This window comes from Pseudomonas sp. NFACC43 (assembly GCF_900119645.1).
GTDB lineage: Bacteria > Pseudomonadota > Gammaproteobacteria > Pseudomonadales > Pseudomonadaceae > Aquipseudomonas.
This window is the reverse complement of sequence record NZ_FPKK01000019.1, coordinates 1-57,671: the sequence shown is the minus strand read 5'-3', so window position 1 is coordinate 57,671 and position 57,671 is coordinate 1. Positions and strand designations below refer to the sequence as shown.

Below are 57,671 nucleotides of genomic sequence, written 5' to 3'. Positions count from 1 at the left end.
TTCGAGAAGGTCGGCCTGGCCGAATTCAGTCGCAAGCCAATCGGTACCGGGCCGTATAAAGCCGTATCGGTGGTGGCTGGCGAAGGCGTGACCATGGAGATCAACAAGGACTACTTTCCGGACAGCCCACAAGGCAAACCGCATATCGGCCACCTCAAGTTCCGGGTGATCCCGGATGCCGAAACCCGCCTGGCCGAGTTGATGACCGACGGTGTCGACTGGACCTGGCGCGTGACCCCGGATCAGGCGGTCGACCTCAAGGGCATGCAGAACCTGACCGTGACCAGCGGCGAAACCATGCGCATCGGTTTCCTGATTCTCGATGCCCGGGGCACCTCCACCGAAAACTCCCCCATGAAGAACCTCAAGGTGCGCCAGGCCATCAACCATGCGATCAACCGCAGTGCGCTGGCCACGCAATTGGTGGGGGGCGAAGCCAAGCCCTTGCAGGTGGCCTGTTACCCAGGCCAGTTCGGTTGCGATACCTCCGCGGCCACGGTCTACGACTACGACCCGGCCAAGGCCAGGGCGCTGCTTGCCGAAGCCGGTTATCCCAATGGCTTCGAGACCGAAATCTTCGCCTATCGCGACCGTGATTACGTCGAAGCCATCATCGGCAACCTGCGCGCCGTGGGTATCAACGCCAAGCTGCGCTTCTTGAAGTACGCCGCCCTGCGCGATCAGCAACGTGGCGGCAAGGTGCCCATGTCGTTTCAGGCCTGGGGCTCGTTCTCGATCCTCGACACCTCGGCGTCGGCCGGCACCTGGTTCAAGGGCAATCCGGACGACAACATCAAGGATCCACAAGTCCAGGGCTGGCTGCAGACCGCCGACAACGCCCTCGACCCGCAACTGCGCAAGGACAACTACCGCAAGGCGTTGCAGCGCATCAGCGAACAGGCGTACTGGGCGCCGCTGTTCAACTACTCGATGAACTACGCCTACACCTCCGAACTGGCGTTCACGTCATACCCGGATGAGTTGCCGCGTTTCGTTCAGTCCAGCTGGAAGTAATCCGCAACCGGGCGGATTGATCGAGAGGTGCCGTGGCTGCGACTGACTCGCACCACGGACATCTCCTCACACATGCCATCCATTGGATACGAGGAAACTTGCCATGCTTGGATTCCTTCTGCGTCGGCTGGGCATCGCGATTTGCGTGGCCATTACCGTGTCGGTGATCAGTTTTTCCCTGTTGCACCTGTCCGGCGACCTGGCCACGGCCATTGGTGGACCGGAAGCCACCAGCGAACAGATCGAACAGATCCGCGTGCAATACGGCTTGAACAAACCGCTGCCGACCCAGTACTTCAACTGGCTGGGCGATTTGCTGCGGCTGGACCTCGGCAACTCGTTTTTCTTTCAGGAATCGGTCTACAACCTCGTCGTCAGCCGTTTGCCGATTACCCTCGGGTTGGGTGCCATGGCCCTGGGCATCGCCTTGCTGGTGGCGATTCCACTGGGGGTGCTGGCCGCGGTCAAACGCGACACCTGGATTGACCGACTGGCCTTGAGCATCGCGGTGCTGGGCCAGGCGATGCCCAGTTTCTGGTTTGCGCTGATGCTGATCGTGGTGTTCGCGGTGACGCTCAAGTGGTTGCCGGTATCCGGCAACTCGACCCTGCTGCATTTCGTCATGCCGGCCATTGCCCTGGGCTACTACGCGACGCCGGCCATCATGCGCCTGACCCGCGCCGGCATGCTCGATGTGCTCGGTTCCGATTACATCCGCACCGCCCGCGCCAAGGGCCTGCGCCCTGCCCGCGTGCTGTTCAAGCACGCATTGCGCAACGCCTTGATTCCGGTCGTCGCGCTGGCGGCGGTGGAGTTCGGCTTCATGCTCGGCGGTTCGGTGGTGATCGAAACCGTGTTCTCCCTGCAAGGCATCGGGCAACTCGCCTGGGACGCCATCGCCCGTGACGATTTTCCGGTGGTACAGGCCGTAGTCCTGCTGATTGCGGTGATCTACATCATCCTCACCTTGCTGGCCGATGTGCTCAACGCACTGCTCGACCCGCGCATCCGCGTGCGCTAGGAGGCTTACATGAGCACCCCCACGACCCTCGCGATCAATGACTACCTGCCACCCCCCAGCAGCCTGAGCCGAGTCCTTGGCAAGAGTTTTCGCCATCGTGGTTTCGCCATCGGCGCGGTATTGTTGCTGATCATCTTCGCCGGTGCACTGTTCGCCCCGTGGCTGGCCCCCCACGACCCTTATGCGCAAGACGTGATGCTGCGCATGAAACCGCCGGTATGGATGGCCAACGGCACCTGGGAGTACGTCCTCGGCACCGACAAGCTGGGCCGTGACTACCTGTCGCGATTGCTCTATGGCGCGCGGATTTCGCTGTTCATCGGCATCGCGGCGGCGTTGATTTCCGGCTTTATCGGCACCGTGATGGGGCTGTTGGCCGGTTACTACGGCGGCAAGGTCGATGCGTTCATCAGCTACCTGATCACCACGCGGCTGGCGATGCCGGTGGTGATGGTCGCGCTGGCCTCGGCCTCGCTGATGGGCGGCTCGCTGAAAGTGGTCATCGTACTGCTGGGCTGCCTGTTATGGGATCGCTTCGCGGTGGTGGTCAGGGCTTCGGTGCAACAGATTCGCGATGCTGAATATGTGGCCTCTGCCCAGGCCCTTGGCTGCTCGACCCTGCGCATCCTGGTCAGCGAGATCCTGCCCAATCTGGTCGGTGCGCTGATCGTCGTCGCGACCCTGGAGATGGCCCACGCGATCCTGCTGGAGTCGGCCCTGTCGTTCCTCGGGGTTGGCGTGCAGCCGCCGACGCCGTCCTGGGGCCTGATGATCGCCGAAGGCAAACCCTACATGTTCTTTTCTCCGTGGGTCATCGCCATTCCCGGCGTCGCCCTGATGATTCTGGTGCTGGGCATCAACCTGGTCGGCGACGGCCTGCGCGATCTGATCCTGCCCGACGGCCGCAACTGATTAGAGGAGTCAGGACATGGCACTACTCCATGTTGAAAACCTGCGCGTGGACATCCCCATGGGCAACAGCCCGACACCGGATGACATGCTGCATGCCGTGCGCGGTCTGGATTTCGAAGTCGAGCGCGGTGAAATGCTGTGTATCGTCGGCGAATCCGGCTGCGGTAAATCCCTGACCTCGCTGGCGCTGATGGACCTGCTGCCACGCAAGGCCAGACGCACCGCGTCCCGGCTGACGCTGGACGGCATCGACATGCTGGGCCAGAGCGAGCGGCGCATGTGCGATCTGCGCGGCAATCGTCTGGCGATGATTTTCCAGGAACCGATGACCTCGCTGAACCCGGCCTACAGCATTGGCGATCAGCTCAGCGAAGTACTGACCCAGCATCGCAAGGTGTCACGCAAGGACGCCCTGGCTCGCGCCGCGCAGATGCTGGAGAAAGTCGGTATCAGCAATGCCACCGAACGCTTGCGCCAGTACCCGCATCAACTGTCTGGCGGTTTGCGCCAGCGGGTGATCATCGCCATGGCATTGATGTGCGAGCCGGACCTGATCATCGCCGATGAACCCACCACGGCACTGGACGTGACCATCCAGGCGCAGATCCTGCGCTTGATCCGCGATATCCAGAAGGAGTTCGGCCTGGCGGTGATTTTCATCACCCATGACCTGGGGCTGGTGGCCCGGATCGCCGATCGGGTCGCAGTGATGTATGCCGGGGAAATCGTCGAAACCGCCCCCGCCCGGCAACTGTTCGAAAACCCACAGCATCCGTACACCCGTGGTCTGCTGACCAGTATTCCAATCCCCGGTCGGACCCGACCGGGCGAGGCCCTGGGTTCGATTCCAGGCCTGGTGCCAAGCCTGGTGGGCGAACAGCAAGGGTGCGCGTTCCGCAATCGTTGCGCCCAGGCGATAGCGGCCTGCGCGCAAGACATTCCCGAAGTCGAGCAGGACGGCCACATGGCGCGCTGCCTGTTCGCCGCACCGGCCCCGGCGCCGATTCGCCTTCAAGAGAGGGCTCGGTCATGAAAAAAGACATCGCATTGGAGCTGTGCGACATCCGTCGCGAGTTCCGGATCAACAAGGGCTTGTTCAAACCCGCCGCCACCCTGAAGGCCGTCGATGGCGTTTCCCTGCGGCTGATGCGAGGCGAGACCCTCGGCCTGGTAGGCGAGTCCGGTTGCGGAAAAAGTACCCTGGCCAAGATGCTGCTGGGTCTGTTGCCACCCACCAGCGGCGATGTGCTGGTGGGTGGCAAGCACCTGGCGGCGACGGATCGCAAGGAAATGTCCCGGCACATCCAGCCGATATTCCAGGACCCGTACTCCTCGCTGAACCCTCGCAAGACGCTGCGCGAAATCGTGACCCTGCCGCTGATCGTGCACGACATTGGCAGCCCCGCCGAGCGACGCAAGAAAACCGAAGCGATGCTCGATGTGGTCGGCCTGCCCAAGCGGGTCATCGACGGCTATCCGAGCCAACTGTCCGGCGGCCAACGGCAACGGGTGGCCATTGCCCGGGCATTGATCATGCGCCCTGACGTGTTGATCTGCGACGAACCCACCTCGGCACTGGACGTTTCGGTGCAGGCGCAGATTCTCAACCTGCTGCAAGACCTCAAGCGCGAATTCGGCCTGACCTATCTTTTGATCAGCCATAACCTGGCGGTCATCGAACACCTCGCCGACCGGGTAGCGGTGATGTACCTGGGGCGTATCGTCGAGGAACGCACCCGCGAAGCGTTATTCGCCAAACCCGGCCACCCGTATACCCGCGCCTTGCTGGATTCGGTGCTCACGCCCGATCCGCGCCTGGGCATTCCCGAGATCGGCCTGGGCGGTTCCTTTCCCAATCCGATGTCACCGCCCTCCGGCTGCGCCTTCCATCCGCGCTGTCCGAGCTGCTTCGCCCCCTGCAAGACGGCCTACCCGGCCAATGATCCGATTATCGGCGGCAACGTGCGTTGCCACCTTCACGACAGTCCCGCCCAAACCCTGGAGCTTGTCCACTCATGAGTCGTTCACTGGCCATCAGCAACACCACAGCGCAATTCGATAACGGCGCATTTTTCAGCCTGCTCGAACGCAGCGTCGCCTTGCACACTGAAAGCCAGGCAGCGGACAGCCAACCCGAGTTGTATCGCTATCTCCATGAGTTCATCACCCCGCATGTCGAGGCGATGGGCTTCAGCGTCGCTGTCTATGACAACCCGGTGGCAGGGCGCGGCCCGTTCATGATCGCCACGCGCATCGAGCAGCCGCAACTGCCGACCGTGCTCAGCTACGGCCACGGTGATGTGGTACGCGGCTATGAAGCGCAATGGCGTGAAGGCCTGTCGCCGTGGCAAGTCATTGCCGAAGGCGATCGCTGGTACGGCCGCGGCACGGCGGATAACAAAGGCCAGCACCTGATCAACCTGACCGCGCTGGAGCAAACCCTCAAGGCTCGCGACGGCAAGCTGGGGTTCAACGTCAAGCTGTTGCTGGAAATGGGCGAAGAAGAAGGCTCGCCGGGCTTGAATGCATTCTGTGCCGCGCACAGTGAAGAGCTCGCCGCGGATATTTTCATCGCCTCGGACGGCCCGCGCCTGGCGGCGTCACGACCGACGATTTTTCTCGGCTCACGGGGGGTGTTCAACTTCGAGCTAGTGGTCAATCTGCGCGAAGGCGCTCATCACTCTGGCAACTGGGGCGGGTTGCTGGCCAACCCCGGGATCATCCTGGCCAATGCCATCGCGAGCATGGTGGATGAACACGGCCGGGTGAAAGTGGCGGGCCTGATGCCTGAATCACTGCCCGAGCCGGTTCGTCAGGCACTGGCCGATATTGACGTCGGTGGCGGACCGGGCGATCCGGACATCGACGCCAACTGGGGTAACCCCGAGCTCTCCCTGAGCGAAAAGGTGTTCGGCTGGAACACCCTCGACGTTATCGCCTTCAAGACCGGCAACCCGGACGCCCCCGTACACGCGATCCCCGGCAAGGCCAACGCCCACTGCCACATCCGCTTTGTGGTGGACAGCGACTACACGACCTTCATCCCGGCGGTGCGTGCCCACCTGGATGCCCATGGTTTCAGCAATGTCGAGGTCAAGCAAAGCCACGTCGAGGTGATGCACGCCACTCGGCTGGACCCGCAAAGCCCATGGGTCGATTGGGCGCTGAGCTCCTTGGCCCAGACCACCGGCAAAAAACCCGCGCTGCTGCCCAACCTCGGCGGTTCGCTGCCCAACGATGTGTTCGCCGACGTGCTCGGCCTGCCCACCTTGTGGGTGCCGCATTCGTACCCGGCCTGCTCGCAGCATGCGCCGAACGAGCACTTGCTGGCACCGGTGGTCAAGGAAAGCCTGCAGATCATGGCGGGGTTGTTCTGGGACCTGGGCAACGATGCGGCACGCCTGACCCAGGCGCATCAGTTGCGGGAGCAAATGCAATGAGCGCCACGCCACAACAGGCGCTGGACTGGCTTGCCGACCAGCGCCAAGCCATGGAAACGCTGCTGCAGCGTATCGTCGACACCGACTCCAACAGCTATGACAAGGCGGGGGTCGACGCCGTGGGCGCGCTGCTCGCGGCAGAGCTGGAGGCCGACGGCATCCTGCTCAAGCGCATGCCGGTGGAAGGCTTTGGCGACGTAATGCTCGCCGAAGTGCCAGGCGAACCTGGAAAGCCGGTGTTGCTGCTGGGCCATCGCGACACGGTGTTCCCCAAAGGCACCACCACGGCGCGCGGCTACAGCTGCGATGGCAATCTCGCCTTTGGCCCCGGCGTCGCCGACATGAAAGGCGGCCTGGTGCTCAATTGCTTCGCCCTCAAGGCACTCAAGCGTGCCGGCCCCTTGCCCTATCCGGTGCAGGTCCTGTACACCGGTGACGAAGAAATCGGCTCCGGCAGCGCCAGGCCCCATATCGAACACGCAGCCCGTGCCGCCCGCGCCGTGCTCAATACCGAACCCGGTCGGGCCAGCGGCAACGTGGTCAGCGCACGCAAAGGCGGTGCCACGCTGATCATCGAAGTCAGCGGTCGCGCGGCGCATGCCGGGGTCAACCATGCCGACGGCGCCAGCGCCATCGAGGCCCTGGCACGCAAGATCGTCAAGCTCCATGCCCTGACCGATTACTCGGCGGGCATCACCACGAACGTTGGCTTGATATCCGGGGGAACGTCCAGCAACACCGTTGCTCCGAGCGCCTCGGCGCGGCTGGATGTGCGCTTCATCGAACTCAAGCACTGGGACCGGATCCTTACCGCGATCCTGGCCATCGTCGCCGAAGAAGAACTGATCGGTACCCACGCCATCCTCAAGGAGGCGACAACCTTTCTGCCGATGGAGGCCCGTCACAGCGAACGGCTGTTGCAAATCTACCAACAAAAAGCCCTGGCGCTGGGTTTCAGCGTCGAAGGCGAATTCACCGGCGGTTGCGCCGACTCCGGATTCACCGCCAGCCTGGGCATCCCAACCCTGTGCGGCCTCGGCCCGGTGGGAGGCAAGGTCCACACCGATCGTGAATACCTGGAGCTGGATACGCTGGTACCTCGCGCCCAGGCCTTGGTGGCGACCATCCTGGCTGTTGGCCAGAGCAGTTGAAATAACGGGGCGTCGAGATCAAGGTCCAAAGCAACAAGAGCAGGACACACGTCCAACCTCCATATAGCTGAACCACCGACTTCGCGAGCAACCTCGCTCCCACAAGGGGCAAGCCAGCCTCAAGCGTCCCAAGGGGCCATGGCGTCAACGTCAATGGCGTAGCGCTCAATGGCCTCGGCACAGACGCCGGCCTGCAGCCTCCCCTCTTGCACCAGCGAGGTCAGCGCACTCAGGACGATCTGGTGCCGGTCCACTTCGAAGAACCTGCGCAGTTGGCTGCGGGTATCGCTGCGGCCGAACCCGTCGGTACCGAGCACCGTGTAATAGCCATCGAGATAACTGGCGATCAACTGGGGCAAGGCCCGTACGTAATCGGTACAGGCAATGATGGGCGCCGAGTCGTTAAGGCATTCCTGGACATGACTGCGCCTGGCAGGCTGTCCGGGATGCAATCGATTCCAGCGCTCCACTTCCCGTGCATCACGTGCCAATTCGGTAAAGCTGGTCACGCTCCAGACCTGACTGTCGATCCCCCAATCGCTGGCCAGCAACTCGGCGGCGGCGATCACTTCGCCCAGGATGGCGCCGGACCCCAGCAACTGGACACGTCCACGCGCCCCCTCGACTTCATGTCGGGCAAACCGATACATGCCCTGGATAATGGCCTGTTCGACACCTTCGGGAAGGCTGGGCTGCGGGTAGTTCTCGTTCATCAGGGTAACGTAGTAGAACTCGTCCACCTGGCGCTCCAGCATCTGGCGCATGCCGTGATCCAGGATCACCGCGAACTCGCCGGCGAATGCCGGATCGTAAGCCCGACAATTGGGAACCATCGCCGCCATCAGGTGACTGTTGCCGTCCTGGTGCTGCAGGCCTTCGCCACCCAATGTCGTGCGGCCCGCGGTGGCACCGAGCAGGAACCCGCGGGCCCGTTGATCCGCCGCCGCCCAGATCAGGTCGCCGATGCGCTGGAAGCCGAACATCGAGTAGTAGATGTAGAACGGCAGCATTGGCAGGCCATGCACCGAGTAGCTGGTCGCGGCGGCGACCCAGGAGCTGATGGCGCCAGCCTCGCTGATGCCCTCTTCGAGAATCTGCCCGTCCAGGGCTTCTCGATAACTGAGGATCGAACCGATGTCCTCCGGCTCGTAACGTTGCCCCACGCTGGAGTAGATGCCGATCTGCTTGAATAGGCTGGCCATGCCGAAGGTACGCGCTTCATCCGCCACGATCGGTACGATGCGCGGCCCCAGTTGCTTGTCCCGGAGCAAGCCGCTGAGCATCCGCACGAAGGCCATGGTGGTGGACATTTCCTTGCCCTGGGCGGCGATGGCGAACCCGGCGTAATGCTCTACAGCGGGCACGGCCAATGACTCGCAGGCCGAAGGTCGTGCCGGCATGTAGCCGCCCAACGCCCGGCGACGTGCATGCAGGTAGCGCATTTCCGCGCTGTCGTCGCTCGGTTTGAAGAAGCTCAGGGAGGTGGCCTGCTCATCGGTCAATGGCAGGTTGAAACGGTTGCGGAACGCGATCAACGCCTCACTGTCGAGTTTCTTCTGCTGGTGTACGGTCATCTTGCCCTGTCCGGCGTCGCCCATGCCGAAGCCCTTCTTGGTCTGGGCCAGGATGACCGTCGGTTTCTTGCCCTCGAGCATCGCGCTTTGATACGCGGCAAAGATCTTTACCAGGTCATGACCACCGCGCTTGAGGCGGTCGATCTGCTCGTCGGTCAGGCCTTGGGCCAAGTCCGCCAGGGCTTCGCCCTGACCGAAGAAATGCTCACGGTTGAAGCGCCCATCCTTGGCCGCGAACGTCTGGAACTGGCCATCGACCGTGGCCGACAAGGCCCGGACCAACGCGCCGTCCTTGTCCCGGGCAAACAACCTGTCCCAGTCGGAGCCCCAGACCAGTTTGATCACGTTCCAGCCCGCACCGCCGAACAATGCCTCGAGCTCATCGATGATGCGACCGTTGCCACGCACCGGACCGTCCAACCGCTGCAGGTTGCAATTGACCACCCAGACCAGGTTATCCAGCCCCTCGCGCGCCGCCAGGGTCAACGCCGACATGCTTTCCGGCTCATCCATCTCACCGTCACCAAACACGCCCCAGACGGTTCGCCCCGAGGTCTTCTGCAGGCCGCGGTGCTCCAGGTAACGCATGAAGCGCGCCTGGTAGATCGAGCTGATCGGACCGATCCCCATGGAGCCCGTCGGGAACTGCCAGAAGTCCGGCATCAACCAGGGGTGCGGATAACTCGACAGCCCCCGGGCGCCGTTGGCACGCGCACCGATCTCCTGTCGATAGTGCTGCAGATCCTTTTCTTCCAGGCGTCCCTCGAGGTATGCCCGGGCATAGACGCCTGGCGCCGAGTGCGGTTGGTAGAACACCAGGTCGCCGCCGTCGGTCGGGGTGCGCGCCTTGAAGAAATGGTTGAAGCCCACTTCGAACAGATCCGCCGCACTGGCATAACTGGCGATGTGTCCACCCAATTCGCCATAGGCGTGATTGGCCCGGGCAACCATCGCCAGGGCATTCCAGCGCATGATGGATGCCAGGCGCTCCTCGATCGCCAGATCTCCGGGAAACACCGGTTGCCGCTCGACGCCGATGGTATTGATGTAGGGAGTGCCATGGCTGGGCCGCCAGCCGATGTCCGCAGTGCTTGCCACGGCCAGCAGCATGTCGAGGATCTGTTTGGCCCGGTCCGTGCCGCCGTGGGCGGCGACCGACAGCAAGGCCTCGCGCCACTCGGCCATTTCTTCATCCTCGACAGCCCGGGCCGGCCATTGGGCATGGGGATTGGACAGGTTCATGGGCAACTCCTGCTGATGTCGGGTATCGCTTCGAGGTGGCGCGAATGACTGCCTCGGGCGAGGTTTTTGACTTGCTCTACCGCCGCCATGATGGAGCGCTCGCTCGTCTCGTCTGGGGCGACCGGGTAGAGGCATGGCTGAGCGATGGAAAGGTCGTGCAAGACGTGCTCATCGAGTTCACCGAGCACCACGAAACGGTAGTCACGCTTGGCCACGTGCCCTTCGACGAGCTTGCCAGGCGCGGTGTTCACCGTATCGACATGGATCAGCGCAACATTGTCGAAACAGCTGAACCCCTGATGGATCAAGTCAATGTGATCGCTATCGAGTCCGCTCACGATGACCACGATACGCGTACGACTGGAAGGCTCGCGCATCCATCTCATTGCGTGGATGCGCGCATGGGCGGTTCGGCTCATAAGCGTTGCCTTACTGGTTTGCACAGGCGAATTGACGAGGGCTGGGTTAAATGACGCCGCGCGCCTGCAGCACGCTTTTGGCCAGACGCCGGGTCGCCGATAACACCTCTTCCACCTGTCGATCCATCGCCGCAGTGGATGAAGCGATTGTTCCAAGTTCGACGACGCGCAGCGGATGGCCGCAGACCGATCCCAGCCAGGTCAGGCCTGGCACCGTGCCGACTTCCAGCAGAAAGCTGTCGTGGGGAACGCCGCGCAACAGTTGGCTGGCATAACACGCGTCGCCTCCGGCAGACGGCTGCGCACTGGACCCGACCCGCAACCAGTCGACCCTCAGCGCCTCCGACTGCTGGACGGCCAGGTAGGCCACCTGGTCCCAGTCATCTATCGTCACGTGCAGCTTGTCGATCATGTACTTGGGCAACGCGGCGCTGGTCACGATGACCACTCCGGCATCCGCCGAAGGTTCCTTGATCCAGACTGCGGATTGCGATATCGCATGCATGGCGGTACTCCCGGCGGTTGGGTTGCAGCGGCTCGCTCCGAGCGACGATCCAGCGATGAGGCCGTGACATTCAACATGCATGCCGACTGCCCCACCGCCTCGTGAGCAAGCGCTCGCCTACAGGTCTGGTGTGAATCAGCCGTTGCGGAACAGGAAGCTGTAGGCGTTCAGGGCAGGCGCTCCGCCCAGGTGCGCGTAGAGCACTTTCGAGCCTTCGGGGAACTCGCCACGGCGGACCATTTCAATCATCCCGTGCATGGATTTACCTTCGTACACCGGATCGGTCAGCACACCTTCCAGGCTGCCGCACAGGCGAATGGCTTCCAGCGTGCCGTCGTTGGGCAAGCCGTATTCCGGATAGGCGAACCGAGTGTCGAGCACCACGTCCTCTTCGGTGATTTCGCGGCCCAGCTCCACCAGTTCCGCGGTATGCCGGGCGATACGCAGGATCTGTGCCTTGGTTTTCTCTGGCTTGGCCGAGGCATCGATGCCGATCACTTGCTTCGAACGGCCGTGCGCGGCGAAACCGACCACCATGCCGGCCTGGGTACTGCCGGTCACGGAACAGACCACGATGTAGTCGAACGTGAAGCCCAGCTGTTTTTCCTGCTCTCGCACTTCTTCGGCAAAGCCGACGAACCCGAGGCCGCCATAGGGATGCTCGGAACAACCCGCCGGGATCGGGAACGGCTTGCCGCCGCGCGACACCACGTCGTCCATGGCCTTCTCCCAGCTTGGCCGGATACCGATGTCGAACCCCGCGGCGTCCAGTCGTACCTCCGCCCCCATGATGCGAGACATCTCGATGTTGCCCACCCGGTCATACACGGCATCGGAGTAGTTGACCCAGTTTTCCTGCACCAGCACGCACTTCATGCCCAGGTGCGCGGCCACCGCCGCCACCTGGCGGGTCTGGTTCGACTGGATGCCACCGATGGAGACCAGGGTATCGCAGCCTTGCTCGATCGCTTCGGGAATCAGGTATTCGAGCTTGCGGGTCTTGTTCCCGCCGAAGGCCAGGCCACTGTTGCAATCTTCACGCTTGGCATACAGCTGGACCTTGCCCCCCAGATGTTCACTCAGGCGCTTCAAGGGCGTGATGGGAGATGGACCGAAGGTCAACGGATAACGTTTAAAACGATTCAGGTTCATGACTCTGCTCCTCGATGATTGAATATCCAAGCGCCAGGCCGAGAAGCAAAGGGCTGCATTCCAGGCTCTTTCACGGGGGCTTCGATGAGTTCAATACTAAGAAGAAATCAAAAAATATGTATTGCAAATTATTAGCAATTAAAGAAACATAATTTTTAGATAAAACCATCAAACACACTTTTACTGCGTATAAATCCATATGAGCGCAACAAATACTCGCAAGAAGCCGAGCGAAACAGCGTCAACGCCACAGCCGCTGGATCGAACCGACCGCGCCATTCTCAAGGCCCTGCAGCGAGATGCCTCCATCTCCAACGTGGCGCTGGCCGAGAAGGTCAAACTGAGCGCGCCGGCCTGCCTGCGACGTGTCGAACGGCTCAAGCAGGCCGGCCTGATCAAGCACATCGTCGCACTGCTGGACAATGAAGCGCTGGAGGCGGGGATGGTGGTCTTGATCGGGGTGGTGCTGGATCGCTCCACGCCGGAGTCCTTCGCCGCATTCGAGGCGGCCGCGCAGAAAGTGTCCGGCTGCATGGAATGCCATGTGGTGACGGGAGAGTTCGACTACTTCATGTTGATACGAACCAAGGACAGCAACAGCTTCAACCGGCTCCACGCGGAGCAACTGCTCTACCTGCCCGGAGTTCGCCAGATTCGCTCGTTCATGGGATTGCGCCAGGTCTTGTCGACCACTCACATTCCCCTTTGAGGCTCGTTGGCCCCGATCGCCAGATTGGCCAGATTTCCCTTGGGGGTGGCTTCGCGCATGCCCTGGCTTCATTCCACATTTTCAGGGCATGCCTGGACTATCGCCCAAAAAGTGGCGCAACGTCCTTATGCAATGACAGGGGCAGGATTTCCCCACGTCGTCACGTGGCTAATGCGATGACACATAGACAGACGGCGTGGCAGGCGCGGGTAACGCATAAGTCGCCTTCATCCACTCGATCTCGGCCTGGGGGGTGCGGCCGAAGAAGCGTTTGAACTCGCGGCTGAACTGCGAGGCGCTTTCGTAGCCGACGCTGAATGCCGCGGCAGAGATGTTCATGGTGTTGCGCAGCATCAGCAGGCGAGCCTGGTGCAGGCGCGTCGATTTCACGTATTGCATGGGCGAGGTGTCGGTCACGCTGCGAAAGTGCAGGTGGAAGTTGGGTATGCTCATGCCCGCTTCCTGGGCGAGGGATTCGACGTCCAGTCGCTTTTGGTAACCGCTGTGGATCTTGCGGATCGCACGGGTGATCTGGCCGAAATGTCCCTGGCGGCGCAGGGCGGCGCGCATTGAGCCGCCCTGCTCGCCGGTGAGGATGCGGTAGTAGATTTCGCGCCTCAGGGCAGGGCCGAGTATCTGCGCTTCGCCGGGGTCGCTCATGGCTTGGAGAAAGCGCAGGGTCGAGGCGCGCAGTGAGTCGTCCATGGGCGAGGCGTACATGCCTTTGGGCGGGGCATCGCTGGGGCCGAGGACCTCGTCCACCTGCAGCAGCAACTCGCTGGCCACCTGAAAATCCAGGCGCATGTAGATGGCCAGCATGGGCTCTGTCTCGCTGGCGTCGGTCTCCATGGTGAAAGGCACCGGCACGGACACCACCAGATAATGCTGGGCATCGTAGACATAGACGTCTTCGCCCAGGTAGCCGCGCTTGCGGCCCTGGCACAGGATCACGATGCCGGGGTCGTACAGCACCGGCGTGCGGGTCAGGGGGCGGTTCGAACGCAGGAAGCGGATGTCCTCCAGCGCGCTGAGGTTGTAGCCCTCCACCGGGGCAAGTTGTTCCAGCAACTGCACCATGCATGCGGTGCGGGGGTCGGCCTGAGTCATGGGTGTCCTCTTGCTTGGCGCTCAACCGTCGGTGGAACGGCTCAGTGTTTCCCATTGATCGATCTCGCGGGCGGTGCGGCTCAGTTTTTCGCGTACCAGGCTCAGTGCGTCACTGCCCAGCAGCAGGTGGGCCGGTGGCGTCGCGCTGGCGATCAGCTGCAGCATCGCCTGGGCGGCCTTGCGGGGGTCGCCGAGCTGCTTGCCGCTTTTCTCTTCCCGCGCTTTACGAACCGGGTCGAAGCTGGCGTCGTAGTCGGCAATGCTGCGCGGGGTACGTTGCATGGAGCGACCCGCCCAGTCGGTGCGAAACGAGCCGGGAGCCACCGCCGTGACGAAGATCCCGAACGGCAGCAACTCCTTGCTCAGCGTATCGGAGATCCCTTCCAGCGCAAACTTGCTCGCGCAGTAGTAAGAAATGCCCGGCATGGTGATGGTGCCCCCCATGGAGGTGATATTGAGGATATGACCGGCGCGGCGCTCGCGAAAATACGGCACGAACGCCTTGGTCACCGCCACCGCGCCGAACACATTGACGTCGAACTGGCGGCGCATCTCTTGCAACGGTGACTCTTCGAAGATCCCCTCGTGGCCATAACCGGCATTGTTCACCAGTACGTCCACCGGGCCATGACTGGCTTGTGTGGCGGCGACCACGCTGTCGATCCGGTCGAACTCAGTGACATCCAGGATGACCCCGCGGGCATGATCCGGCGCCAGTGCCTCGAAGGCCTGCAACGCCGCGTCACTGCGCACGGTGCCGATCACCCGGTGGCCCGCCGCAAGTGCCTCCCGCGCCAGGGCATTGCCCAGGCCACTGCTGACGCCGGTGATGAATAGGGTTTTCCTGCTGCTCATGGCGAGCCTCCGATAAGGTGGGGACGAGGCCATGGTATCGATGGGAAACCGCGGCACCTATGCCGGTTTGCCTTGCAGCCTTGCCTATTCCTATCAGGGCCGGACTGGCGTGACGGACGTCAATGCCCGGGCCGTTGACCTGGGCCGCTCGCGCACATTTGCCCTGGCGTGATCTGTCTGAATATAATGCGATTCATTATCAATTATGTCTGTTTCCGGGATGCTGATGCGCAGCAACGACACACTGGGCAATGCCGATCTCGCGCTGCTCTATAGCAGCCACCACTCCTGGTTGCACAGCTGGCTGAGCCGGCGCATCGGTTGCCGCGAAAGCGCTGCGGACCTGGCGCAGGACACCTTCGTACGGCTGCTCAAATCGCGTCAATTGAGTCCTTTGCGCGAACCCCGGGCTTATCTGAGCAGCATCGCACGTGGACTGATGATCGATCGGTATCGCCGTCGCGAACTCGAACGGGCCTACCTCGAAAGCCTTGCGCTGCTCCCTTCCCAGCAAATCCCGTCTGAAGAAGAACGGTTGCTGATTCTCGACAGCCTGGAACGGATAGACCGCCTGCTCGACCTGCTCAAGCCGAGGGTCCGCGAGGCATTCCTGCTGGCCCAGCTCGACGGCCTGACCTGCCAGCAAATAGCTGACAAGTTGTGCGTTTCCCGCTCTACGGTCGAACGCGACCTGGCCAAGGCCCTGCAACACTGCTATCGCTTGCGCTATGCCGAACAGTGAAGCCCGAGTGCCGGATCCGGCCGTGGTCGACCAGGCGATCCACTGGCTGGTGCGCCTGCGCTTCAATCCCGCCGATGAGCAGACCCAGCGCACTTTCGAGCACTGGTTGCAGCGGTGTCCGGAGCATTTGCTCGCGTGGCAGCGTGTGCAAGTCCTGGGCGACGATTTCGCGGGCATTCCCTCCGACCTGGCCCGGCATACCCTCAAGGGCAGCCGCTCGGGCATGCATCGGCGCAAGGCCCTGAGGCTGCTGGGTACCTTGGCCACCGTGGGTGGCGCGGCCTGGCTGGGCCGCGACTACACGCCGCTGCCGGCCATGCTTGCCCAGCAACACAGCAAGACCGGGGAGCGCAAGCGCTTCCAGCTCGATGATGGCAGCCTTGTCCAGCTCAACAGCGACAGCGCGGTCGACAGCTATTTCAACCCACAGCGGCGCCTGCTCGTGCTGCGGCGCGGCGAAATCATCGTGAACACTGGCGCGGACTCAGGCGCGGATTCACCGCGTCCGTTCTGGGTGCAGACACGGGACGGGATGATACGCACCCTGAATGCCCGGTTCCTGACGTACGAGCGTGACGACGGGACGCTCATCGCGGTGCAGAGCGGCACAGTCACCGTGTTTCCCGGGGCCAGCCAACCCGTTGCGGTCAACGACACCGTCCAGGCCGGAAGCCAGCGGCTGTTCACCTCGGATGGCGTTCGTGAGTTCAAGGATGACGGCCTGGATCTATGGAGCTGGAGCGACGGGGTGATCAGCGCACGCAATATGCGCCTCGGTGATTTCATCGGGGCCCTGTCGCGCTATCGCCCCGGCCTGTTGCGCTGCGCCGAAGAGGTCTCGGGCCTGCGCGTTTCCGGGACCTTTCAGCTTGCCGACACCGATCAGGTACTGGCATTGGTGGCGCAGTCACTGCACTTACAAATCGAATATCGAACCCAATACTGGGTGACGTTGAGCGCCGCCAGCTAGGCCCTGTCTGAAAAGACTGAGTGTTTTTTTGTCGCACAAAAATATCAAATAAAAATGAGGTGATTTCTCATTCTCGTTCGGCATGTAAGAAAGGCCGAAATACAGGCCTATCTGCCGATTCCCTTTAACGGAGCGAGTAAATGAGTTCGTCCCCGGTTCCACAGCGTCATCTACTGAATCGTGCCTTACAGGGTGCGGTCCTCGGCGTCATCGTGAGCAGCTACGCGCTACCGTCCATGGCGCAGACTTCGACCGTCGACCAGGCCCAACAGGTTCATCAGTGGAACATCCCGGCCGGCCCGTTGGCACCAGCGCTCGACCGCTTCGCGCGCGAGGCTGGCATCAGCCTTTCCTTCGATGCGTCAAGCGTGGCGAACCGCAATACCCAAGGCGTGAGCGGCACGCTCGATACATCCACGGCCCTATCGTCGTTGTTGCAGGGGAGCGACATCGAGATACAGCAGCAAGGTCCGAACGCCTACTTGCTGACGCCACAAGCCAAGGCGGACGGCGACCTCGAGGCCTTCCGCCTGGCGCCCATCCTCGTCAACGCCAAGGCCAGGGTCGATGGCACCGAAGACGCCAATTCCGTGGTCGCCCAGGAACTCTGGGTTGGCGGCAAGGTGGCCACCAGCATCCTCAACACGCCCGCCTCGGTGTCCGTGGTGACCGACAAGGAAATGAAGCAACGCAGCGTCAGCACCACGGAAGAACTCCTGCAATACACGCCGGGGGTCATTACCGACTATTACGGCACCGACGACCGCAACGATTACTTCCAGATCCGCGGCTTTCAAGCCACGACCTATCGGGATGGCCTGACCCTGGGTTCGATGCGCGGTGTGCGCGAGGAGCCATTCGCCTATGAGCGCGTCGAGGTGATACGCGGGGCCAACTCCACACTGTTCGGCCCGGCCGACCCGGGCGGCTCGGTGAACTTTGTGAGCAAGAAGCCCCGCTTCGACAAGTTCGGCCAGGGCTACGTCACCTACGGTTCTTTCGACCATGTCGAATCCGGCATCGATGTCGGGGACTCGCTGAACGAAGAGCAAACCCTGGCCGGTCGCTTCACGGCAAAGATGCAAGACAGTGACCGCGAGTACGACCATTCGCAGGACGACAACAAGTTCCTGATGGGCGGCCTGACCTGGGCCCCCACGGAGTTCACCTCGGCGTCCGTGATCGTGGACTACCTCAAGACTCAAAGCTCGCCCAACAGCGGCGGTTATCCGCTGGACAAGGAATACGATCGCGACAAGTTCTACGGCGAGCCCAGCTACAACTTCCACGATGTGGAACGCACCAATATCAGCGGCACGTTCAGCCATGATTTCGACAATGGGTTCGTGCTGCGCAGCAACCTGCGCTACAGCGAACTGACCGATGATTTCGGCTATGTGTTCCTCAGCGACTCCCCTACCCGCACCGGCACCACCGTCCCGCGCTATATCTTCGGCACCGACAGCGATGCCGAGCAACTGAACGGCAACCTGATGCTGCAATACGATGCCCGCTTCGAGAATATCGACAGCAGCACGCTGGTGGGTGTGGAGTATGGCGACTCCTCGACCGAGGAACGCTCGGTGTATGCCCCGACAGGATCCATCGACCTGGCCAACCCGGTATTCACCGGCGTGCCAGGCGGTGTGGCGCCCTACAGCAATAACAAGCTCGATACTGAAACCAAGGCCGTGTTCCTGCAGCAGAACCTGTCCTTCTATGAGCGCTTTATCGTCACTGCCGGTGTGCGCAACGACTCGCTGGATCTCTCCAATACCGACATCAACAACGTAAAAGAGTCGGATAACTTCTCGGAAACGTCCTATCGCGGCGCACTGACCTATATCGTCAACGACGAAGTGTCCACCTACGTCAGCATGGTGGAATCGGTCTCGCCGCCCACCGTCGGCGTCGTTCCGAAGACGGGCAGGCAATACGAAGTGGGTGTGAAATATGCGCCCATGGGCATGGACGCGCTGTTCTCGGCGGCCGTTTACGACCTGACCCAGGAAAATGTCAGCATCGCCGTCGTACTGCCCAGCGGTGTGATCGAACAACAGACCGTCGGCGAATCGCGCGTGCGCGGCCTGGACCTGGAAGCCAAGGCCGAGTTGACCTCCAACCTGAGCCTGGTGGGTGGCTATTCCTACATGGAGTCCGAAGTCATTCGCGGGACCTTGTACGACGGAAGTTCGCTCAAAGGGAATGAGTTCGCCACGGCGCCGAAACACTCCGCCTCGCTGTGGACCTACTACAACGTACCCAACACCGATGTCAGCGTCGGCCTGGGTGCACGGTATGTCGGTTCCTACTACTTCGATGCGGCCAACACCGGAACCAGCGATGGCACGACGCTCTTCGATGCGGCCTTCAACTACAACCTCTTTAAAGGCACAGACCTGGCGATCAACGTCAGCAACCTGCTGGATGAGCAACATGTGGTTGGCTCAGGTACCGCGAACTACTACAACCCGGGCCGCGAAATCACCGCAAAGCTGAGCTACAACTGGTAAAAAAACTGGCCGTTCATGAGCGCCCCCGGGCTGTGCAAGCAAGCCTGCTCCACAGCCCGGGGGCGATTTCCATCAGGACGAAACTAGCGCGGCGAGCATCAAATGCCCGGGCCGATGACATGAGCCGGCAGCCTGGCCAGGCGGTCCCATCCACCCGCGCAGATCTGCGAGCCATTGCGCAACGACAACCTCTCCAGTGGCAAGCGCTCCAGCACCGGCACCATGGCTGACGTGAGCCGCGATTCCCCCGGACCCGCTTCGAGCGTCAGGTCCCGCAATGGCAGCCCGGCAAGGTGGGCGACGCCGGCATCGGTCAGCCAGGGGCTTTCATACAAGCCCAGGCGTTGCAGTGGCAAATCACGCAGACACGCCAGATCACCATCGCGCAGGTCCAGGCCGCTGATTTCCAGTTGCTCCAACGGCAGGCCCATTTCGCACAGCTTGCGCAACGTCTTGCCATCAACCCCTTGGCAGAAACTCAGATCCAGCCGCTTCAGCGGCAGACCGGCCAGTTGTTTCAGTTCCTTCCAGGAAACATCGTTCAACGAGAGGTCCAGCGCTTCCAGTTCCAGCCCCTCCAGGTCCCGCAACGTCTGCTTGTCGATACCTTGCACGTCGCTGAGCCCCAACCGCTTCAAGGGGAACGCGTGCAGCACGTCGAGCCGCTCAATGATTTGTCGAGAGGCCTTGAGGTCCAGGTCCGCCAAGGGCATGCCTTCTAGTAGCTCAAGGTCGTCCTCGCACAGATACGAAGACTGCAGCGATAGCCGCTCGATCGGAAGATCCCGAATGGCGTTGAACGTGGCATCGGATGCATGACAATCATCGAGACTCAGAGAACGCAACGCGGTTAAACCCGAGAGCCAGGCAGGATCCTCCAGGATCTTGCTGTTCCAGCCCAGCGACAGCTGTTCGAGGGGATGGCTGCACAGATGCGCCGCCCCACGGGCGGTCAGTTGCCCGACACGCTCCAACGAAAGCGAGCGCAACTGGAGTGGCGAAAGCCCCAGCAGACCGTCGTCGGTCAATTCATCACAACGGTTCAACGACAACGCTTGCAGCCTGCTTTTGCTGCCCAGTTGCCTGAGGAAACGGTCGTCGAAATCTTCGCCGTAAGTTTCCAGTTCCAGTCGGCGCAAGCGCTCAAGGGAAGGGAGACTGGTGAGGTCATCGTCGCGGGAAAAACCGCTGATCTCCAAAGCCTCGAGGGCGACATCCGGCAGACGTCGCCAAAGTGCCTGATCGCAGCTGAACCTCGGGCTGCCAAGCACCAACGAACGCAGCGGCAACCCGGCCAAGGCGTCGAGCCACTGCGGCTCGGCGTTTTCCAGCGCCAGATGATCGACCGGCAACCCGCGAAGCTGCGGCAACAACGGTGCCGACCGATTCCTGTGTACCTTGACGTCCAACTCGGCTACCACGGCCATGGCGGCCGGATCGTACAGGCCAGCGGCGACGCGCACACCGTCCAGCGAAGCCTCGCCGGTGTCGAGCAGGTCGCGGTAAAGCGAAACCCGCGTGGCGATGTCATCCGGTGCGCCAGCGAGTCGAGCCATCAGGGCGTTGCGGTTGGAAGTCGGCACGGTCCAGGAATCCGAAGGTAACATGCGGCGTATGCTGCCGCAAAAAAGGGGTTTGATCGACACCCGTCGATCAAACCCGAACACCTTCGTTTTACCTGGGATCGACCACGTCCAGCGCCCGGTTCGCCAGGAGCTGGCCCAGTTCAATCAATTGTTGCAGGCTCAACGCAAAATGCCGCCGGGAACCGTCCAGCTCGAACGCAGGTCACCGGCCATGACATTGGCGCAGGCCAGGGTTTCGCTGAGGTTGGCCAACAGGCTCTCTGCATCCACGCCTTGGACAATAGTGAACAGTTGGCCTGGGGCAGGTTGCTTGTCGGGCGGATTGGGTTTGGGGTTCAGGTAGGAATCGATAACGCGTTCGGCGTTGGCATCGGCGGCGATGTCCAGGTGCAGCGGTGGGACGGGTGGGTCTGGGATGAGTTTGTCCATGGGTACTCCTAACGTAGGTGGGAGCCGCCACGTTCGCTGCTAAACGAGGGGGTGGCAGCCGCGCGCAGGTTAGCAGACCGGTACGTTAGGAAACCGGCGCACCCGAGGATGCCCTGCGCACAGCCGCCATAAGCATTCAGGCAATAACGATGCCTGCACCATGGGATTGCCATGCGCCTAACGTGACTTCCGAGCCGCTAAACCCGACCACTGAATGGGCAGCGGTGGACAGAGACTAGGCACCGGAAACGGCAGGCGCAAGGGGTTGGGATTTTCTAGGAAATGTCCTGCAAGTCAATGGGAAAGGTCCCGGTACAAAGTGTTTCGTCCTGTGTGCTTCCACCATGTGCGCGGTGTATCGAGGTAGACGAAACCACCTGACGCGACGCCGGCACCACATAAACTATTCTTCACCCCAGCCCCCAGGTTTACGAGGTAAAGTCCCTTCGCTCATTCAAGAAACTAAGGTTTTAGCCCGCTCCCCGCGGGCTTTTTTTTGTCTGAAATTCCATTCCTCGACCGCCTCTGTCGCCACGCCGGGACGAGCGGCGAAATGCCGACGCCAAAAAAATTTTTCAGATCTCGACGCTGCCGCCGATACAGCCCTGTTCACTTTTTTTGCTGGCTTAACAACAACAATCTTCCAGCCAACCGACGATCAAGCAGCACAACGTTCCTGGAGGAATTTGATGAATAGCTGGTTTGGCAACATTAGCGTCAACATGAAACTGGGCCTGGGGTTCGGCCTGGTATTGGTCCTGACCGGTATCCTGGCCTTGACCAGCTGGACCAGCCTGGGCGGGCTCATCCAGCGCAGCAACTGGATGAGCGACATCACCCAGCTCAATGCCGGGCTGACCAAGCTTCGCGTCACACGCCTGCAGTACATGCTGACCAACGGCGACGAGACCGCCGCCCAGAGCGTACAGACTGCCCTCGATGGGTTCCTGGCGCAGCAGAACGCCCTGCTCGCCAGCTTCAAGAGCCCCGAGAACGTCAGGCTGCTCAAGGAGCAGAACGCAACCATCAACGCCTATCAAGGCTCCCTGAACAAGATGCGCAGTGCCTACCGCACCGGTAACACGGCCCGTGAAGTCATGTCGGCCAACGCCGAGACCGCCTACAAACTGATCGAGGCGATCAACACCGACGTCCAGCACATGGCCCTGAGCGACGAGCGCTTCGAGCAGTTCCAGGCCATCACCCAGGCCAAGCAGGCATTCATGCTGGCCCGCTACGAAGTGCGCGGCTATACCGCCAACAGCAACGCCGACACCGAGCAAAAAGCCCTCAACCAACTGGACACGGCCATTGCCGCCCTCAAGCCGCTGAACCTGCATTTCGCCAGCACCCGCCAAGATGAGCTGCGCCAGCTGGAAAGCGCCCTGGCCCAATACCGCGGCGCGGTACAGGCCTTCAAACTGGCCAACGCCGATGTGGTGCAGGCGCGCAAGGAAATGACCGAGCAAGGCGCCACCATCGTCAGCCTGAGCGAGCAGCTGTACCAGATCCAGCTCGACCGCCGCGACGCCGAAAGCGCCCAGGCCCGCACCCTGCAACTGGTCAGCACCCTGCTGGCCTTGCTGGTGGGCATCATCGCCGCCGTGGTCATCACCCGGCAGATCACCCGCCCACTGAGCGAAACCCTGACGGTGGTCGAGCGCATCGCCAACGGCGACCTGTCCCACACCATCGTCGTCACCCGTCGCGATGAGCTGGGCGTGCTGCAACAAGGCATCGCTCGCATGGGCGTGACATTGCGCGACCTGATCAGCGGCATCCGCGATGGCGTGACCCAGATCGCCAGCGCCGCCGAGCAGTTGTCCGCCGTCACCGAGCAGACCAGCGCCGGGGTCAACAACCAGAAGGTGGAGACCGACCAGGTGGCGACCGCCATGCACGAAATGACCGCCACGGTCCAGGAAGTGGCGCGCAACGCCGAGGAAGCTTCCCAGGCCGCCGCTGCCGCCGACGGCGAAGCCCGTGCCGGCGACCAGGTGGTCAACGAAGCCATCGCCCAGATCGAGCGCCTGGCCAGCGAGGTGGTACGTTCCACCGACGCCATGACCATGCTGCAACAGGAAAGCGACAAGATCGGCAGCGTCATGGACGTGATCAAGTCGGTGGCCGAGCAGACCAACCTGCTGGCCCTCAACGCCGCGATCGAAGCCGCACGGGCCGGTGAAGCCGGTCGCGGCTTCGCGGTGGTGGCCGATGAAGTGCGAGGCCTGGCCCAGCGCACGCAGAAATCCACCGAGGAAATCGAAGGCCTGGTGGCCGGCCTGCAGAACGGCACCCAGCAAGTGGCGGCCGTGATGAACAACAGCCGCAGCCTCACCGACAGCAGCGTGGCCCTGACCCGCAAGGCGGGCGCGTCCCTGGAAAACATCACCCGCACGGTGTCAAACATCCAGTCCATGAACCAGCAGATTGCCGCGGCGGCCGAACAGCAAAGTGCCGTGGCCGAGGAAATCAGCCGCAGCATCATCAACGTGCGCGACGTGTCCGAACAGACCGCCGCCGCCAGCGAGGAAACCGCCGCTTCCAGTGTCGAGCTGGCGCGGTTGGGTAATCAGTTGCAGATGATGGTGAGCCACTTCCGGGTCTGATCCCGGCAAGCGCCCGTTTACCCAAGGGAACGGGCGCTTCTCTGAAGGAGTGGTTCAGGCGTTCCAGGGATCGATGACCTCAAGACCTGGGAAATTGAAGTTCCTGGTATGACGAGTGGCTGCGCGCAGGCAACGGCAACTCAACGCCCTCAGCGCACCGAATCCATTACGGATACGGCTGCCCAGCCCACCCGCAGCGCTCACCGGCGCCAGTGCGCCCCAGGATCAAACCGGCCTCTTGCTCCATGGAGCGGCCGTTGTGGGCCGCAGCCAGGCGCAACTGTTCCTTGACCTTGTCATCGAGGTTACGAATCGTGATGCTGGCCATTTCACTTCGGCAATCAATGAAATCATTGATTGCCGGCCAGGCCATCGCCAGCCGACTTGTCCAGACCTCTACACACTGATCCCGTTGGTGAAGACCAGCCGGTTGCCGAACGGATCGACCACCGCCATGTCCTGGGTGCCCCACGGCATGGCCTGGATGTGTGGACGGGCGAAAGGGTATTGCTTGGCCAGCAGTTGTGCCTGGAAGGCTTCCAGTTCGTCGGTCTCGATGCGCAGCGCCGAGCCCGGCGTGCAATCGCCGTGGTGTTCGGACAGATGCAGCACGCATTCGCCGCGCGACACTTGCAGGTACAGCGGGAAGTCATCCCCGAAGCGGTGCTGCCAGTCGACGGTAAAGCCCAGGAAGTCGACATAGAATGCCAACGCCTTGGTTTCATCGAAGATCCGCAGGATCGGGGTGGTTTTACCAAAGCTCATGGGGCGCTCCCTGGCTGAAAAGACCCAGTGTAGATGGGTTGACCCTAGTGCTTCGGCCTCGGCCCCGGCTTCTTTAGTGTCGTAGTGCCATTATTGTGACGCCAATCAAACATTATCGGCCGTCTACACGCCATTCCATGGGCCGAAACCCTGGCGCAGATCGCCCTCGCGCGCCAGGAAGCGCCCCTGGCGACGCCCGTTTGCCTGCCCTTGGCGATAACTCAGGACACCGTTGACCCACACGCCATCGATTCCTTGCGCGGCCCGTTGCGGTTCGTTGAAATCGGCGACGTCACGAACGGTTCTTGGATCGAACAACACCAGGTCCGCCCAATATCCCTCGCCAATGACGCCACGCTCCTTCAGGCCGAAGCGCGCCGCTGAAAGGCCGGTCATCTTGTGCACGGCGGTGTGCAGGGGAAACAGCCCGACGTCGCGGCTGAAATGCCCCAATACCCGTGGGAAAGCGCCCCACAGGCGCGGATGAGGAAACGGGTCCTCGGGTAGCCCGTCGGAGCCGATCATGGACAGCGGATGGGCAAGGATGCGGCGCACATCGTCTTCATCCATGCCGTAGTACACCGCGCCGGCCGGTTGCAGGCGACGGGCCGCCTCCAGCAGCGAAACGCTCCACTCGGCGGCGATGCCCGCCAGGTCGCGCCCGCCCATGTGCGGATAGGGCGTCGACCAGGTGATGGTGATGGGGTGGGCATCGGTCACTTGCTTGAGGTCCAGGGTCGAGGAGCTGGCGGCGTAGGGATAACAGTCACACCCGACCGGATGAGCAGCGGCGGCGTTTTCCAGCGCGGTGAGCACCTGCGCACTACGCCCCCAGTTACCGGCGCCGGCACATTTGAGATGGGAAATGATCACCGGACTCTTCGCATGCCGGCCGATCCGGAAAGCTTCGTCCATGGCTTCGAGCACCGGCTCGAATTCGCTGCGCAAGTGCGTGGTGTAGACCGCACCGAACGCGTTCAGCTCTTCGGCCAGTTGCATGACTTCATCGGTGGAGGCGGCGAACGCGTTGGCGTAGGCCAGGCCGGTGGACAAGCCAAGCGCGCCGGCCTGCAGGCTTTCGCGCAATTGCTGGCGCATGGCGGTGATCTCTTGCGCGCTGGCGGTGCGCAACAGGTCGTCCAGATGGTTGCTGCGCAGTGCCGTGTGCCCCACCAGTGCCGCCACGTTGACCGCTGGCATGGCCGATTCCACCGCTGCGCGGTAATCACCGAAGCTCGGATAGCAAAACGCCGCGGCGGTGCCCAGCAGGTTCATCGGGTCCGGCGGATCGCCGCGCAAGCTGACCGGCGCGGCGCTGATGCCGCAATTGCCGACGATGACCGTGGTCACGCCCTGGCTGAGCTTGGGCAGCATGTGCGGCTGGCGGATGACCACGGTGTCGTCGTGGGTGTGGACATCGATGAACCCCGGCGCCAGCACGCGGCCGGCGGCGTCCAGCTCCTCGATGGCCTGTGCGTCGGACAACGCACCGATGCGTTCGATGCGACCGGCGCGAATCGCCACATCGGCGTGGTAGCCGGGGGTGTCGCTGCCGTCGATGACCAGCGCATCGCGGATGAGTGTGTCGTACAGCATGTCAGTCTCCCAGGGGCAGATCGTCGTCGCCGCCACGGTAATCGTCGAGGGCGAGCTTGACCCGCCGCAAACGCTCTTGATTGTCTTCGGGATGAGCCAGGGCCAACTCGGTGGCAAGCACGTCGATGGCCAGCAGCATGCCGTAGCGTGCGGCCGTGGGTTTGTAGATGAACGAGGTCTCGGCGCTTTGCAGGGGCAGCACCACGTCTGCCAGTTGCGCCAGGGGCGAGTCGGCGCGGGTGATGGCCAGGATCGCGGCACCGTAGCTGCGCGCCAGCTCGACGGCCGCCAGCAATTCCGGGGTGATGCCGGTGAGCGAACAGGCGATGACCAGGTGTTCGTCCCCAAGCGAGGTGGCCGTGATGCGCATCATCACCGGGTCGCGACACGCCGCAATCGGGTAGCCGAACCGCACCAGCCGCACCTGCAGTTCTTCGCTGCACAGTGCCGACCAGCCACCGAGCCCGAACGCATGGACCATCCGCGCCTTGCCCAGCAATCGCACGGCATCGGCAAAGCGCGACTCTTCGAAGGCCGACAGGTGCCGACGCAGGGTCGACTCGATATCGCCGACGATCTGCCCATAGAATGCCGACTGTTCGGGGGCGCCGGCCGGGTCGAGAAACCGGCTGCCGACCCCGCTGGCCTGGGCCAGCTGCAGGCGCAGGTCCCGCAGGTCGCGGCAACCGACAGTGCGGGCGAAGCGCGACAGCGTGGCGCTGCTGACCTCGGCGCGCTGGGCCAGTTCTTCCAGGCTGGCGGACGCGGCGAAGCCTACGTCATCGAGCATCAGACGGGCGATTCTTCCTTCGCCGGCGCTGAAGAAATCCTGCCGGGAGCGGATCTGGTAGAGGATGTCCATGACGACTCCTGTGTAGGCTCTGTACGAAAAGCCCTGATACTCATTCATGCTGCGTTGAAAACGGCCTCGCAATGCGCGGCGATCAGAGCAGGCGCGCAAGACCCAGTGTCAGGCCGAACGCGACCAGGGAGATGAGCGTTTCGAGCACCGTCCAGGTCTTGAAGGTCTGGGTGACGGTCATATTGAAGTATTCCTTGATCAGCCAGAAGCCACCGTCGTTGACGTGGGAAAAGATCACCGACCCGGCCCCGGTGGCCAGCACCAGCAGCTCGGGATGGGGATAACCCAGCCCGATCGCCACGGGTGCGACGATGCCCGAGGCGGTGGTCATCGCCACCGTGGCCGAACCGGTGGCGACGCGCATCAACGCGGCGAACAGCCAGCCCATCACCAGCGGCGACAACTGGAACGCCTGGGCCAGCCCGACAATCTGTTGAGTGACCCCGGCATCCACCAGGATCCGGTTCAAACCGCCACCGGCGCCCACTAGCAAGGTGATGCTGGCGGTCGGTGCCAGGCACTCATTGGTGAACTTCAGGATCGACTCACGGTTGAAGCCCTGGGCCAGGCCGAGTGTCCAGAAACTCAGTACCGTGGCCAGCAACAGGGCGATCACCGAGTTGCCGATGAACTGCAGGAACTGGTTGAAGCCACTGCCAGGTGTGGAGATCAGGTTGGCCCAGCCACCGATCAGCATCAGGATGACCGGCAGCAGGATGGTTCCCAGGGTGATGCCGAACCCCGGCAGGTTGGCGCGCGGCTCACGTTCGAGAAACTGCCGTTCCAGCGGGTTGTCGGCGGGCAACGAAATGCGTGGCACGATAAAGCGGGCATAGACCGGCCCGGCGATGATGGCCGTGGGAATGCCGATCAGGATCGCATACAGCAACGTCTGCCCTACCGAAGCCTGGAACGCCTGCACCGCCAGCATCGCCGCCGGATGGGGCGGGACCAGGGCATGCACCACCGAGAGCCCGGCCACCATCGGCAGGCCCACCATCAGGATCGACACGCCGGCACGACGGGCCACGGTGAAGGCAATGGGCACCAGCAACACGAACCCCACTTCGAAAAACAGCGGCAATCCCACCAGGAAGGCGATGCAGACCATCGCCCAGTGGGCGTTGCGCTCTCCGAACCGCTCGATCAGCGTCTGCGCCATACGCTCCGCGCCACCGGACTCGGCCATCATCTTGCCGAGCATGGTGCCCAGGGCCACCACCAGCGCGATATGTCCCAGTGTCTTGCCGACACCCGCCTCGTAGGCCCCCACTACCGCTGTCGGCGGCATGCCGGCCAATAGCGCCAGGCCGATGGACACCAGGGTAATCACGATGAACGGGTTCAGACGATAACGGGCGATCAGAACGATCAATGCAATGATGGCGATGGCGGCGTAGACCAACAGCCAATAACCGAAAGCAGGTGCCATGCGCTACTCCTCGAATGGGGTCACGTCGATGTGTTGTGAAACTCATAAATCATTTCAACGAGGAGTTTTCAAACTCACTGAAAGTAATTTTCGTGCACAGACAAGAAACGTCGCTGACGGACATCGCAACGCAGTCCTCATGAAAATCCCGCGCCGGACTTTCATGCAGAACCAGCCGTGTGTGGCAAGGGGATTCATCCCCTTGCCACACACGGCTGGCCGCCCCGCCCTCAATTCCGTACCATCCGCATCGGTCGATCGCTCCCACGCTCGCGCGTGGGATGCCGCCAGGGACGCTGCGCGTTCCGCTTCTACTGTTTTGCATCACGCCCGGTAGCCGAAGCTCGACCGGCGCCCACTCAGGTAATCCATGAAACCAGCACGTCTTCGCGCCGACATCCTCGCCGGCCTCACCACTTCTTTCGCTCTGCTTCCCGAATGCATCGCCTTCGCCCTGGTGGCTCATCTCAACCCGCTGATGGGGCTGTATGGCGCGTTCATTCTCTGCACGCTGACCGCGCTGTTCGGGGGGCGGCCGGGCATGGTGTCGGGGGCGGCGGGGTCGATGGCGGTGGTGATCGTCGCACTGGTGGTCCAGCACGGCGTTCAGTACCTGCTGGCCACGGTGCTGCTGGGCGGCTTGATCATGATGGCGTTCGGGCTGTTGCGGCTGGGCAAGCTGGTGCGCATGGTGCCGCATCCGGTGATGCTCGGTTTCGTCAACGGCCTGGCAATCGTCATCGCCCTGGCCCAGTTGGAGCATTTCAAGCGCGGCGAAACCTGGCTCAGCGGCGCCCCGCTGTACTGGATGATCGGCCTGGTGACGCTGACCATGGCGATCGTCTACCTGCTGCCACGCCTGATCCGCAGCGTGCCGCCGGCCCTGGTGGCGATCCTGGGTGTGGGGCTGGCGGTCTACCTGCTGGGCCTGCCCACCCGAACGCTGGGTGACATGGCGCACATCGCCGGCGGGCTGCCGGTCCTTGCGTGGCCGGACATTGCCTGGAACCTGGAAACCCTGCAGATCGTGCTGCCCTATGCGGTGATCATGGCGATGGTCGGCCTGCTGGAAACCCTGCTGACCCTGAACCTGACCGATGAAATCACCGAAAGCCGCGGTTATCCGGACCGCGAATGCGTGGCGCTGGGCGCGGCGAATATCGCGTCCGGCCTGTTTGGCGGCATGGGCGGTTGCGCCATGATCGGCCAGACGGTGATCAACCTCAGCTCTGGCGGTCGCGGCCGCTTGTCCGGGGTGGTGGCCGGGGTGATGGTGCTGCTGTTCGTGTTGTTCCTGTCGCCGTTGATCGAGCGCATTCCCCTGGCCGCACTGGTGGGGGTGATGTTCGTGGTGGCGCAACAGACCTTCGCCTGGGCCTCGCTGCGGGTGATCAACAAGGTGCCGAAGAACGATGTGCTGGTGATCGTCGCGGTGACGGTCATTACGGTCTTCACCGACCTGGCCGTCGCGGTGTTGTGCGGCATCATCATCGCGGCGCTCAATTTCGCCTGGCAACAGGCCCGCGAGCTGTACGCCGACACGTATCTGGAGGCGGACGGCAGCAAGCTCTATCGCCTGCATGGCACGTTGTTCTTCGCTTCGACGACACCGTTCCTCAATCAGTTCGACCCGGCCAACGATCCGGCCCAGGTGACGCTGGACTGCCGCCACTTGAGCTTCGTCGACTACTCGGCCATCGCCGCGCTGAAAACCCTGCGCGAGCGCTACGCCAAGGCCGGCAAGCATTTGCGGGTGTTCCATTTGTCCGAGCGTTGCAAACAGATGCTCAAGCGCGCGGGCGTGCACCACGACTGAGGCGCTGGCAAACCCGCCAAGGGCGCGACCCTTGCATTCAACGCCGTGTGGACTGATACGCCGCGATCACGGGCAGCAACGGTGCCAGGCTAAGGCCGCGAGGCGTAGTCGGCGAGCTTGCCCTGGATGAAATCCAGGAAACACTGGATCCGCAGCGCCAGCTGGGAGTTGCGGTAGTACACCGCGTTGATGGGCTGGCGGTATCCGCTGTTGGCCTGCGCCAACAGGACTTTCAATCGACCGGCCTGGATATCTTCCCGGGTCATGAAGTCTGACAGGCACGCGATGCCCTGCCCTTGCAGCGCCAGGTGGCGCACCGTCTCGCCGCTGGAGGCGCTGATGCTCGCCTGGATCGGCCAGCGATCACCATGGAGATGGCGCAGGGGCCATTGATTGAGGCCATCGTTCTGGGCGAAGCCCAACAGCGCGTGTTCCGCCAGTTCGGCAACGCTGGCCGGCGTGCCATGCCGCTCCAGATAACCAGGACTGGCGAGAATGTGCAGCGGGCTGCAACCCAGGGGCCGGGCATGCAGGGTCGAATCGGTGAGGGTGCCGATGCGGATGGCGATGTCCGTGCTCTGCTCCAGCAGATCGATGATCAGGTCGTTGCTGTTGAGCTCCAGCTGGATGTCCGGGTAGAGGCCGCGAAACTCCTCGATGTGCGGGACGATGGCGTGGAGCATGAACGGTGAAGCGGCGTTGATGCGCAGCCGTCCGGCCGGTTTTTTCTGGCGGGACGACAATCGCTCCTCCAGCGCCTCCATCTGGTCGAGGATGCCCTTGGCCTGCTCGAAGAAATACTTGCCCTCCTCCGTCAGGTCCATGCGGCGCGTGGTGCGGTTGATCAGGGTGGTGTCGAGCTTGGCCTCCAGGCGCGACAAGGTGCGGCTGACCGCCGAGGGCGTCTGCCCGACCTGCTCGGCGGCGGCGGAAATCGACCCGCATTCGATCACGCAGATGAACACCTGCAACTCATCGGATCTGGCTTTCACTTAGGCCCCTGTCGGCTGGTCGGTTCATGGCGAGGACATCGATCCCTCGCCACAGGATAGCAACGGGACACCGGACCAGGGCAAGGTCAGGCCTTCAGGCCGAACACTTCGCTCAGGTGCTGCTCATAACGCGCCATATCGGCTTCGATGTTCGGGCGTTTCATCACGTCCACGCACAGGAAGGTCGGCAGGCCGGTCATGCCCAGGAACTGGTTGGCCTTGTGGAAAGGGAAGTACACCGCGTCCACACCCTTGGCTTCGAAGAAGTCGGTCGGGTCGTCGAAGGCCTGCTGCGGCGCGTTCCAGGTCAGCGACAACATGTACTGCTTGCCGTGCAGCAGGCCACCGCTGCCGTATTTCTGGGAAGCATCGGAGCGAGTACGGCCGTCATTGGCGTAGAGGCTGCCATGGCCTTGGGTGAAGACTTCGTCGACGTACTTCTTGACGGTCCACGGTGCCCCCATCCACCAGCCCGGCATCTGGTAGATGATCACGTCGGCCCAGAGGAATTTGGCAACTTCCTCCTTGATGTCGTAGCCGCCATCGATGAACGTGGTCTTTACATCCAGGCCGCCACGGTCCAGCACGCTGAGCGCTGTCTCGTGGAGCGTCGCGTTGTAGCGACCGTCGGAATGCGCGAACTGTTTACCGCCATTGAGCAGCAGAACTTTTTTCATGGAGTCACCTCATCGGGTTCCACGGCGTACTGATTGGAAGTCGCCGGATGGAGAGTTGAAAAACGATGGCGGCAGAGTACCGATGAGCCTCGCGCGGAATAAGCACCGCAGCGGCAAAACTCATTTGACTTACAAGCACGAATCCGCGAGCGATTGTTGCCTTAAAATCCTGGGCACTGACCCTCCAGGAGCCTTCCATGAGCCAATTGCACGGTTTCATTCTTCACGCCAAGACTCGCCCGGAAAAAGCCGAAGCCTTCGAAGCGCTGTTCCGGGCCTATGTCGAACCAAGCCGCGCCGAGCCCGGCTGCATCGAATACCACATGCTGCGGGATCGGGAAGATCCGACGCTGTTTATCTTCTATGAGATCTGGGAATCCCAGGCCCACCTCGACGTGCACTCGAACCTGCCGCACATGAAGGCGTTTTTCGAGCACCGTATGGATTACCTTGAGCGCGACTTCGAGATCCGCCGGGTCGACATGCTCAGCCCGTCCTCGGCTAGCCGCTGACCAGCAAGTGGACGCCCAGCGCGCCCAGGCCGACGAAAAACACCCGCCGGAACAGCACGGCGCTGATCCGCCGACGCAAGGCCTGGCCCAGCCACATGCCCAACAGCGCCGGGGCCAGCGCCAGCACCGAAGCGCTCAACTCACCGCCGCCCAGGGCGCCGCGCCATAGCAGGCCGGCGGCCAGTGCGAGCGTCGAAACGGTAAAGGACAGCCCCAGCGCCTGCACCAGCTCATCCTTGCTCAAGCCCAGGGCTTGCAGGTAAGGCACCGCCGGAATCACGAACACACCGGTGGCGCAGGTGATGACACCGGTCAGCAATCCACAGAGCGGGCCAAGCCACGGCTCGATCCGCGGCGCCACCCGCAGTGTCGGCAGCATCAGCCCGCTCAATGCATACAGCAGCAACGCCCCGCCCAAGGCCCGGACCACCCAGGGCCCGCCCGACATTCCGATCCATAAGGACCCGAGGCCGGTGCCGAGAGAAATCGCTAGCAGAAGCGGCCATAAACGCCCGATCAAGGCGAGCAGATGGCCGCCGGACGCCAGTTGCCAGATATTGGTCAGCGTGGCCGGAATGATCAGCAACGTCGCAGCCTGCACCGGTGCCATAGCCAACCCGAGCAGGCCCATTGAAAGGGTCGGCAGGCCGAGGCCGATCACGCCCTTGACGGTGCCGGCCAGCAGGAAGGTGGCGATGACCAGCAACGACAGCGCCAGGCCCAGGTTCTGATAGAAAACGATGAGAGTGTCCATGGCGCTATCCTGGCCTGCGCACGCCGATTTGGAAATCTGCCATATACTGAGGCAGCCTCTTGCAGGACAAGAGGCAGAGAAGTTCACGCATCTGGCATTTTCGCGAGCAGGCTCGCTTCCACAGAGAAAAAGTGGATGCCCCTCACATGAGGCGCGCGCATCCTGCCCGCGAAGGTGTCCCATCGGCCACCGCCGAACCCGGCAGAGAATCAACGCCCATGCATTTCGACTTCACCGACCTGCGCCTCTACCTCAACATTCTCGACACCGGCAACATCACCGCCGGTGCCAGCCGCAGCCATCTGTCCCTGGCGGCGGCCAGTGCCCGGGTCCGCGCCCTGGAGGCCTCCCTGGGGATCGCCCTGTTCGAACGCGGGCGGCGGGGCGTCACACCGACCCCGGCAGGCAAGGCCTTGGCGCAACATGCCAGGGTGTTGTTGCAGCATGCGGAGCACTTGCAGCAAGACCTGGCTGAATACGCCAAGGGGGTCAAAGGCCGCGTGCGGCTGTTGTGCAACACCAGCGCCATGAGCGAATACCTGCCCGAATTGCTGGCGACGTTCCTCAAGGGCCACCCCAATCTGGACATCGACCTGCAGGAACTGCCCAGTACGCGGATCACCCACGCGTTGCGCCAGGGCGCGGCGGACCTGGGCATCGTCTCCGACGCAGTCGACACCGATGGCTTGCAGACCCGTCCCTTTCGACACGATCCACTGACCTTGATCCTGCCTTCCGGGCATCCCTTGGCGGACGGTCGCGTGGTGAGTTTCAGCGAGACCCTGGCCCATGATTACGTCGGCCTGAACGCTTCCAGCGCCCTGGCGGTTTACCTCGAGGAACAGGCCTTGCACAGCGGGCTGCGCATGCAGATCCGTATCCGTGCCGACAGCTTCGACGGGGTGATTCGCATGGTGGCCCACGGCGCAGGCATTGCCATCGTGCCGAGGGCCGCCATCGAGCGCCGCACGCCCGCGCCCTCTTACCGATGCCTGCCACTGCAGGAAGCCTGGGCGCAACGGGCCTTGCTGCTGGCCGCGCGCGACTTCCAGGCATTGCCGGCCTACGCCAGGGCGCTGGCCCTGCACCTGGCCGGCGATTGATTGCGTTTCTGGGTAGCCGGATGTCGAGTACAGACAACTGACCCCACGCCCGGGCCTATAGGGTGCTCTTGAGCTTACCGTCCACTGCCCGGAGTCCCTATGACCGCACCTATCACTGTCCTGCGCGATACCCACCCGCTGCCCGTCCTCGACGCTTGCAAGTGGGAAAAGCTCGAAGGCGACCCGCACACCGTCAACCTCAACGCCTACACCAGCGAAGACGGCAGCAAGATCATGGGGACCTGGATCTGCACGCCGGGCAAATGGCGTGTGGACTATGTGAAGTGGGAATACTGCCACTTCCAGGAAGGCTACTGCATCATCACCCCGGACGGACACGCCCCCATCCATTTGAAGGCCGGCGATATCTTCGTGGTGGAGCCGGGCATGAAAGGCACCTGGGAAGTGGTCGAAACGGTGCGCAAGTACTTCGTCTTCGCCTGATACCGCTCCGACAGATCCGCGCGTTGCGCTGTCCTCGCCCCTGAGCACAGCGCAACAGGACGCCCCCTATCCCGTGACCTGGATGGTCGCGATCTTCCCGCTGCGATAGGCCTCGAGTATCTGATGGATACTGGACCGGGCCTCCCCCCTGGCCGTAAAAATGCCACCACAGCCGCGATTGGCTGCAGCGTAGCTTTCGTCTTCCATCAATATCCGATGCGCGTGCGGCAGGTTCCAGAAAGGAACGCCGGCAAACAGATGATGGGTCAGGTGATAGTTGTCGCCATGCATGCCGATGAACAACCGCTCGATCCACGTGGGGAAACGATTGCGCGTCAGCTGCACCTCATCCTTGTACACGCCGAACATGCCGAAGTGCTCGGAAATCTCTGAGAACCAGCCGATGACCTGGAACACCGTGAAGTACGGAACCAGCCAGAACAGGACATAGCCCCACGGGCCGATGAAATGGCTGAACAGCAGCAGGATGGCGCCATGAACCACCAGCAGCTTCACGCCCTGCCACGGGCTCGCCAGGATGTCCCCGGCGCGATTCTTCACCAGGTAGAGGAAATACTTGTAGGTGTTGACCAGCGTTACGCTCCTGAACAGGTGACGGGACAGGAAGTCCAGGCGATCCCGAGCCTCGTACAAGCCGGATTCGATATAGAACCGGTGATCGGGATCCTTGTCCTGGTCACCCAGGTGATGATGGTGCATCTGCACATGGGAGCGACGGTACGCTTCGTAGTTCTGGAAGATCGGATAAGCCAGCAGGTACTCGCCGACCCACTTGTTGATCACTTTGTTCCGGGCCATGGTCATGTGCGCCGCCTCGTGCAGAAGCGAAGCCAGGGCCCGCTGCCGCGAGCCGATGAACAGCAGCGCCAGGGGATACAGGACATTGTAGCGATGGCCCAGCAATACAGCCGAAACAATGACCATGAGGTCCGCACCCAGGGCAACCAGCCAGTGCCAGTTGTCTTTCCTGTACAGCGGACGCAAGCGCTGCCTCAGTTCAGCAGCAGGATTGAACCTGTTTACCTCGTTCATCGGAATTCCCTTTCGTACTCAACGTGATCAATACAGGCGACGCCCGCCTGCACGGCCCTCAATCATTCTTCCAAACAATCAGTGCGGTACTTACCAGGCAGTCCACTGCCATGGTTTCTTGCGTTTCATGCCCTCCGGTCATTCAAAGTTGCGACAGTAATGCGATGACTTCATCGATATCCCGGACGCTGTTACTGGCGTTGACGGACAAGCGTACGAAACGCTCATGCCCCTGCTTCAACATGAAGTACGGCGTATGCGACGCATACCCAGGCCAGCCGTTGACGCCGCGCGAGCGCAGGTAGGCGACCAGCTCCGTGGCCGGGCAGCGGGCATGGGTGAACGCGATGATGCCCTGGTGCTGCGTGCCTGGGGCAATCAGGTTGATGCCGGGCATCGTCGCCAGCCGCTCGAACAGGTTGCGATAGCGTTCGGATTCCGTGCCGTAGGCCTTCGACAGACGCTCCTTGATCGCTTGGTTCAGCCCCACCACGGCGGCATTGTTGCGTTCGGCGTATTCAAAGCCGCGCGCATCCTCGAGCGTCCGATGGACCGTGCCATGCACATCCACGCTGGCCCGTCCCAGATCGGTGAAACGAGGCCGCGCGGTGGCCAGGAAACGCTCGGAAAGAAAGGCAAAGCCCGTGCCCCGTGGTCCGCAGAGGAATTTCCGGCCAGCGGCGGTCAGCACGTCACAACCGATGGCCTGCACATCCAGCGCCAGCATTCCCGCCGACTGGCAGGCGTCGACGAAGTACAGGCAAGGAAAATCCCGCAGCAGGTTTCCCACCGCCGCGATGTCGTTCACGATGCCGCAGCAGGAAGGCACATGGACCACCGAGACCAGCTTGACCTGCGCACTCATGTGCCGGGCCAGCCAGTGCAGGTCCAGGTTGCCATCGGACAGCAACGGCATCACGTCGACCACCACGCCATGCAGGCGCTGCAGCGTAGACAGTGCGATCAGGTTGCCCGCGTATTCATAGGGCGTGACCAGAACGCGATCGCCTTCGGACCAGGTCAGCGCCTCCAGCGCGGTCACCCAGGCCTTCGTCGCGCCGTCGAACAGCGCGATGTTGCGTGCAGAAGCCCCCAGCAGGCGGGCGATGTTTTCGTAGACCTCGACGTCCAGGACAGGCGAATGATTCAGCTCGGTCTCATAGGCGCCCGCCTCGACTTCCTCCTGCAAGTAGGCCTGCATCAGACTCAATGTCTCTGGGGACATGATGCCCGACCCCGCAGTGTTGAAATGGATCATCCATTACCCCTTTCGCCTTGAACCCAGGAAATAGAAAACACTGGCCGCGACCACGCACAGCGACAACACATGGAACATCGCCTGGGGCGCATACAGCGACAGCACGAATCCGCACAGCACAGGCCCCAGGGCCGCGCCCAGGTTGGAGAGGTTCTGCGCGCCGTAGTAAACGCCTCGCATGTCCTCCGGCGCGATGTAATCGATGAACAGGTACTCGGCCGGGATGATGATGATTTCACCCACGGTGAAAACGATCATCGCGACCACCCAGGCCATCCAGGCCTGTGCATGAGCGAACCCCATGAGCCCCGCGATGAAGAACGCCATGCCCAGCATCAGCATGCGGAACAGGTTCTTCTGGTGGATCCTGGAGCCGATCAGGTATTGCAAGCCAATCACCACGCAAGCGTTGGTGGTCACCAGGTAATTGATGATCCGGTAGGTGTTCTCGGGGGTGCTGGTGACGATCAGGTATTGCGACAGATAAGCCGTGAACTGTCCGAACACGATGGCACTGAGGACACCTCCGATGGTGAAGCAGACCAGCCGGTAATTGCGCACCAGATGGACCAGCACGCGGGCGAACGGCTGGTTCGTGCGCTCCGTCTGCCCTGCCCGAGGCAGCCGCGCACCCAGGCTGCTGTAGAACGCCACGAACCCCGCGCCGATGATCGCCGAGACCGCGAAGGGCATGCCGGGACTGATCTTGGCGAACAGCACGCCCAGGAACGGACCGATGGCGTAGCCGACGTTGGTCAGGGTGTATTTCATGGAAAACACGCCGCCGCGCTTGTCCGGCGTCACCAGGAAACCAATCCCCGATTTCACCGCGATATCCACCACCGCATAGGACAGGTTCACCACCACAATGGCAATGATGAACGGCACCAGGCTGCCGACCTGGAATGCCACGGCAAAGGCCAGGGCAAACAGGCTCGCGGCGGCCAGCAGGATCCGGTCGTTGGAAAACCTGTCCACCAGGAAGCCGCCATACACTCCCAGAACGGAACTGACGATCAACGCGCCGCCCACCACCAGGCCGATGTCGGTCACGCCCAGGCCGAACGCCTGGGAGAAATAGACCACCAGGTACGGCAAGGCCATGGCCCGGGCAATGGTCAGGACAAATGTTGCCGACAGCAACAACACCACCGGCCTGGTGTAGACCCTGGCTTCCCCCGACACGGTCAGCTCTCCCGAAAGGTCCTTCATGCCAGCATGTCCCTGTACACGCCGGGCTCGTCTTCGCGCAGCAGTTCGATGCTGTGCTGAATGGCGGCGCGATCCTTGCCGAGAATGAAGACATGGCCAGGGCAGTTTTCCAGGGAGACGGTTTCCTTGAGCTCACCTTCGTCCTGGATCTTGATGCTGTGCACCCCGGCAATCGCCTTCCACCGCGCCAGCTCCGGCGCCCGCTTGATGAGCCCGGACTGTCGGGCGATCAGGAACACGCAACTGGAGTGGAAATAGAGCCTTTTGCGCGGCCGCTGACGGTAATCGAAGAAGGCCTCGGGATTGACCAGCGAATCGATCCACAGGCTCAACTGGTTATGCCCCAGCGCCCGGGTGTAGGCCGACAGGTCGATACCGCCCGGCATGCGTGCGGCCGTTTCCAGCAACACCGGTTCGTCGTCGACGATCATCAGCTCGCTGTGACCGACGCCCTGGCGGATGCCCAGCGCATCGAGCACGGAAAAGATGTACCGCGACAGCCGACTGTAGACATCGGCGTTGTCCACCGGACACATCAGCTGGTTGTAGTCATGCACCGGCGAGTCGCCGATCCGGGTGCGAAAGACGCGGATGATTTCGCTGACATAGTGCTGGCCGTCGACGCTCACGGTATTGACGCAATACTCGATATCCACATCGCTGGACTTGCTCGCCGACAGCTCGGACTTGAAGTCGCAATTGTCCAGGTATTGCTGGACCAGGATTTCATCGTTGTCTTCGAGAAAGAGGTTGCGGCTCGACTTGATGATCTCGAACGCTCGCTCGACTTCGCTTTCCCGCGTGCAGATATGGATGTTGTCCGAGCCGGCGCTCTTGATCGGCTTCAAGACCACGGGCAGGATTTTCTGCTCCTTGATCCAGTCCTGGATCGCCGCCAGCGACCCCGATTTGAAATGCTTGATCGAACGCACCCCGGCCCGTTGCAGGGCCTCATGCATTTCGAACTTGTCGCGCCAGCGAATGGCATGGCTCGGGTCGTTCCGACGCTCGACTTCGAACAGCGCAGCCAGGTGAGCGGCCAGTTCGACACCGAACTCACAACCGGCCAGCACGAACTGCACCGAATATCCGGACAGGGCCTGGCGCAGCTCGGCATCCGAGCGGTAGAGAATGTCCTTGATGAAATCGGCGGGACGGAACCAGGGCTTGTAGAACTCGTTGACGTTGGCGGTGGAACGCAGGTGTACGCACTCCAGCCCCCGGGAAATGAAAGCAGGCGCGATCAGGCTGCCGATCGAATAAGCATCGACGATCAGCACGACATTCTTCTTGTAGATCACTTGACCGTCTCCCGGGCCTGGCTCAGGGCTCGCACGGCATCCTTGATAATGCCGGCCGCCTTGTGGATATCGTCACGGGTGATGTTGATATGCGGCATGAAGCGCATCTCCCTGGCGTTGTAGGGCAGCCCGCCAACGCCCTGCTGGCGCAGATAGCCGGCGAACTGCACCGGGGCGATCCCCAGGGCGGAAATGTCCAGGGTCACCATGTTGGTGCCCTTGTAGCGGGCCGGCGCTTGATCGATGTCGTCGAGCAGTCGATACAGCAATGCCGCGTGCTCGTGGTCTTCGGCCAGGCGTTCGACGTGGTTGTGCATCGCGTAGAGTCCGGCGGCGGCCATCATGCCGGCCTGGTGCAGGTCGCCTCCGAACCATTTGCGGTACTTCTTGGCCCGCTGTATCAGTTCCAGCGAGCCCACCATGATCGAACCAATCGGCGCTCCCAGGCCCTTGGACAGGCACATGGACAGGAGGTCGGCGTTGTCGGTATAGGACGTCACGTCGATGCCGGAGGCGATGGAGGCATGGAGAATCCGCGCTCCATCGAGGTAACGATAGGCCCCGATGCCCTGGGCGTAGGCGAAGACGTCGTTCATCTGTTGCAGGGGAAAGATCGCGCCGCCTTTGCACCCCAGCGTGTTCTCGATGACCACCACCCGGGGCAAGGCATAGTTCTGGCTCCAGCGGCATTTGGAGGCGTAGAGCCTTTCCAGGTCGCTGACATCGAACAGCCCGCTGTCGTGGGTCGATAGCGAGAAGTTGACCCCGGAAAAAGCCGATGTCGAGGCAGATTCATAGAAATTGATGTGGTAGGACGCATCCAGGAAGATCTCATCGCCCGGATTCGTCATGGCCTTGACCGCCAACTGGTTGCTCAACGTACCGCCAGAGGTGAAAAGCGCCGCCTCCTTCTGGAAGTACTGGGCGCAGTATTCTTCCAGGGCTCGTACGGTCGGGTCTTCGCCGAAGCAATCGTCCCCCACTTCCGCCTGATAGATCGCCTTGCGCATGCCTTCCGTTGGCTTGGTGACCGTATCGCTTCTGAGATCGATAAACATGAGGGCTTCCTTAGTAACCTGCGCCAAAGACAATGCGGGAGGGATCGTAGAAATCGGCCAAGGCCTCGAGGACGTTTTCAGGCGACTCCGCCAATCGGTGCAGGAAGTGCAGGTACCAGCTGTCGCCATAAACCGCCGCTATCCGGCAGGCCACCCCCGCCTTCCTGGCTTTGCGCAACGCCTCGGGCTGCACACCGTGGAGCATCTCCAACTCGTGAATCCGGGTGTGCAGGCCCTGGTCGAAGATGCGCTGGATCAGGCCTGGATCCTGGGTCGCACAACTGACCGGGACCCCGGCATCCAGGATATCGGCGAGCAGTTTCAGATAGCGCTCATCAAGTTCCGCACCGCGAGGAAGAGCAACTTCAGGCGCTTCGTTATAGACACCCTTGACCAACCTGATCTTGCGACCATGACCAATGATGGCCGGCAGATCATTTACCGTCCTATGCAAATGGGCTTGAACAGTAAGGCCGACATTTGAATGGTCGGGGGCCAGTTTGGAATATATCTCCAGGATCTTATCGACCGCGGAGGAATGTTCCATGCTGATCATCACTGGAATATTATGTTCCGCAGCGGCGGACAAGATAGTGGCTGCGTTGCGATAAGCAGTTTCCGCGGATATGAGCATACCCACGGCGCTTAAATCGAAACCTAACTGGGGAGTTAATTTGGCCTTGGCGAAAACCTGAATGGATTTCAAGTATTCATCGACAAAGGCCTGGACCACTCGCGGATCATGGTTTTCTTCGCCGACATATTCGACACCCAGCCTGTAACCCTTGTCCCAGAGCAGTTTCAACTTTTCAGGAAGCCCGTCCAGGCTGGACGAAACGATGTAGCGCTGCGCGGCGCGCTCAAATAACCTGAAGAATAACGAGTCCCTATTGAAGGCATCTCGACATTCCTGATTGAGTGCCAATTTTTTTAGGCCGGCAGCCGTAAGTACGCATGTATCCTGCGAAGGCATGGGTATCGCTCCTTGATATGTAGTGCTCGTCCTGAGCGCCGAGTATTGTGCAACGATTTTTGTCTGTCAACCCTCGAATAATAATGGCCCGCTCCAATTCTCCAAAGTTTCATATATATATGAAACCCGGGAATAACGGAGCGAACCCAACATTAAATATTATTTATTACAGCTTCACGAAACATCGGACGCTCATATTGTCCCCGCCGCGGTTCAGGCGGGGACAAGCATCAGGCAATGGTTATTGAGGCTTGCGGTAGCTGTTCACGATGGCCGAGAAATCCTTGCCACCCTCGCCGCGCTGGCTCATCGCCTGATACAGCTGTTGTGCCACCGCCCCCAACACCACCGGTTGATGAGCCTGCCGCGCAGCCTCGGTGGCCAGGCCCAGGTCCTTGAGCATGAGGTCGGCCCCGAAACCGCCAGTGTAGCCACGCGAGGCCGGCGCCGTTTCGATCACCCCCGGCCAAGGGTTGTAGGTATCCGAACTCCAGCAACGTCCGGTGGAACTGTTGATGATGCCCGCCAGCACCTGGGTGTCGATGCCCAGGGCATCGCCCAGGGCCATGGCCTCGCTGACCCCCACCATCGAGATGCCCAGCAGCAGGTTGTTGCAGATCTTGGCGATCTGCCCGGTCCCGACCTCGCCACAATGCACGATGTTACGGCCCATCTGAGCCAGCACCGGCTGCAAGGTGGCGAACAGTTCGGCGGTGGCGCCGACCATGAACGTCAGCGTGCCAGCTGCCGCGCCTCCGGTACCACCCGAGACGGGCGCATCGGCCATGGGCACGCCTTGCCTGGCGGCTGCGGCAGCGACATCACGTGCGGTCTGCGGGTCGATGGTGCTGCAATCCACTGCCGGAGTGCCGGTGGCAATCCCCGCCAGCACGCCGTCCTCACCCAGCCAGACACTGCGCACATGGGCGGCGGCCGGCAGCATGGTAATCACCAGCGCAGCGCCCTGGGCCGCATCGCGAGGCGAGGTGCTGATGGTGCCACCCAGCGCCGCCAGTTCAGCCAGCACCGTCTGGTTCAGGTCGAACAGGTTCAGCGAATGGCCAGCCTTGAGCAGGTTGCGCGCCATCGGGGCGCCCATGTTGCCCAGACCGATAAATGCGATGTTCATGTCCGGCTCCTTAACGCAGGTTGATGGTGGTGTTCACACCGTCATTGATGCTGTCGTCGTCGAACCAGCGGGCGGTGACGGTCTTGGTCTGAGTGTAGAACTGCACCACCTGTTTGCCGTACGGACCGAGGTCGCCAAGCTTCGAACCGCGGGAGCCGGTGAAGCTGAAGAACGGCACCGGAACCGGAATCGGGATATTGATCCCCACCTGGCCCACGTCGATTTCGCTCTGGAATTTACGCGCCGCCGCACCGCTCTGGGTGAACAGCCCCGTGCCGTTGCCGAATGGGTTGGCGTTGACCAGGGCAATCGCCTGATCCAGGGTGTCGACTTCCAGCACCACCAGCACCGGACCGAAGATTTCCTCGGTGTAGATACGCATGTCGGTGGTCACGCCGGAAAACAGGGTCGGGCCGACAAAGTTGCCCTGCTCGAAGCCCGGCACGCTGATGTCGCGACCGTCGAGTTCCAGCTTCGCGCCTTCGTTCACGCCGCTCTCGATCAACTCGAGAATCCGCGCCTTGGCCCGCTTGGAAATCACCGGACCGATGTCGGTGCCCGGCTCGCTGCCCGCATTGACCTTGAGCTTCTGTGCCAGGGCCTTGAGTTCTGGCAGCCATTGCCTGGCCGCGCCCACCATCACCACCACGGAAGTGGCCATGCAGCGTTGGCCCGCCGCACCGAAACCGGCACCGACCAGGGCATTGAGGGTTTGTTCGCGATTGGCATCCGGCAGCACCACGGCGTGGTTCTTGGCGCCCATCATCGATTGCACACGCTTGCCATGGCGCCCCGCCAGCTCATACACATGAGTACCGACCGCCGTGGAACCGACGAAGGAAACCGCCTTGATGTCCTTGTGGGTGCACAGCGCATCCACCACGTCCTTGCCACCATGCACCACATTGAGCACGCCGGCCGGCACGCCGGCTTCGATCGCCAGCTCCACCAGCAACATGGTCGACAGTGGATCCTGTTCCGACGGCTTGAGGACGAAGGTGTTGCCGCAGGCAATGGCCATCGGGAACATCCACAGCGGAATCATCGCCGGAAAGTTGAATGGAGTAATCCCGGCACACACGCCGATGGGCTGGCGCAAGGTGTAGGTATCGACGCCGCCGGCGACGTTCTCGGCGAACTCGCCCATCTGCAGGGTGCCGATGGAACAGGCATGCTCGACCACTTCCAGGCCGCGGAAAATATCGCCCTCGGCATCCGCCAGGGTCTTGCCCTGCTCGGCGCTGAGCACCGCGGCAATGCGTTTCGAATGCTCGCGAATCAATGCCTGGAGCTTGAGCATGATGCGCATCCGCGCGCCGATGGGCGTCAGCTTCCAGGTCTGGAACGCGCGCTGGGCCGCGGCAATGGCGGACTCGACCTCCGTCGCGGTGGCGAACGGGACTTTCGCCAGCACCTGCTGGGTGGCCGGGTTGATGATGTCGTGCCATTCATTGGAGCGGGATTCGACCCACTCGCCATCGATCAACAGTTTGACGGTTTGCAGGGTGGTGTCGCTGGGCGTGAGGGAAACGTTCATGCTGGCCTCCGGATTGTTCTTGTAGGGAGCGCTGTTTCGAGCAAAGGCCAAGGTATGCAGAGACCTTGGTGATGAGACGGTTTTTGGAGTATAGATGTGCAAACTTCTAATAAGAACGCACATAAAAACCGGTCCATCATGCAAAAAAACATCACCTCCCTGGGGTCGCTGAATTGGGACGACCTCAAGTTCTTCCTGGAAGTGGCCCGCACCCGCAAGGCCAGCACGGCGGCCAAACGCCTCGCTGTCGACTACACCACGGTGTCGCGTCGCATCAGCTCGCTGGAAACCTCACTGGGAACGCTGCTGTTTGAAAAATCCCGGACCAACGGTTTCGTGCTCACCGCCGAAGGCCTGCGCCTGCTCAGCTACGCCGAGTCCATCGAGAGCACCCTGCACATGGCCTGCGAACAGGTTTCGGGGTCTGGTGTCGCATTGTCCGGCCACGTGCGCATGGGCTGCACCGAAGGCTTCGGCAGTTTCTTCATCACGCCGCAACTGAGCCACTTCGTCGATGCCTACCCGGCCATTTCGGTGGACATCCTCCCGCTGCCGCACTTCATCAGCCTCTCCAAGCGAGAAGCCGACATCGTCATCGCGCTCGAGCGCCCCGAACACGGCCCGTACGTGTGCTGCAAGTTGTGTGATTACCGCTTGCAGCTCTACGCTACCCAGTCGTATCTCGATAATCACCCACCCATCCAGCGCCCGGCGGATCTGGGCAAGCATTCGTTCATCAGTTACGTCGACGACCTGGCATTCAGTTCCGAGCTGCTCTACCTGGCGAACGTCCTGCCTGGGGCCAATGCCCATCTGCGCAGCACCAGCGTGATCGCACAGTACGTGGCGGCGCAGCAAGGGCGCTCCCTGGCGATCCTGCCGTGCTTCCTCGCTGCCCAGGATCCAGACCTGCTGCCCGTGCTACCGGAGGAAATCAACGTCACCCGGCAGTTCTGGATGTACTGCCGGGAGGATCTGCGCAAGTTGAAGCGGATCACCTTGTTGTGGGATTACATTCGCGAAGTGACCGAACAGAACCGGTCGCTGCTGATGGGTGACAGCCGGGAGATGGTGTTCGCCGACTAGTCGGCGATGACCACGATGGCGACTCGACGGTTCTCGGTACGCCCGCTGGCCGTGTCATTGGAGGCCACTGGCTTGCTGCTGCCCAGGCCGCGCAGCTGGATATTCTCTTCGCGCATGCCGACACTGGTCAGGACCTTGCCGACGCTGTTGGCGCGCCGTATCGACAATTGTTCATTATACGCCTGGGAGCCAGATGCGTCGGTGTGGCCATCGACGCGTACCCGTTCGATGCCAGCCCCCAGCAGGGCCTTGCCAATCCGCTCGACGATCTCGGTACTGGCCGGGTTGAGGGTTTCCACGTCGCTGCCGAACAACACCTTGCCCGACAGGCCGAACGCCCAACCCTCATCGGTCAGTTTGAAGCCTTGCTCCTTCAGTACGGTGATTTGCGCCGGAGTCAGCCCTTTCGGCGGTGTGGTCTGGCAACCACCCATGGCCAGGATGGCCATGAACAGAAATACGAAGGACCGTCGCAGGCTGGATTGGAAAAATGAACGCACGGATTGGCTCCTGATTGTGGTTAAGCAACGGGGTGCTCCGCCCCCGACGAATGTCGCCCTCCCCGGGCGAGACGCTTGGCCTGGTACATCGCTGCATCGGCGGCATGCAACAAGGCGCCTGGAGTGGTGCCATGCTCGGGATACACCGCAATGCCGATGCTCAGGGAAGTCAGCACCGAGGCATTGCCGGGCAACTGGATCGGCATTTCCATGCTGGCGATGATTTTCTCAGCGATCATTTCGGCATCCTCCAGCTTGTGCAACGGCGAGAGCAGCACGGCAAATTCATCCCCGCCCAGCCGCGCCACCAGGTCATCCTCACGCAACTGCGCCCGGACCCGGGTTGCCACAGCCGTCAGCACCGCATCTCCCGCAGCGTGACCAAAATTGTCGTTGATCCCCTTGAACCGATCACTGTCCAGGTACAGCACGGCCACTTGCTCGTCGAGCTTGCTGGCGTTACGCAGGGCGCGAATCAGCCGGCCTTCGAAATACGCCCGGTTGGGCAATCCGGTCAGGCTGTCGTGACTGGCCTGGTGGGCCAGGCTTTCGTTTTCGCTTTGCAGGTGGGTCTGCCAGGATTCGAGTTCGGCGAGCAGTGCATTGAAGTCATTGCCCAGGTTATCCAGTTCAGCGATGGCGGCCGGTGGTACCCGCCGGTCCAGGGCCCGCTCGCTGCGCGCGGCGTGGGCCACTTCCGCCAGGCAACGCAAAGGGCCGGTAATCGCCCGCAACTGACGCCGGGCCAGGTACAACGCCATCCATGCACTGACCGCCGTGCAGAGGATGATCCCCGCCAGGCCGCTGAGCAGGAAGCGCAACAGGCTGCCGCCGTGTCCCGCCAGCAGGACGCTGCCGATGGCCTGGCCCTGGTGAACAATAGGCAGGCTGATGGGCTTCTCAAGGAAGGCCTTGGCGATGTGCATTTCCAGATCAGACAACAAGCCGGTTTCCGGTCGTTGCCAGCGCGCCAGCAAGCGACCGTGTTCATTGAACACCTGGGCGTCGGCCACCTCTTCGGTGCTGGCGATCAAGGCCAGCGCTTCGGTGGCGGCAGCCGAGTCATCGAACACCACGGCCGCTTCCACGGTGTAGTTGATCGAACGCGCGATCAGGTGCAGGTTGTGGTCGGCGTATACCCGCAGCGCCAGGACACCGAGCAAGGTCAGGGAAATGCTGGCCATGGCGATCGCCACCAACGCGACGATCAAGTGACCGCGCCCGATGACCGAGCCCAGGGTAGGAAGAATCCTTGGGGTGGACAGGCTCATGGTGCCGCCGGCCTGCGTCGGGAAAGCTGCAAGACACTGGGATGGATACGCACGCCGCTGCGTGCCACGGAATCGAGATTGACCTCGAACGACACCTGCTCGTCACCCACCCGCAGGCAGAAGAGACTGCCCACGGTGCATGGGTCGCCTCCTTCGCTGATGCTCAAGACCGGCTTGCCGATCAAGGAGGCGTACAGACGGGTGCGCTCCTCGCTGGTGAGCCGTCCCACATAGACCGCGTTACAGTCGGTCGCGATGCCGGGATGATCTGCCAACAGACGCTGGACGGTGACCGGTCGGCCCGTGGCCTGGGCGGTCCCCTTGACCAGGTCATCGGTATATTGGGTCGGCCCGACGATGCACAGTTGCAACTGCGTGGGCTCCACCGGCCATCGGGCGTAGCTGAGAATGCCCAATACCACCTGGGTCACCGACTCGGCTCGCTGTTCAGCCCTGGTCGTGGTTGCCTGATCCTGAGCAGCGATCACAGGCGGCAACAGGCCCAGAAGACTGGCAAGCAAGTAATGCTTCCAACCCTTGCTGCGCGCCGCCTCTCGACCAGCCACATCCATGAAGAATCTCTTGTCGGTCCGATAAATGCCGGAACGATAGCACAGTGCCAAAAACCCAGCGAGACAGCGTCCTACGTCTCTTCTGACAGAAGCAGGCAGAATCGCGACCGACCTAAGAAAGCCGAATCATTCAGTCGTCCCGATCCAGATCCAGCATCAACCCGCTCAGCCGCTTGACCTTGCGCCGAACCGCTTCCTCGAACACGCCCGCCCGGGGTTCGATCAGGCTGAACCACTGCTTGGCACGGGTAATGGCCGTGTATACCAACTCCTTGGTCAACACAGGGTTCAGCGCATCCGGAAGGATCAAGGCCGTATGGGTGAACTCCGAGCCCTGGGACTTGTGCACCGTCATGGCATAGACGGTTTCCACGTCATTCAAGCGGCTGGGCAGGACAAAACGCACACCACCTCGCCCATCGTTACGAGGGAATGCGACCCGCAGGACCTGCTTGCCCGCCTCCGGCCCCTCACGCTCGGGCAACCTGAGGGCAATGCCGATATCACCGTTCATCAGCCCCAGCCCGTAATCGTTGCGGGTCATCAACACCGGGCGCCCTTCGTACCAGTGGTGATCGCTGTCGATAAGACGGGCCTTGAGCAACGCGGCAGTGATCCGCTGGTTCAACCCTTCGACACCCCACGGGCCCTTGCGCACGGCACAGAGCAACTGGAAAGCATCGAATGCCGACAGGACTTCCCGGGCCCAGTCGGCCCAGCAATGGTCGTCCAAGGGGCGGGAAGTGTCCGGGCGCCGTTGTCGCAACACATTCAAGTAGTGTCGGTACCCCTGGGGGCCCTCCGTGCGCCCCTCGAGCAGCAAGCGCTCCAGCCCATCATCGTGCTCCCCCTTCAGCGCCAGGAAGAACAGATCGGCATACTGCTTGCCCTGCAGGAGCTGGCGAGCCTTTTCGGCTTGCTGCTGGTTGACCCAGCGAGCCAGTTGGCCGATACCACTGCCCTCGCCGAAGCGTCGTGAATGCCTGAGCATGACCACTTGCTGGGCCAACGGATGGGTGCCGTCGAGGTCCTGCTGCAGATCACTGGTCGCCAGGTTCTCGCCGCTGACCGATTCAAGCCAGGCCCGAGTCCGGGGCGTGTACCAGCCCTCTTCGGCGTCTCGACACAAGTCCCCCAGGACCGCACCGGCCTCCACCGAGGCCAGTTGATCCTTGTCTCCCAACAGCACCAGACGGGCCTGGGCCGGCAATGCATCCAGCAGATTGGCCATCATCTCCAGGTCGATCATGGAGGCCTCATCGACCACCAGCACATCCAATGGCAACCGGTTACCCGCATGGTGGCGGAAATGACGGGTCCCGGGCCGACTGCCCAACAGACGGTGGACGGTGGTCACGTCGCAGGGAATGCGCTCGCGTACGGCGGCGCTCACCTCCAGGCTCAGGACCTGCTGGCTGATGGACTCCGTCAGGCGTGCCGCGGCCTTGCCGGTGGGCGCGGCCAGGCGAATGCGCAGCGGCTTGCCGGCCTCGACGGCGGGTGCCTGGAGTAAGGCCAGCAAGCGCACGACAGTGGTGGTCTTGCCGGTTCCCGGCCCTCCGGTAACGATGCTGAAGGCGCCGCGGGTGGCCAAGGCACAGGCAAGTTTCTGCCAATCGATCGCCCCCGGGCCGGCAGCCGTCCCGAACAAGCCATCCAGACGCTCGCGCAGATCATCGGGCGCCGCGTCCCGCTCGGCAAGCCGTTGCCGCAGCGCCTCGTCGATCCGCCGCTCATAGCTCCAGTAACGACGCAGGTAAAGCCGTTTACCTGACAACACCAGCGGGCGCTGCCTTGCCTCCTCGCTCTGGTCCGCAGCCAGGGCCACCAGACGGCTGGAGGCCAGGGTTCTGCACCATTGAGCCCCGTCCAGGGTTTGCAGTAACTGTGAAGGCAACAGCATTGCCCCGGCCTGCAGGTCGCCCTCGGGGGGTAGCGACAGGGCAAAATCCGGTTCCTTGAGTGTTTCGTACAGGTCCAGGCAGACATGCCCATGCCCCAGCTGATGACTGGTGAGCGCGGCGGCGAGCAGCACCAGTGGATCATCGTCGGGCGCCAGCTCCTGGAGGAACGCGACGAACGCCTTGTCCAAGGCACGCAACCATCCTCGCTCGACCCAACGGGTCAGCAGCCGCAACAGGTCATCGGCACGACTCAGGGGCGACAGCTCTACCAGGCTGTCGTCGTCGGAGGTGCCGGGCAGCAGATCGGCGAAAGAACGACTCATAGCAATTCTCCCTGTACCCATGCCGGCTCGGCCTTGGGCTCGGGTACGCCCTGGAACAGACGATCCAGTTGTTCGATCAAGGCTCGAGCAGGCCTGGTGAAATACACGCCCTGACTGGTGGCGCGGGTGCCACGAAGAAACAGGTACAACGCGCCGCCGACATGGCGGTCGTAGTCATAATCGGGCAGGCGCGCCTTGAGCTGGCGGTGCAGCGCCAGCAGGTACAGCACGTATTGCAGATCGTAGCGATTATCCAGGATCGATTGCTCCATCGCCTGCGAGGTATAGGCCGCGTCATCGGCCCCCAGCCAGTTGGATTTGTAGTCCGCCACGTAATAACGACCGTCGTGCTCGAACGTCAGGTCGATGAACCCCTTGAACATGCCGTTGAGCAGCACGGGTTCCGCGGCGACGCGGGCCACGCCACCGTGGGTGAACTGGCAGACCAGTTGATCCAGCTTGAGAACATCGACCTTGTGGCTGGCGAACCAGAATTCCATTTCGACCTGGAACTGGTCCAGATGCGCGAGCACCACGGGCGCCTGGTTGCTGCCAATCTGCAAAGGCAGGGCCACGAGGTGTTGCAGCCAGTCATTCAGCGTCGTGATCCAGCCTTTCCAGCCTCGACGATTGCAACGCCGGGCAATGACGTCTTCGATGACCGAGGGCGTAGCCGCGAATCCTTCGCCCGCGATCCACTCCAGAAGACCATGAAGGAAGGTGCCCGGGTTGGGGCCACGGGGAAAACGATGGATATCGCCGCCAGCAACGGCAACTGCCCTTGGAGCCTCCGGATCGAGTCGCTCGTCGTCGAACAGTTTCTGGGCTTGTGGGTCCTCCGGCGCGGCGTCACTGCCCGCACTCAGGCTTTCACCGATACGTAGCGCACTGTAGGAGGCAATCCACCAGTTCTCGCTGGCTTTGCGGGCAGGCTTGAGCGGTTCGCGCAATACCGCCTCACTGCGTGGAGGCTGGTAATGCTCGTCGGTCGCCAGGGGCATCTCCTGGCAACTCACGGTCGCGCTGCCTTGTTGCAGGTCTTCCAGCCAGCGCTTCAGCTCCACCGAGTCGGCCAGCGGCGTTCCGCCACCCAGCAGATAGCCCAACGCGGACAAATGCAGGATCGAGGTGTTGTTACTCCCTCGCTTGAGATCGGCGACACCCAGCCAACAGGCATGCTGGGCACGGGTAAGTGCCACGTAGAGAAGACGCAGGTCCTCGGCCAGGCGCTCCTCGTCGGCCCTGGCAATCAACTCGACGGTGGGCCTGAGACTGACCTGCGCCCTTCCCGATTCATCGTGGTAGTGCAGAGGCAAGCGGGTACCATCCACCGGCTTGGTCGAACAGATGAACGGAAGAAACACCAGCGGGTATTCAAGCCCCTTGGACTTGTGGATCGTAACCACCTTGACCAGTTGCTCATCGCTTTCCAGGCGCAGGATCTGCTCCTCTGCGGCCTGTCCGGACAACGCCAGGTGCTCCGACAGGTGTCGAATGAGGGCCTGTTCACCATCCAGCTCTCCGGCGGCCTGCTGCAGCAGTTCGCACAGGTGCAGCAGGTTGGTCAGTACCCGCTCACCGTCGCTGCGCGCCATCAACGCCTGGGGCAGTTCGAAGTCATGCAGCAGCCGCCGGAGCATGGGCAGTACCCCCTGGGTCCGCCAAACCGTGCGATAGCCACGGAATTGCATGACCCGGGCTTCCCATACCAACTCGTCCTGGTTGAGCCGCTCCAGCTCCGTCAACGGCAGGTTCAAGGTAATGCTGGCCAGCGCAGCCCGCAGCGGCCGTTCGACATCGGGCTCGGCGCAGGCTTTGAGCCAGATCAGCAGGTCGCGCGCCTCCTGCGAGGCAAAGACCGAATCCTTGTCCGATAGATAGACACTGCGCACGCCCCGTGCGGACAGCTCATCTCGCACGGCCTGCGCTTCCTTGCCGTCGCGCACCAGGATGGCAATGTCTGCAGGCAACAACCGACGGAGTCCGCTTTCAGGGTCCATGAAGCCATTGCGACCGGCCTGGCCCCCATTGAGCAACCCCGTGATTGCACTGGCACAGGCCGCCGCCATGTTCTGTCGATACACCGCGCCGGAAAGCGGTTGTTCCGATGGCAGGTGCCAGATGTTCATTGCCGTGACGGCCTGGCCCGCAATCTGCAGGAACTCGTTGCGCCCTTGTGACTCAACGGGCAAAAACGGCACCGGATTGTTCCCGGAAGCCTCACGAAACAGGAACGCTCCACGCCCCTGCGGACGAGATTCGGCGTATTGGAAAACATGGTTTACCGCACCCACCATGGCATGGCTGGAACGGAAATTCGTCCCCAGCGTATGCAACCTGCCGGCGGTGGCTACTCGGGCCCGCAGGTAAGTGTGGATATCGGCGCCGCGAAAGGCATAGATGGCCTGTTTCGGGTCACCGATCAGGAACAGGCCGGTTTCAGGGTTGTTGCCTTCGATACGGTAGATGCTTTCGAAGATCCGGTATTGAACCGGGTCGGTATCCTGGAACTCATCGATCAGCGCAACTGGAAACTGTTCACGGATCAGGCTCGCCAGGCGCTCGCCGCCTTCGGCCTGCAGCGCCGCATCCAGACGCAGCAGCATGTCGTCGAACCCCATCTCTGCGCGTCGGCGCTTCTCCGCCTCGAAACGCGCCCCAACCCATTGCGCCGCATGTTGCAACACTGCGGCATCCGGAGTAGGCAAGGCTTCCAGGCTGGCCTTGAGACCGACCATGGCGTCCAGTCCTGGATGACTGGGCACCTCTCCCTTCCAGGCCTGCGCCATGCCCTCGGGCGTCAGCCGGGTGAAGCCGGTGCCGATGTCCAACAACTCGACGCTTTCGTCCTCTACCCAGGCAGAAATCTTCTGGAACCAAGGCTCGAAGTAGCGAGCCTGCATCTTGCGCGCATCGACAAGCTTGTTGGCAACACCTTGCTGGCAGATTTCCAGCAGTTCCACCGCCCATTGCCGCCAGGGTGCCTTGAGATCGAGCAAGGCAGCACTGCGCTCGCGTAGCGATGCGGCGATGAGCTCGGCCGGCTCGGGTCCCTCGCCATTGCCATGCTCGCTGGCGAACAGTCCCTTCACTCGCGGCAACAGGGAAGCCGGTCCACCCCAATGGGCCCGCACCCAGTTCAGCGCCTCGCCTTGCATTGAATAACAGAACATCCGCCAGTAGTCGCGCAACACCTCGCCGAGCAACTCGCTGTGGTCGGTTTCCAGGGTCTGGGTAAACAGGCTGCCGCTGTCGAAAGCATGCTCGCGCAGCATGCGCTGGCACCAGCTGTGAATGGTCGAAACCGCGGCTTCGTCCATCCATTGCGCGGCGATGTCCAGCCGATTGGCGCAGGCAGGCCAATGCTCCTCGGCAAATTCGCCGCGCAACTGGACGATCAGTGAGTCCGGGGCCGGTATCTCGTCACGAAAGAAACGTGCCGCTTCGGCCAGGCGAGTACGGATACGCTCACGCAGCTCCTTGGTAGCGGCGTCTGTAAAGGTCACCACCAGGATCTGTGGAGGAAGCAGCTCGCGACCAAACCCGGTCGCCGGTCCACCATGACCCAGTACCAGGCGCAGGTATAACGCCGAGATGGTAAAGGTCTTGCCAGTACCGGCGCTGGCCTCGATCAACTGGCTTCCATGCAGGGGAAACGCCAGGGCCAACGGTGTCTGCCGGCTCATGAGCGTGCCTCCTCGCCAGCCGCCGAACGCCATGGAGCCTCGAACAGCGGCCGATAAAGCGCATTGCACCAGTCGGGAAACGTTTCCTCAGCCATCAGGGCTTCGAAGTCGGCAAATTGCCGGGCCAGGGCAGGACTCTCCCGTCGCTCGCCTTCAGAGTTCTGCCCATCGCCTTCGTAGGTTTTCCGAGCAGCCGCCATGGCCTTGACCGGCTCGGGCTGGCCAAGCCAGGCAAAGGCAGTCTTCACCGCGACCGGCAACGGTTGGCGCATGCCGGCCTGCCAAGCCTGTAGCAGATCGCTGAGCAATCTTTGAGCGACAGTTTCTTCAAAAGGCGGCAATAGCAGGCTGTCATCGCTGGCCACCAGTGCGGTAGTCATCGACAAGCCATTGGCGCATGCCACTAGGTGGTTTACCCAGGGTCGGATGAGACGATGCCATTTACGAGTCTTCGCAGAGCCGATGCTATTGGGTATTGCAGTAATGGCAAGGACGGCGCCATCGGAACGCTGGTGCAGGCCACTAAGCCATCCTTCGACACTCACTCCCTGCAACTGAAGGCTGACCGGCACGGCGCTGGTCAGTGGTACAGGCCATGACGCGAGGATCTGCTGATAACGCTGGAGCAAGTCAGGCAAGGGCTCGATCAGCTCGCGCTGCAGGCATTCACCAAAACCGGCCATTGGTAACAGGCCGCTGTTCTGAAGCCTCCTGGCGTGGGCCGAAAGGGCGAGATCCGGCTGATCCATACGTGCCAGGGCAGCCTCCAGTAAACTGTCACTCAGGCTGTAGCGTTCAAGGGCATCGAGAACGAAAGGCTCGTCATCGGCCAGCGGAGCCTCGATGGTCTCGAAGAACACCTTGAGTCGTTGGCTGAAGAAATGGCGGACGGGGTTGCGCATGAAATCCTGCAACTGTCCGAGGCTCAGGGGTTCTTCCTGCACATATGGCTCCAGTAAAGGCGGGCTGAGAGCCGTGTTGCGATCGCCGTGCAGCAACCGCCATTCGCTGGCATAACTGAACAACTCATCGCCCTGGAGAAAATAACGGGCACTGAAGGGTTGCAGAGGGTGCTCCAGGGTCAGCGCCTCGAGAAGATCCTCACCAGTACCCCCCAGCCGCCAGCCACTGGCGATGTGATCGCGCAATTGTCCTATCAGCACTGATGCCGGTCGTTCGCTGTTGTCGCGAATACTGCGCCCCACCCAACTGATGTAGAGTTTTTCCCGGGCCGAGAGCAGCGCTTCCAACAACAGGTAACGATCATCCTCACGCCGGGAACGATCGCCCGGACGATAGTCGCTGCCCATGAGATCGAAATCCAACGGCGGCTGGGCCCGTGGATAATCGCCATCGTTCATCCCCAGCAGGCAAACCAGCTTGAAAGGGATTGCCCGCATTGGCATCAGCGTGCAGAAGTTCACCGCTCCGGCGAGAAAACGCTGGGACAGTCGCCCCTGGTCAAGGCCTGCCAGCCAGGCTTCACGCACCACGGTCAACGGCAGCTCATCCTGCAGACCAACCGACTCGCAGGTTTCCAGCCAGTTTTCGCGCAGGTCTTCGAGCTGGGCCAGCAGATGATCCTCATGCTCGTTACCCGCCAGGAAAAACAGCTGCATCAGGTCGTGCAAACGCGACCCCCATGTCTGCGGCGCTGCTGGCTGAGTAAGCGCCTGATGAGCGACTTCCAGAGCATCCAGCAAGGCGACCAACGGGCCGATCAACGCCGCATCGAGGCCGCCGATTTCATCGTAAGGTTCAATTCCCTCATAGGCATCCGAACTGCCAACGGCATACCCCAGCAACATACGACGCAGACCAAAACGCCAGCTGTTCTGCTCAAGCTCCGCGGGCAGTCCCAACGCGGCACGATGATCGGCACTCATGCCCCAGCGAATACCCGCGCCCTCGATCCACCGATGCAGGGTCGGCAAATCGGCTTCATCGATACCGAAACGCCCGCGCAGTGCCGGGACATCCAGCAAATCCAGGATCTCACTTACAGGAAAGCGACTATCGGGCAGCTTCAGCAGATGCTCGACAGCAATCAGCAAGGGATCCCTTCCGCGCTGCCCCTGGTCGGTCAGGGTGAACGGAATGAAACGTGGATCCGTCCTGTCGAGCTGGCCGAACACGGCGCGGATATGCGGTGCATAACTGTCGATATCCGGAACCATGACGATGATATCCCGGGGACGCAACGTAGGATCCGCACTGAAATGAGCCAGCAACTGGTCATGAAGAATCTCGACCTCACGCTGGGCACTGTGGGCCACATGAAACCGAATGGACCCGTCTCGCCCTGTATCCACGGCGGGCCACGTTGCGCGGGTTTCATCCAAGGGGCGCAACTCAAGAATGTCATCCTGCAACTGATTGAGGAGCGTCGTGGGATTGCCTTCGCTGAACAGGTCGATTCGTCCATCTCGAAAAACAGAACGATAACTGTTGGGATCGTCGTAACTGTCGAGCAGGTTGATATAGTCGCGCCCTTGCTTGCCCCAGGCTGCCAATAAAGGATGAGCGTGCTGATGCAGAGTTTGCGGATCGAGAACGGCAGGCATACCGGCCCTTCGCGCCTGACGCTTGTATTGATGCCGTAGCAGGTCCTTGTCAGCCACGATATCCGCCCAATGATGGCGGCAGGGATTATGGACACACAGCAGCACCTGGCTGAACCGTGACAGACCGGCGAGCGCCTCGAGGGCCTGGGCGGGTAGCGAAGAAATGCCGAACACGATGACCCGGCTTGGAAGGCCTTTGGGTGGGCTCTCCAAGCTGTTGATCCGTTCGATATATCGTTGATGCACGCCAGCACGGCTTTGAGCCATGCCTTGCTCTCCCACATCCAGTAGCAAGGCTCGCCACAGTTCGGCCTGCCAGCAATTGGCCGGTGCAAGCGCCTTGGCTTCACCACGCACATTTCTCGTTTGATGTCGGCCCTCTGCCCAATCCTCAAGCCAATCGGCACGGTACACCTGATATTGATCGAACAGGTCGGCAAGGCGCTCGGACAACTGGTAACGCTTGCGCAGGTCGGTGTCGTGGGTCAGAAAACGGCGCAGTGGCTCGAAATGAGGCTGCTCGATCAATTGCGGCAGGAGACGCATTAGTCGCCAGGTCAACGGGGCCTTGTCGAGCAGGGAATTGGCGGGAATTTCGTCACGTCCCAAAACCGTACGATAGAGATGCCACATGAAGCTGCCTGGTAACTGCACATCGATGGCAGCTGCGATACCGCAGCCACCGCTACCATCATCTTCCGGATCCTCAGCCAATGCGAGCTTGAGCCACTGGGCAATGCCGTTGCTTTGTACGAGTGCGATTTCATTTTCAAGAGGGGCCAGCGGATACCGCCGCATCAAGCTGATGACCAGACTGCGCAACTCATCCAGGCGATTTCCGTGAACCACCATGAAAGCAGGGCTGAGGGACGTTGCGTCCGGCATAGAAGGCATCCTTGGAAAGAGCATAAGCTAGGGCCGAACCTTAGCACTGTCGGGCAGTTGTGACAGCCGGGAACGGTCCGCGTCTGTCGTAAGAACTTTCCTGGAGGCAAAACAAAACCCCTACCTGCATCAGCAGATAGGGGTTTCGGAATTTAATCTTGACGATGACCTACTCTCACATGGGGAAACCCCACACTACCATCGGCGATGCATCGTTTCACTTCTGAGTTCGGGATGGGATCAGGTGGTTCCAACGCTCTATGGTCGTCAAGAAATTCGGTAGCCAGCGCGTGCCTTGCGGTCACGTTCCAGCGAATGGGTATGCGATAGTTTGTGTGTTGCCTGCAAGCACGTTCGAACTTTCGGTTCGTTTCGTCTTCACAACACCGCAATCTGGTCTCTGTCGAGTCGACAGATTGCTTGGGTGTTATATGGTCAAGCCTCACGGGCAATTAG

46 protein-coding genes, 1 rRNA gene and 2 pseudogenes (1 of these 49 running past the window's edge) are annotated in these 57,671 nt (G+C 61.9%); 18 read left to right on the top strand and 31 right to left on the bottom strand.

Going from position 1 to position 57,671, the window contains the following annotated elements; all coding sequences use genetic code 11:
- From BT179_RS24085 to BT179_RS24055, 7 genes are all read left to right on the top strand, one after another.
- Positions 1–1,014: the 3' portion of an ABC transporter substrate-binding protein gene (locus tag BT179_RS24085; RefSeq protein WP_072388632.1), read on the top strand. 507 nt of this gene lie to the left of the window's left edge; 1,014 of the gene's 1,521 nt are visible here — the last part of the coding sequence; the start codon falls outside the window, past its left edge; its stop codon occupies positions 1,012–1,014.
- Positions 1,015–1,117: 103 nt separating this feature from the next.
- The gene (locus BT179_RS24080; protein ID WP_072388634.1) at positions 1,118–2,035 is read left to right on the top strand and encodes an ABC transporter permease; all 918 of its coding nucleotides are present in this window, start codon (positions 1,118–1,120) and stop codon (positions 2,033–2,035) included.
- Positions 2,036–2,044: 9 nt separating this feature from the next.
- Complete coding sequence (locus BT179_RS24075) at positions 2,045–2,947, top strand: ABC transporter permease (RefSeq protein WP_072432048.1); 903 nt, start codon at positions 2,045–2,047, stop codon at positions 2,945–2,947.
- Between the two features lie 16 nt (positions 2,948–2,963).
- On the top strand, positions 2,964–3,980 hold the full coding sequence (locus BT179_RS24070) for an ABC transporter ATP-binding protein (protein WP_072388638.1): 1,017 nt from the start codon (positions 2,964–2,966) through the stop codon (positions 3,978–3,980).
- Positions 3,977–4,966 carry an ABC transporter ATP-binding protein gene (locus BT179_RS24065; RefSeq protein ID WP_072432049.1) on the top strand — a complete coding sequence of 330 codons (990 nt, stop codon included), beginning with the start codon at positions 3,977–3,979 and terminating at the stop codon, positions 4,964–4,966. Before BT179_RS24070 ends, BT179_RS24065 begins: the two co-directional genes overlap by 4 nt.
- Positions 4,963–6,387, top strand: coding sequence for a M20 family metallopeptidase (locus tag BT179_RS24060; RefSeq protein ID WP_072432050.1), 1,425 nt, complete (start codon positions 4,963–4,965; stop codon positions 6,385–6,387). The genes BT179_RS24065 and BT179_RS24060 overlap by 4 nt, the downstream gene beginning before the upstream one ends.
- Positions 6,384–7,538 (top strand): M20 family metallopeptidase, encoded by a 1,155-nt coding sequence (locus BT179_RS24055; protein ID WP_072388643.1) that lies wholly within the window; start codon positions 6,384–6,386, stop codon positions 7,536–7,538. The genes BT179_RS24060 and BT179_RS24055 overlap by 4 nt, the downstream gene beginning before the upstream one ends.
- Before the next feature lie 119 nt (positions 7,539–7,657).
- On the opposite strand, the gene mdeB is transcribed toward BT179_RS24055, so the two are convergent.
- The 4 genes from mdeB to BT179_RS24035 all read right to left on the bottom strand — a co-directional run bounded on the left by mdeB (position 7,658) and on the right by BT179_RS24035 (position 12,430).
- The gene (mdeB, locus tag BT179_RS24050) at positions 7,658–10,354 is read right to left on the bottom strand and encodes an alpha-ketoglutarate dehydrogenase (protein WP_072432051.1); all 2,697 of its coding nucleotides are present in this window, start codon (positions 10,352–10,354) and stop codon (positions 7,658–7,660) included.
- A complete protein-coding gene (locus BT179_RS24045) occupies positions 10,351–10,773 on the bottom strand; it encodes a hypothetical protein (RefSeq protein ID WP_083532796.1) in 423 nt (140 codons plus the stop codon). The genes mdeB and BT179_RS24045 overlap by 4 nt, the downstream gene beginning before the upstream one ends.
- 46 nt (positions 10,774–10,819) lie before the next feature.
- On the bottom strand, positions 10,820–11,278 hold the full coding sequence (locus BT179_RS24040; RefSeq protein ID WP_072388649.1) for a transketolase: 459 nt from the start codon (positions 11,276–11,278) through the stop codon (positions 10,820–10,822).
- A gap of 135 nt (positions 11,279–11,413) precedes the next feature.
- Entirely contained in the window at positions 11,414–12,430 is a 1,017-nt protein-coding gene (locus BT179_RS24035) for a 1-aminocyclopropane-1-carboxylate deaminase (protein ID WP_072388651.1), read from the bottom strand.
- Between the two features lie 199 nt (positions 12,431–12,629).
- On the opposite strand from BT179_RS24035, the gene BT179_RS24030 reads away from it, so the two are divergent.
- Positions 12,630–13,139 (top strand): Lrp/AsnC family transcriptional regulator, encoded by a 510-nt coding sequence (locus BT179_RS24030; RefSeq protein WP_072388653.1) that lies wholly within the window; start codon positions 12,630–12,632, stop codon positions 13,137–13,139.
- A gap of 168 nt (positions 13,140–13,307) precedes the next feature.
- Here BT179_RS24030 and BT179_RS24025 read toward each other — a convergent pair whose 3' ends face one another.
- Both BT179_RS24025 and BT179_RS24020 read right to left on the bottom strand, forming a co-directional pair.
- Positions 13,308–14,246: an AraC family transcriptional regulator gene (locus tag BT179_RS24025; protein WP_072388655.1), complete on the bottom strand. Its 939-nt coding sequence runs from the start codon at positions 14,244–14,246 to the stop codon at positions 13,308–13,310.
- A 21-nt stretch (positions 14,247–14,267) separates the two neighbouring features.
- Positions 14,268–15,101: an oxidoreductase gene (locus tag BT179_RS24020; protein ID WP_072388657.1), complete on the bottom strand. Its 834-nt coding sequence runs from the start codon at positions 15,099–15,101 to the stop codon at positions 14,268–14,270.
- Positions 15,102–15,132: 31 nt separating this feature from the next.
- On the opposite strand from BT179_RS24020, the gene BT179_RS26835 reads away from it, so the two are divergent.
- The 4 genes from BT179_RS26835 (at position 15,133) to BT179_RS24005 (ending at position 19,326) form a co-directional block, all read left to right on the top strand.
- The gene (locus BT179_RS26835; RefSeq protein WP_156682187.1) at positions 15,133–15,273 is read left to right on the top strand and encodes a hypothetical protein; all 141 of its coding nucleotides are present in this window, start codon (positions 15,133–15,135) and stop codon (positions 15,271–15,273) included.
- A gap of 54 nt (positions 15,274–15,327) precedes the next feature.
- Complete coding sequence (locus tag BT179_RS24015) at positions 15,328–15,843, top strand: sigma-70 family RNA polymerase sigma factor (RefSeq protein ID WP_072388761.1); 516 nt, start codon at positions 15,328–15,330, stop codon at positions 15,841–15,843.
- A complete protein-coding gene (locus BT179_RS24010; protein ID WP_072432052.1) occupies positions 15,830–16,813 on the top strand; it encodes a DUF4880 domain-containing protein in 984 nt (327 codons plus the stop codon). Before BT179_RS24015 ends, BT179_RS24010 begins: the two co-directional genes overlap by 14 nt.
- 140 nt (positions 16,814–16,953) lie before the next feature.
- Positions 16,954–19,326 (top strand): TonB-dependent siderophore receptor, encoded by a 2,373-nt coding sequence (locus BT179_RS24005; protein WP_072388661.1) that lies wholly within the window; start codon positions 16,954–16,956, stop codon positions 19,324–19,326.
- Between the two features lie 98 nt (positions 19,327–19,424).
- On the opposite strand, the gene BT179_RS24000 is transcribed toward BT179_RS24005, so the two are convergent.
- Together BT179_RS24000 and BT179_RS23995 are read right to left on the bottom strand one after the other, a co-directional pair.
- Positions 19,425–20,933: a leucine-rich repeat domain-containing protein gene (locus BT179_RS24000; RefSeq protein WP_256343863.1), complete on the bottom strand. Its 1,509-nt coding sequence runs from the start codon at positions 20,931–20,933 to the stop codon at positions 19,425–19,427.
- A 67-nt stretch (positions 20,934–21,000) separates the two neighbouring features.
- Positions 21,001–21,341, bottom strand: a pseudogene (locus BT179_RS23995) (DUF6124 family protein).
- Between the two features lie 689 nt (positions 21,342–22,030).
- On the opposite strand from BT179_RS23995, the gene BT179_RS23990 reads away from it, so the two are divergent.
- Positions 22,031–23,950 (top strand): HAMP domain-containing methyl-accepting chemotaxis protein, encoded by a 1,920-nt coding sequence (locus tag BT179_RS23990; RefSeq protein ID WP_072388665.1) that lies wholly within the window; start codon positions 22,031–22,033, stop codon positions 23,948–23,950.
- Between the two features lie 79 nt (positions 23,951–24,029).
- Here the strand turns inward: BT179_RS23990 and BT179_RS23985 are convergent.
- From BT179_RS23985 to BT179_RS23965, 5 genes and pseudogenes are all read right to left on the bottom strand, one after another.
- A pseudogene (locus tag BT179_RS23985) lies at positions 24,030–24,278 on the bottom strand (plasmid stabilization protein).
- Positions 24,279–24,346: 68 nt separating this feature from the next.
- On the bottom strand, positions 24,347–24,715 hold the full coding sequence (locus BT179_RS23980; protein WP_072388667.1) for a glyoxalase superfamily protein: 369 nt from the start codon (positions 24,713–24,715) through the stop codon (positions 24,347–24,349).
- A gap of 123 nt (positions 24,716–24,838) precedes the next feature.
- A complete protein-coding gene (locus tag BT179_RS23975; protein ID WP_072432053.1) occupies positions 24,839–26,311 on the bottom strand; it encodes an N-acyl-D-amino-acid deacylase family protein in 1,473 nt (490 codons plus the stop codon).
- 1 nt (position 26,312) lies between these two features.
- Positions 26,313–27,173, bottom strand: coding sequence for a MurR/RpiR family transcriptional regulator (locus BT179_RS23970; RefSeq protein WP_072388671.1), 861 nt, complete (start codon positions 27,171–27,173; stop codon positions 26,313–26,315).
- Between the two features lie 82 nt (positions 27,174–27,255).
- Entirely contained in the window at positions 27,256–28,605 is a 1,350-nt protein-coding gene (locus BT179_RS23965; protein ID WP_072432054.1) for a GntT/GntP/DsdX family permease, read from the bottom strand.
- 370 nt (positions 28,606–28,975) lie between these two features.
- Between BT179_RS23965 and BT179_RS23960 the strand changes: the two genes are divergently transcribed.
- Positions 28,976–30,421 (top strand): SulP family inorganic anion transporter, encoded by a 1,446-nt coding sequence (locus BT179_RS23960; protein WP_072432055.1) that lies wholly within the window; start codon positions 28,976–28,978, stop codon positions 30,419–30,421.
- 89 nt (positions 30,422–30,510) lie between these two features.
- Here BT179_RS23960 and BT179_RS23955 read toward each other — a convergent pair whose 3' ends face one another.
- Both BT179_RS23955 and BT179_RS23950 read right to left on the bottom strand, forming a co-directional pair.
- Complete coding sequence (locus BT179_RS23955; RefSeq protein WP_072432056.1) at positions 30,511–31,413, bottom strand: LysR family transcriptional regulator; 903 nt, start codon at positions 31,411–31,413, stop codon at positions 30,511–30,513.
- Positions 31,414–31,499: 86 nt separating this feature from the next.
- Positions 31,500–32,090, bottom strand: a complete 591-nt coding sequence (locus BT179_RS23950; RefSeq protein WP_072388679.1) for an NADPH:quinone oxidoreductase MdaB — start codon at positions 32,088–32,090, stop codon at positions 31,500–31,502.
- A 197-nt stretch (positions 32,091–32,287) separates the two neighbouring features.
- On the opposite strand from BT179_RS23950, the gene BT179_RS23945 reads away from it, so the two are divergent.
- Positions 32,288–32,602: a putative quinol monooxygenase gene (locus BT179_RS23945; RefSeq protein ID WP_072388681.1), complete on the top strand. Its 315-nt coding sequence runs from the start codon at positions 32,288–32,290 to the stop codon at positions 32,600–32,602.
- Here BT179_RS23945 and BT179_RS23940 read toward each other — a convergent pair.
- Positions 32,592–33,356, bottom strand: coding sequence for a sulfite exporter TauE/SafE family protein (locus BT179_RS23940; protein ID WP_072388683.1), 765 nt, complete (start codon positions 33,354–33,356; stop codon positions 32,592–32,594). The genes BT179_RS23945 and BT179_RS23940 overlap by 11 nt on opposite strands.
- A gap of 218 nt (positions 33,357–33,574) precedes the next feature.
- Between BT179_RS23940 and BT179_RS23935 the strand changes: the two genes are divergently transcribed.
- Together BT179_RS23935 and BT179_RS23930 are read left to right on the top strand one after the other, a co-directional pair.
- Positions 33,575–34,459 (top strand): LysR substrate-binding domain-containing protein, encoded by an 885-nt coding sequence (locus BT179_RS23935; RefSeq protein WP_072432057.1) that lies wholly within the window; start codon positions 33,575–33,577, stop codon positions 34,457–34,459.
- A gap of 99 nt (positions 34,460–34,558) precedes the next feature.
- Positions 34,559–34,903 (top strand): cupin domain-containing protein, encoded by a 345-nt coding sequence (locus tag BT179_RS23930; RefSeq protein WP_053152030.1) that lies wholly within the window; start codon positions 34,559–34,561, stop codon positions 34,901–34,903.
- Between the two features lie 66 nt (positions 34,904–34,969).
- Here BT179_RS23930 and gntB read toward each other — a convergent pair whose 3' ends face one another.
- The 8 genes from gntB to BT179_RS23890 form a co-directional block, all read right to left on the bottom strand.
- Positions 34,970–35,956, bottom strand: a complete 987-nt coding sequence (gene gntB, locus BT179_RS23925) for a guanitoxin biosynthesis L-arginine gamma (S) hydroxylase (RefSeq protein ID WP_072432058.1) — start codon at positions 35,954–35,956, stop codon at positions 34,970–34,972.
- A gap of 142 nt (positions 35,957–36,098) precedes the next feature.
- Positions 36,099–37,214, bottom strand: a complete 1,116-nt coding sequence (locus tag BT179_RS23920) for an aminotransferase class V-fold PLP-dependent enzyme (protein WP_072432059.1) — start codon at positions 37,212–37,214, stop codon at positions 36,099–36,101.
- Positions 37,215–37,217: 3 nt separating this feature from the next.
- Positions 37,218–38,426 carry an MFS transporter gene (locus tag BT179_RS23915; protein WP_072388691.1) on the bottom strand — a complete coding sequence of 403 codons (1,209 nt, stop codon included), beginning with the start codon at positions 38,424–38,426 and terminating at the stop codon, positions 37,218–37,220.
- The gene (locus tag BT179_RS23910; protein WP_072388693.1) at positions 38,423–39,727 is read right to left on the bottom strand and encodes a hypothetical protein; all 1,305 of its coding nucleotides are present in this window, start codon (positions 39,725–39,727) and stop codon (positions 38,423–38,425) included. The genes BT179_RS23915 and BT179_RS23910 overlap by 4 nt, the downstream gene beginning before the upstream one ends.
- Positions 39,724–40,785 (bottom strand): threonine aldolase family protein, encoded by a 1,062-nt coding sequence (locus tag BT179_RS23905; RefSeq protein ID WP_072432060.1) that lies wholly within the window; start codon positions 40,783–40,785, stop codon positions 39,724–39,726. Before BT179_RS23905 ends, BT179_RS23910 begins: the two co-directional genes overlap by 4 nt.
- A 10-nt stretch (positions 40,786–40,795) precedes the next feature.
- Entirely contained in the window at positions 40,796–41,758 is a 963-nt protein-coding gene (locus BT179_RS23900) for a proline dehydrogenase family protein (RefSeq protein WP_072432061.1), read from the bottom strand.
- A gap of 241 nt (positions 41,759–41,999) precedes the next feature.
- The gene (mmsB, locus tag BT179_RS23895; protein ID WP_072388700.1) at positions 42,000–42,887 is read right to left on the bottom strand and encodes a 3-hydroxyisobutyrate dehydrogenase; all 888 of its coding nucleotides are present in this window, start codon (positions 42,885–42,887) and stop codon (positions 42,000–42,002) included.
- A gap of 10 nt (positions 42,888–42,897) precedes the next feature.
- Entirely contained in the window at positions 42,898–44,424 is a 1,527-nt protein-coding gene (locus BT179_RS23890; protein ID WP_072432062.1) for a CoA-acylating methylmalonate-semialdehyde dehydrogenase, read from the bottom strand.
- Positions 44,425–44,562: 138 nt separating this feature from the next.
- On the opposite strand from BT179_RS23890, the gene BT179_RS23885 reads away from it, so the two are divergent.
- Positions 44,563–45,510: a LysR family transcriptional regulator gene (locus tag BT179_RS23885; protein WP_072388704.1), complete on the top strand. Its 948-nt coding sequence runs from the start codon at positions 44,563–44,565 to the stop codon at positions 45,508–45,510.
- On the opposite strand, the gene BT179_RS23880 is transcribed toward BT179_RS23885, so the two are convergent.
- The 7 genes from BT179_RS23880 to rrf form a co-directional block, all read right to left on the bottom strand.
- Positions 45,507–45,959: an outer membrane lipoprotein YfiB gene (locus tag BT179_RS23880; protein WP_083568919.1), complete on the bottom strand. Its 453-nt coding sequence runs from the start codon at positions 45,957–45,959 to the stop codon at positions 45,507–45,509. The two genes, BT179_RS23885 and BT179_RS23880, sit on opposite strands and share 4 nt — an antisense overlap.
- A 71-nt stretch (positions 45,960–46,030) precedes the next feature.
- Complete coding sequence (locus BT179_RS23875; RefSeq protein ID WP_072388708.1) at positions 46,031–47,281, bottom strand: diguanylate cyclase DgcN/YfiN; 1,251 nt, start codon at positions 47,279–47,281, stop codon at positions 46,031–46,033.
- The gene (locus BT179_RS23870) at positions 47,278–47,853 is read right to left on the bottom strand and encodes a regulatory sequestration protein YfiR (RefSeq protein WP_072388710.1); all 576 of its coding nucleotides are present in this window, start codon (positions 47,851–47,853) and stop codon (positions 47,278–47,280) included. Before BT179_RS23870 ends, BT179_RS23875 begins: the two co-directional genes overlap by 4 nt.
- Before the next feature lie 130 nt (positions 47,854–47,983).
- Positions 47,984–50,080 (bottom strand): exodeoxyribonuclease V subunit alpha, encoded by a 2,097-nt coding sequence (gene recD / locus BT179_RS23865; RefSeq protein WP_072432064.1) that lies wholly within the window; start codon positions 50,078–50,080, stop codon positions 47,984–47,986.
- Positions 50,077–53,766, bottom strand: coding sequence for an exodeoxyribonuclease V subunit beta (gene recB, locus BT179_RS23860; protein WP_072432065.1), 3,690 nt, complete (start codon positions 53,764–53,766; stop codon positions 50,077–50,079). The genes recD and recB overlap by 4 nt, the downstream gene beginning before the upstream one ends.
- Complete coding sequence (recC, locus tag BT179_RS23855; RefSeq protein ID WP_072432066.1) at positions 53,763–57,215, bottom strand: exodeoxyribonuclease V subunit gamma; 3,453 nt, start codon at positions 57,213–57,215, stop codon at positions 53,763–53,765. Before recC ends, recB begins: the two co-directional genes overlap by 4 nt.
- A gap of 156 nt (positions 57,216–57,371) precedes the next feature.
- Positions 57,372–57,487: ribosomal RNA gene (gene rrf, locus BT179_RS23850) — 5S ribosomal RNA — on the bottom strand.
- Between the last annotated feature and the right edge of the window lie 184 nt (positions 57,488–57,671).

Coding starts and splice junctions, on each gene's coding strand:
- BT179_RS23980 (WP_072388667.1), bottom strand. CDS start 24,715: ATGAGCTTTGGTAAAACCACCCCGATCCTGCGGATCTTCGATGAAACC.
- BT179_RS24025 (WP_072388655.1), bottom strand. CDS start 14,246: ATGACTCAGGCCGACCCCCGCACCGCATGCATGGTGCAGTTGCTGGAA.
- mmsB (WP_072388700.1), bottom strand. CDS start 42,887: ATGAACATCGCATTTATCGGTCTGGGCAACATGGGCGCCCCGATGGCG.
- BT179_RS24065 (WP_072432049.1), top strand. CDS start 3,977: ATGAAAAAAGACATCGCATTGGAGCTGTGCGACATCCGTCGCGAGTTC.
- BT179_RS23920 (WP_072432059.1), bottom strand. CDS start 37,214: ATGATCCATTTCAACACTGCGGGGTCGGGCATCATGTCCCCAGAGACA.
- BT179_RS23965 (WP_072432054.1), bottom strand. CDS start 28,605: ATGGCACCTGCTTTCGGTTATTGGCTGTTGGTCTACGCCGCCATCGCC.
- mdeB (WP_072432051.1), bottom strand. CDS start 10,354: ATGAACCTGTCCAATCCCCATGCCCAATGGCCGGCCCGGGCTGTCGAG.
- BT179_RS23970 (WP_072388671.1), bottom strand. CDS start 27,173: ATGGACATCCTCTACCAGATCCGCTCCCGGCAGGATTTCTTCAGCGCC.
- BT179_RS23880 (WP_083568919.1), bottom strand. CDS start 45,959: ATGGCCATCCTGGCCATGGGTGGTTGCCAGACCACACCGCCGAAAGGG.
- BT179_RS24010 (WP_072432052.1), top strand. CDS start 15,830: ATGCCGAACAGTGAAGCCCGAGTGCCGGATCCGGCCGTGGTCGACCAG.
- BT179_RS24075 (WP_072432048.1), top strand. CDS start 2,045: ATGAGCACCCCCACGACCCTCGCGATCAATGACTACCTGCCACCCCCC.
- BT179_RS26835 (WP_156682187.1), top strand. CDS start 15,133: ATGGTATCGATGGGAAACCGCGGCACCTATGCCGGTTTGCCTTGCAGC.
- BT179_RS24020 (WP_072388657.1), bottom strand. CDS start 15,101: ATGAGCAGCAGGAAAACCCTATTCATCACCGGCGTCAGCAGTGGCCTG.
- BT179_RS24080 (WP_072388634.1), top strand. CDS start 1,118: ATGCTTGGATTCCTTCTGCGTCGGCTGGGCATCGCGATTTGCGTGGCC.
- BT179_RS24070 (WP_072388638.1), top strand. CDS start 2,964: ATGGCACTACTCCATGTTGAAAACCTGCGCGTGGACATCCCCATGGGC.
- BT179_RS24035 (WP_072388651.1), bottom strand. CDS start 12,430: ATGAACCTGAATCGTTTTAAACGTTATCCGTTGACCTTCGGTCCATCT.
- BT179_RS23945 (WP_072388681.1), top strand. CDS start 32,288: ATGAGCCAATTGCACGGTTTCATTCTTCACGCCAAGACTCGCCCGGAA.
- BT179_RS23885 (WP_072388704.1), top strand. CDS start 44,563: ATGCAAAAAAACATCACCTCCCTGGGGTCGCTGAATTGGGACGACCTC.
- BT179_RS24040 (WP_072388649.1), bottom strand. CDS start 11,278: ATGCATGCGATATCGCAATCCGCAGTCTGGATCAAGGAACCTTCGGCG.
- BT179_RS24045 (WP_083532796.1), bottom strand. CDS start 10,773: ATGAGCCGAACCGCCCATGCGCGCATCCACGCAATGAGATGGATGCGC.
- BT179_RS24005 (WP_072388661.1), top strand. CDS start 16,954: ATGAGTTCGTCCCCGGTTCCACAGCGTCATCTACTGAATCGTGCCTTA.
- BT179_RS23905 (WP_072432060.1), bottom strand. CDS start 40,785: ATGTTTATCGATCTCAGAAGCGATACGGTCACCAAGCCAACGGAAGGC.
- BT179_RS23915 (WP_072388691.1), bottom strand. CDS start 38,426: ATGAAGGACCTTTCGGGAGAGCTGACCGTGTCGGGGGAAGCCAGGGTC.
- recD (WP_072432064.1), bottom strand. CDS start 50,080: ATGAGTCGTTCTTTCGCCGATCTGCTGCCCGGCACCTCCGACGACGAC.
- BT179_RS23950 (WP_072388679.1), bottom strand. CDS start 32,090: ATGAAAAAAGTTCTGCTGCTCAATGGCGGTAAACAGTTCGCGCATTCC.
- BT179_RS24030 (WP_072388653.1), top strand. CDS start 12,630: ATGAGCGCAACAAATACTCGCAAGAAGCCGAGCGAAACAGCGTCAACG.
- BT179_RS23990 (WP_072388665.1), top strand. CDS start 22,031: ATGAATAGCTGGTTTGGCAACATTAGCGTCAACATGAAACTGGGCCTG.
- BT179_RS23875 (WP_072388708.1), bottom strand. CDS start 47,281: ATGAGCCTGTCCACCCCAAGGATTCTTCCTACCCTGGGCTCGGTCATC.
- recB (WP_072432065.1), bottom strand. CDS start 53,766: ATGAGCCGGCAGACACCGTTGGCCCTGGCGTTTCCCCTGCATGGAAGC.
- BT179_RS24060 (WP_072432050.1), top strand. CDS start 4,963: ATGAGTCGTTCACTGGCCATCAGCAACACCACAGCGCAATTCGATAAC.
- BT179_RS23935 (WP_072432057.1), top strand. CDS start 33,575: ATGCATTTCGACTTCACCGACCTGCGCCTCTACCTCAACATTCTCGAC.
- BT179_RS23975 (WP_072432053.1), bottom strand. CDS start 26,311: ATGCTGTACGACACACTCATCCGCGATGCGCTGGTCATCGACGGCAGC.
- BT179_RS23890 (WP_072432062.1), bottom strand. CDS start 44,424: ATGAACGTTTCCCTCACGCCCAGCGACACCACCCTGCAAACCGTCAAA.
- BT179_RS23960 (WP_072432055.1), top strand. CDS start 28,976: ATGAAACCAGCACGTCTTCGCGCCGACATCCTCGCCGGCCTCACCACT.
- BT179_RS23870 (WP_072388710.1), bottom strand. CDS start 47,853: ATGGATGTGGCTGGTCGAGAGGCGGCGCGCAGCAAGGGTTGGAAGCAT.
- BT179_RS23940 (WP_072388683.1), bottom strand. CDS start 33,356: ATGGACACTCTCATCGTTTTCTATCAGAACCTGGGCCTGGCGCTGTCG.
- recC (WP_072432066.1), bottom strand. CDS start 57,215: ATGCCGGACGCAACGTCCCTCAGCCCTGCTTTCATGGTGGTTCACGGA.
- BT179_RS23900 (WP_072432061.1), bottom strand. CDS start 41,758: ATGCCTTCGCAGGATACATGCGTACTTACGGCTGCCGGCCTAAAAAAA.
- BT179_RS23930 (WP_053152030.1), top strand. CDS start 34,559: ATGACCGCACCTATCACTGTCCTGCGCGATACCCACCCGCTGCCCGTC.
- BT179_RS24000 (WP_256343863.1), bottom strand. CDS start 20,933: ATGTTACCTTCGGATTCCTGGACCGTGCCGACTTCCAACCGCAACGCC.
- gntB (WP_072432058.1), bottom strand. CDS start 35,956: ATGAACGAGGTAAACAGGTTCAATCCTGCTGCTGAACTGAGGCAGCGC.
- BT179_RS24055 (WP_072388643.1), top strand. CDS start 6,384: ATGAGCGCCACGCCACAACAGGCGCTGGACTGGCTTGCCGACCAGCGC.
- BT179_RS24015 (WP_072388761.1), top strand. CDS start 15,328: ATGCGCAGCAACGACACACTGGGCAATGCCGATCTCGCGCTGCTCTAT.